We start from the raw sequence: 55,568 nt of genomic DNA on the forward strand, positions 1-55,568 counted from the left end.
CCGCCGACATCGACCAACTCGCCCGAGCCGTCAAGCGCAGCCTGAAGAGACTCCAGTACCGCCCTCACCTCATCGACGGATGCCTCGCCACCACCTGCCTGATCATGGATGGCTGACCAGATCTCAGACCGACATCACGAATTCAACTTCAGTAGCGAGCGGCCTCTCATACAAGGCAATCGCACGAAAGTTGTTCCTCAGCGACATGACCGTGAAATCCCACCTGCACCGGCTCTACGCCAGAATCGGCGCACAGAACGGGGCACACGCCGTCTACCTGATGCACGCCCTGAACGAACTGCCGACACGCCACCCCTGCCCGTGCGACAGGGGCGGCGCCACCCGGTGACCCGCACCGGCCGCCTGCACCGTGGGGCCGACCGGGCCCGCCCGTTGACCGGCCCTGTCACCGTTGTTCTCGCACCCTGTCCAGAACCTCCCGGGCTGCGGGTACGTGGGTGTGCGGGGTCAGCTGTTCGGTGAGCAGGGTGATCCGTTTGGCGACCCGGTCGGAGGTCACGCCCGTGGATAGGTCGATCACCCGGGTGGTCTCGGCGGCGGCTTCCTCGACCTCGCCGGCGTCGAGGAGGGCTGCGGCGAGCCAGGAGCGGTAGAGGGCGCTCTCGCGGGCGTGTTCGTGGTCGTAGCCGCTGATGACCGCTTGCAGGATCGGGACCGCGCGCAGGGGGCGGTGGAGTTCGGTCCAGACCTGTCCCTGCATCACCAGGGACTCGGCCCTGCAAACCCAGTACAGCCAGTCCGGTTCCTCCCGGGCGTCCGGCTGGTGGGCGTCGTGGGCGTCCTCGACGCGGCCGAGGGCGGCGGCGGCCTCGTGTTCGCGGCCCGCCAGGCAGGCCGCCCAGGCGGCCCGGTCCCAGATCATCGCGCGTTCGCGCGCGCTGGCGTACGGCGCGGCGCCGACGGCCGCCGAGCGGGTCAGGACGACGCCGTGCTCGGGGTCGCCGGTGGCGGCCAGCAGGTAGCCGAGTCCGCCGAGGTTGAGGCCGCCCAGGCCGCGGTGGCCGGCGGCCTCGGCGGCGTGGACCCCGACTGTGTAGGCGCGCTTCGCCTGCTGGTTCAGTCCGGCGTCGGCGGCGACCCAGCCGGCGAGCTGGGCCTGCTCGGCGGCGAGTTCGAGGAGCTGGCGCCCGGTCTCCTCGGTGTAGGACGCCTCGCGCAGCACGTTGACGGTCGCGCGCAGCTCGCGCGTGACCTGGGCGATCAGGTCCAGGCCGCCGAGGTAGTCGTCCATGCGGCGCAGGGCGTTGGTGCGGATGCGGACTTCGGTGATGAGGGAGTCGCTGACGCGGCTGCCGGCGCGCTGGTGGAGGATCTGCGGGGGTTCGCTGATCAGCCAGGCGTGGGCGAGCTGCCTGACGGTGTCGGGTTCCACCGGGCCTGAGGCGTCCAGCATGTTCAGCAGCGTATCCGCCTGGGGGCGGTCCCAGACAGCCTCCGGCAGGCCAAGTAGCGGGTCGTTCTCGCAGGCGTGCGACGGGCCGGTCGCCATGGCGGGCGGGCACAGGAGCGCGGCCGTGTCGGCGGGGAGCCCGAGGACGTGCAGGAGGTGGGGGAGCCAGGCCTTGGGCGCGTGTCTGCCGGTCTCCCACTTGTAGATCAGCGCGCCGTCGCAGGTGGTCAGGCCCGCCCGGGTGTTCAGCTCCCTCGCGAGTTGCGGTCTGCTCCAGCGAAGTTCCCGGCGGCGGTCCCAGATGATCCGACCGAATTTGGATGCGCCGGCTGTGACCACGGATCTCCCTTCCCGTGCGTGGATGAATAAACCCTTGCATAGACCGCGACAGCGGCGCCGGTAAATTAGAGATTCTTCGTCCGATCTCCACGAGGCCTACCAGCGGACTTCCGCGTGCATAGCCGGATGCATAGCGGCACGCACTTCCCGGGCCTATCGAGCAGGGCATAGCTTTCCGGTCGGCGGGCCAGACGGCCGCCGGAATCTCACCTGACAGGAGCCTGGTCATGGACCGGTCGAAGTCCCAGATCGCCGCCGCAGCGGTGTCCGACATGGAGGACGCGCAGGTCATCGACGCCTCGGGCGTCGTGCGCATCGAGGACGTCGAGAACGAGGAGTAGTCCTCACCGGCGTCCGCGCTTCGGCGCAGTCCCGGGGGCAACGGGTGCTGGGGCACCTGCTGCCCCCGGGGTAGATCGGCCGGGAGTGCCCTGCGCGCGGTAGAGGGAAATCACCCACCTGAAACCACGCCGAAAGGCCACTCCCGGCCTTTCCGGAATGGAAGGCTTCGGAAATTGATCCATGCTTTTATCGGGCCGACCCTTAACCAGGCCGACCTTATGCCGGAACAACGATTGGTCCGCGTGCATCCCCCCGTCCGGCACGGGGACCTGCGCGGCCCCGCCATCGGCGACCGGGACACGGTGGTGATCATCGACGGGCTGTACCACCAGACACCGGCCCTACGGCACAAGGAGATCCTGGCCGCGATGGGCCGCGGCGTGACAGTGGTGGGCGCCGCCAGCATCGGAGCACTGCGCGCAGCGGAACTGCAGCCGTACGGGATGATCGGCGTCGGAGCGGTCTTCCGCGCCTACCTCAGCGGCGAGATCGACGGGGACGACGAGGTCGCCGTCGGCCAGGAACCGGCCGGCCGGCAGCGCGCCCTGACCTGGCCGCTGGTGAACCTGCGTCACGTCCTGCGGATCGCCCGGGACGAAGGCGCCGCCGACGAGCAGACCTGCACGGGGCTGCTGGACGCGCTGCGCTCCGTCTACTACCCGCAGCGCTCGACCGCGGCGGTCCTGGCGGTGCTGCGCCGCGAGGGCGCGGCACCCCTCGCGCACTGGCTGAGGCTCCGGCGGGGCGACAACCCGCACTTCGGGGACGTGAAGCGGCTGGACGCGCTGGAAGCGATCGGCGCGGCCGTACACGGAGCCCTCCCGCCGGCGCCCGGCCGGGTGCCGGACGGGGCGTGGGACACGGGCTACCACCGCCGGTGGGTGAACGAGGCGGCCGTCGAGGACACCGGCGCCCGCACCCTGGACCGTCTCGCCTACCAGCAGCTGTTCGACCCGGGCTTCGCCGGGCGGTGGACGGCCTTCCTGGAACACCGCTCGCGCCAGGGCGGCGACGGGCCCGGGGCGCCGCTCGCCGAGCGCCTGGCCCGCGTCGCGGGCGACGGCGACCAGGTGCCGCCCGCGTGGGCGGTGTTCCACCCGGTGCTCGACCTGAGCGACCGGCCGACGGTGCAGGTGCTGCTGGCCGGCGAGACGGCGGCCGACCGCGCCACGCTCGCCCGCTACGCGACCCGCAACAACGAGATGGCCCGCGCCCACCCGGGCTTCCGTCCGGAGGCCGTGATGGACGGCGCGGCACGCCGGGTGCTGCTCCAGCTCTGGAAGGCCGACGCCGGGCAACTGGACGGTGAGGCGCTGTCCCGCGGGCTGCGCAGCGGCCAGCACGCCGTCGAGGCGATGAAGACGTTCCTGATGGGTTTCCTCGCCGACGTGCGAGCGGCCCGCCCCGAGCAGCCGGAGGTGGCCGGTGCCCGCTGACCGGATCGAGCTGGACGGAACCGTGCGGGCCCGCCCGCCCGAACAGACCTGGGCTCTGCTGGCCGGCCGGCTGTCCGAGTTCGGGATCACCCGGGTCGCGCGGCTGACCGGCCTGGACTACCTGGGGCTGCCGGTGTGGACGGCGATCCGGCCCGGCGCGAGCACCCTGTCCGCATCGCAGGGCAAGGGCGCCACCGACACGCTGGCCCGGATCTCCGCCGTGATGGAGGCGATCGAGCTGTGGCACGTCGAGCAGCCGATGCCCGCCGTCCTGCACGGCCCGGCTCGCGAGGTGGGCTCGCCGTACGACCTGGCCGACCTGGCGCCCCGGCTCGCGCACCCGGCTCTGGAGCGGGTGACGCTGGACTGGACGACGGGCACCGCCCTGGGCTCCGGGCACACCGTGCCGGTGCCGCTCGACCTGATCCGCCGCAGGCCGCGCCGCCCGGACTGGGAACCGGATCTGTTCCGGGCCACCAGCAATGGACTGGCCTGCGGCAACACCCGCGACGAGGCCACGCTGCACGGCCTGTTCGAAGTGGTGGAGCGCGACGCGCTGTTCACCGACGAGACCGAGGCCGGCGCCCGGCGCACGCTCGTCGACCCGGCCTCCGTCGAGGACCCGTACTGCCGGTCGCTGATCGACCGGCTCCTCGCCGCCAACGCGCTCCTGGAACTGGTGCTCGTCGCCAACACCTACCGGGTGCCGGTATGCCTGGCCTACCTGTGGACGGAGGACTACCCGGCGACGTTCGCCGGGGCCGGCTGCCACACCGATCCGCACATCGCCCTCTCCCGGGCCCTGACCGAGGCCGCCCAGTCCAGACTGACCTGCATCACCGGCACCCGCGACGACCTGCCCGGCCACGAACCGGCCCTCGACACCGAGCCGCCCCGGCCCACCCTCGCGGGAGAGCTGTCCGACTGGACCTCCCTGACCACCTCCCCGCCCTCGACCGGCACCTTCGCCGACCAGGTCGACCGGCTCGCCGAGCGCATCACCCACGTCACCGGCCACCAGCCGGTGCGCGTCGACCTCTCGGCGTCCGGCGAGCCCTTCGCCACGGTGAAGGTTGTCGCCCCGGGCACCCGCTCGCGCATCCGCCGCTCCGTCCCCCGCTGACCCGAGGAGTCGCCGCCGTGCCCGCACCCCCGCCCGCCCTCTCGCCCGACGAGGCCACGCTCCAGCGCGGCTACAACGCCCTACACACCGCCCGGACCGGCAGCGACCTGACAGCACGCCTCTACGCCCTCGCGATGGGCGACGCCTACCCCACCGAGATCGCCCCGACCAGCTCCTGCGACTGGCCACTGGTCGCCACCCTCATCGACCGGCTCCGGCTGCAACCCGGGCAGACCCTGGTCGACCTCGCCTGCGGAACCGGCGGCACCGGCCTGTGGCTCGCCCGCGCACTGACCGCCCACCTCGACGGCATCGACATCTCCGACACCGCCATCGGCCTTGCCACCGCCCGCCGCGCGGCCTTCGTCGCACCCGACCGCGCCCGCTTCACCGTCGCCACCCTCCAGGCCACCGGCCTGCCCGACACCCACGCCCACGCAGCCATCTGCATCGACGCCATCAGCCACGCCACCGACCGCACCACCGCCCTCACCGAACTCCACCGCATCCTGCACCCCGGCGCACGCGCCGTCCTCACCCGCGCGCTGCGCCCCGAGGCCGAACCCGGCTGGACCGAACAGGTCCAGCACGCCGGACTCGTCGTCGAGCACATCGAGGAACGGCCCCACGAACCGCGGATGTGGGCCCGCCTCTACCAGCTCTGGCAGGACCACGAGGCCGAGCTGCGCCGGGAACTCGGCGACGCCCAGACTGAGAACATGCTCGCCGAGGCCGCCCGGACGCTGCCCACGCTGGACGGCCGCCGGGCCGTCGCCCTCACCCTGAGACGGCCCCCGGCCTGACCGGACGCCCGACTGGGGCCGGGTAGGCTGCCCCCACCCGCCCGGCCGGGCAGGGGATGACCACCACAAGGGGACGACATGACGACGGCGGCAGTGCTCTCCGCAGGCTCCTGGGGCACCGTGTTCGCGGCCGTGCTGGCCGACGCCGGTACCGACGTCACCCTCCACGCCCGGCGTCCCGAGATCGCCGCCGAGATCAACACGAGCCACCGCAACCCCGGCTACCTGCCGGACGTCGACCTGCCGAAACGGCTGCGGGCCACCACCGACGCGGCCGAGGCACTGGCCGGCGCCGACTTCGCGGTGGTGTCGGTGCCAGCCCAGGCCCTCCGGGCCAGCCTCACCGCCTGGGCACCGCTGATCGGCCCGCACACCGTGCTGGTGAGCCTGATGAAGGGCATCGAACTCGGCACCGCCAAGCGGATGAGCGAGGTCATCACCGAAGTCACCGGCGCCGGGCCGGAGCGCGTCGCGGTGGTCAGCGGGCCCAACCTGGCCATGGAGATCGCCAACCGGCAGCCCGCCGCCAGCGTCGTCGCCTGCGCGGACGACCAGGTCGCCCAGCGCCTCCAAGCAGCCTGCCACACCCCGTACTTCCGCCCCTACACCAACACCGACGTCATCGGCTGCGAGCTCGGCGGCGCCGCCAAAAACGTCATCGCCCTCGCGGTCGGCATCGCGGCCGGCATGGGACTCGGCAACAACTCCCAATCCCTCCTCATCACCCGCGGCCTCGCGGAAACCGCCCGGCTCGGCGCCGCACTCGGCGCCGACCCCCACACCTTCTCCGGCCTCGCCGGCATGGGCGACCTCGTCGCCACCTGCACCTCCCCGCTCTCCCGCAACCGCTCCTTCGGCGAACTCCTCGGCCGCGGACGCTCCGTCACCGAGGCGGCCGCCGCGATCAGCCAGACCTCCGAGGGCGTCAAAACCTCCGAAGCGATCCTCGACCTCGCCCGACGCCACGGCGTCGAGATGCCCATCACCGAGACCGTCGCCCGCCTGGTGGCCGGCGACGTCGACCTCGACAAGGCCACCACGTTGCTGATGGAGCGCCCCACCAAGCCGGAACGGCACGCCTTCCCGCACTGACCCCCAGGGCCCCGCCGTGGGCGGGCGGTACAGGTGGCCGGCCCGGCCACCTCCCCACCCGCCCGCACCCCGAAGGGGGCCGCCGTGCTGATCCCGTTCCTCCAACTCGCCGCCACCACCACCCTGCTCGCGTGGATGGCCGCCGCCGGATTCCGCCAACGCCCCCACGGCCAGTGGCTCAGCTGGACCATGTTCTGCTACGCCACCTTCACTATCGTCCCCGTACTGCGCGGCACCAGGAGCGTCCGCACCGAGGACGTCGACATCTACACCGTCCTGCCCCCGGGCAGCTTCGTCGTCTCCCCCGCCCAGCTCGCCACCGTCCTCGACCACCTCCAGGCCACCGGCTTCGAGCAGCTGGAGGGCCAGGTACGCGTCCTGGACCGCCACGGCGACGAGCACACCCTCACCGTCAGGAACGGCCGTGTGGATCGCTGACGCCATCGCCGCCGCCTTCCGGTACCCCACCGACGAGGCCCGCTTGCAGTGGTTCCGGATCGCGCTGGGCCTCGCCCTGGCCGTCCGCTTCCTCCTCGCCCTCGGCCACGGCGGCTGGAACCGCCTTACGCCCGGCACCTACAGCGCCTTCGCCCTCACCCGCAGGCACGGCGCACGCCAGGCCCGCCGGATCGCCCGCGCCTACAAGCCGGTCCTGGCCGCCCGCCCCGCCGCCGCCCTCGCCCTGGCCGCCGGCGTCCTGCCCCGCCTGTCCGCCCTGCTGGTCCTCGCCGCCCTCGCCTACGAACTCACCTACGCCAAGAGCCCCAACACCCTGCGGTTCGCGATCCTGATGACCACCACCCTGGTCCTCGCCGGAAACCCCGGCACCGGCTGGCCCGAGCACCGCCTGAGCACCCACAACACCTGGGCCCAGGTGCTGGCCGTCCTCGTCACCACCGACCTCTACTGGAACAGCGCCTGGCAGAAAGCCCGCTCGCCCCAGTTCCGCACCGGCCTCTACCTCGCCCAATGGGTCCACGTGTACGCCCAGGTCAAAGACCGGCTCCCCAGCGGGGAACACCTCATCCCGGGCATCGTCCGCCGGCACCTGGGCGACCTATCCCAGCGGAGCATCCGCGCCTGGCGGCTGGTGGCAGTCACCGTCATCGCCCTGGAGATCCTGCTCCCGCCCGCCCTGCTGATCGAGCAGACGAGAACAGCCGCGATCATCGCCGGGATCGCCCTGCACGTCGGGTTCTCCGGGCTCAAGCCCCGCCAGCTGATCGCTTTCAGCACGGTCACCCTCGCCAGCTACATCCTGTTCGCCGGGGCGTGACACGACATCGCCTGTCGTCAGGCCGGACCGTCCAGGGGGTGCCCCGTCCACTCCGGCACAGGCTCCGGGTGGAGGATCTCGTCCACCACGGCTCCGCCCAGGCCGGCCACGGCAGCCACCTCCTCCTCGTCCATACCCGCCGCGACAGCCGCCGCCACCAGCCCTGCACGGCGACTGGCCAACCGCTGCGGATACTCGTCACCCTCCAGGTAGCGCGTGCGCCAGGCCCCGGCAGCGATCTCCGCCCAGTACGTCTGACCCCGGCCCTTCGGCACCGGGTCCGTGAAGTGCGCCGGGCAGCGGCTGCCGGGACCGGCCGGCGCAGGTTCCTGGCACTCCGGGTGCCCGCACAGCTCCAGGATCGCGATCCCGAACAGCGGATCACCACCACAGAGCACCCGCAGCGACGGACCGCGATCGCTCTCCGGGCACCGCAGCACCACCTGGTCCCTGAGCGGCCAACCGGTCTCAACCACGAACGGGCCACGCTGCTGTCGACTCGGGCTCCACCACTGACAGATGTGCCCGGCCACCGCCAGCGCCACCAGCGGGTGCCACCTCACCACCGCGCCCGCGTGCTCCGACGTCGGGAACTCCAGTACCACCGCTGTCGGGTCCCGGTCCGTGCCGGCCTGCTCGATCGACTCCATAGCCACCCGGATCAGGTCTCGGGTCAACACCGTTTCCACCACTGCCTCCTGAGGGCATACGGACAAGCCGCGCTCGCACGGCACCGAACCGGCCGGTTCGGCATCCCTTCAGGGCTGATGAGGGGACAGCGTCACCGCCGCCCACAGGCCACAGCGTAGCGGCTACTCGTCGGGGGCCGGGAAGTCGACCGGCGGCCCTGGACGTCGGCAAGGGCGAGCACCACGGAATCGCCGTCACCCGGGCCGGCAAGCGGGTCTTCGACAAGCGGCTGCCGAACAGCGAACCCAGGATGCGGGCCGTGCGGGACAAGCTCATCGCCAAGCACGGCACCGTCCTGGTCGTGGTCGTGGTCGACCAGCCCGCCTCCATCGGCGCCCTGCCACTGGCGGTCGCCCGGGACGCCGGATGCCGCGTCGCCTACCTGCCCGGCCTGACGATGCGCCGCATCGCCGACCTCTACCCCGGCGAGGCCAAGACCGACGCCCGCGACGCCTTCGTCATCGCGGACGCCGCCCGCACCATGCCCCACACCCTGCGCGGCATCGAGCTCACCGACGAGACCATCGCCGAGCTGGAGATGATCGTCGGGTTCGACGACGACCTCGCCGGCGAGGCCACCGCCTGCGCGGCCTGCTCACCCAGATCCACCCGCACCTGGAACGCGTGCTGGGTCCGCGACTGGACCACCCGGCGGTGCTGGCCCTGCTGGAACGGTTCGGTTCCCCGGCCGCCCTGCGCAGGGCCGGACGCCGTCGCCTGCTCAACGTCGCCCGGCCCTTGGCCCCGCGCAGGTTCGAGTGCCTCGGCGAAGACATCGTCACCGCGCTCGACGAGCAGACCGTCATCGTCCCGGGCACCGAGGCGGCCGCACTGATCGTGCCGAGCCTGGCCGGCTCGATGCGGGCCGTCCTCGACCAGCGCAAGATCCTGGAGAAGCGGATCCAGGAACTGCTGGACGAGCACCCGATCTCGAAGATCCTCACCTCCATGCCCGGCATCGGGACCAGGACCGGTGCCCGCGTCCTGATCGACGTCGACGACACGAGCGCGTTCCCGACAGCCGCCCACCTCGCCTCCTACGCCGGCCTCGCCCCGGCGACCCGCAGTTCCGGTTCCTCCATACGCGGCGAGCAACCCTCCCGACGCGGCAACAAGCAGCTGAAACGGGCGTTCTTCCTCGCCGCGTTCGCCTCACTCGGCGACCCGGCCTCCCGCGCCTACTACGACAAGAAGATCGGCCAGGGCAAACGGCACACCCAAGCCCTCCTCTGCCTGGCCAGACGCCGGGTCGACGTGCTGTTCGCCATGCTCCGCGACGGAACCCTCTACGAGTCCCGGCCGGCCGAAGCGGTCAGCTGAGCCGCGGATCCGCCATCAGCACCACACGATCGGCCGCGGGGTCGAACCCGAGCACCGGGTTCCCGTAGTCGCCTTCGGCTGTCATGACCACCGGCTTGCCCAGCCTGCGGCCCACAGCGGTGAAGAACCCGCACAGGACGTCCACGCCTTCCTGGCCCTGCAGCTCGCGAAGGTCGACATCGAAGTCGATCTCCTCGGCAGACATCGGACGGAAGATCGCCAGCATGGCTGGGACCGGCCAGACCTGCAGATTGACCGTCTCTGCATCAGCCGGACGCGACAGCACCTCCACCACGGGAGGCAGCGGCACGGCGACGCGGCCCTCCGAGTACTCCCATGTCCACCCGCTCGACCGAACCAGGTCGAACACCGCCTGCCAGTCCTCCACCGAGGTGCCTGCCACGCACACATCCGGCAGAGCACCCATCAGGTCAGGGTCGAAGAAGTTCCTGACGTCGTCCCATAGCAGATCCGGCATCCCGCCATGCTGCCCGCCAACGCCCCCGATCGCAGCCTGATTTTCTTGACGAACCCCATAGAGGCACCCCCCCCGACCACCGAGCCCGACCGGCCCCAAACACCCACGTCAGGATCCGATGCGCACCAAACCCGGATACACGGCGCAGCCCGGCGATACCCGGCAGAGCGAGCCGACCGTGCTCGGGGGTTCACGGCCGGCCCGTTCCGGGGGTGCCCCACGACCACACCGCCTGCCCGCCATGCTGCGCCGTACGGAGCACCCTGCGGTCAGTGGTCACCGTCGTGCTGACTTTCGGGCTGGTCACCGGGTCCGCCGCGCCCTGCATCACGATGCGGCCCCACGACGTGCCACCGCCCATGTCGGGCGGCAGTGGCTGGGCCGGCTCGGGAAGACGGACAACGGCGTCGTCACGGTAACCACGCTCTGGGCGGATGAGCGCCTCTACTATCCGCTACACGCGGTGCCCTACACCCCGGCCCACCACTTCCCGAGGAAGCGCAACGACCCCGACTTTCACACCAAGCCGCAGCTCGCCACCGACCTTGTCGGCCAGGCCCAGCGGGCCGGGGTCACGTTCCGGGCGGTGGTGGCGGACTGCGGCTACGGTGACCACGACGAGTTCCGACACACCCTGCGCGAGGCCGGCCTGCCGTTCGTCATGGCCCTCAAGCCCCGCCGCGGTACCTGGGCCTACAGGGACCAAGCGCACACCCCGGTCGAAGCGGCACACGCCCTGACCTGGACAGATCCCGAGCACCCAGGCGAGTGGACGCCGGTTGTCCGCACCTTCCGCGACGGGCACACCGAGACCTGGTGGGCCGCCGACGCCCGCCTCGGAGCATGGGGACCCGACGGATGGACCCGCCTGGCGGTGGCCACCGCGCACCCCGGCACCCTGCCGGACAAAGCCACCACACGCCACCGCCGGTACCGCGCGAACAGCACCTTCAACGGCTCGACCCCCAGCCGTCGGCGGGCCCGGCCGATCGCGGCGGTCGTGGGCACCCGCCACGACCGCCGCCCGTCCCCGAGCCCCTCACCCAGCAGCCGGGCGACCTCCTCGTAGCCCTGCCCGAAGAACAGGCACATCGCCAGCACGAAGTACACAACCACCCGCGCCGGCAGCAGACGACTGCGTTTCTCACCCCGCCCGGTCTCGGCGATCACCTCATCGACCAGCCCCGGCGGGAACGCCCGGGTCAGTACCCCGATCGCGATCCGGTCCGATATCCGCTCACTCGCAGGCGCCTTGACCTGCCCCACCCTCGCCACACCACAACCAACGAGACACCGACCACAAAGTCACCGGCATTGGGCCTAAGCCTGTCGGCCACCCGTCGTGCTGCAGTCCGGGGCGACGGAGGCGAACCCGGTGGCGTACTGGGTGGGGATAGGGCCACCGGCCAGGCGGCGCAGGTGTGTCTCGGCGGCGACCTGGGCCTTGACCTCGTGGCCTCGGGAGGTGCGGGGCAGGGCTTCCATGCAGGGCCGTACGACGTACGTCAGCAGGTGCCGGTGCCAGGACGTGCGGAGGTCCTCGGGGTCGTGGGCGACCGCTACGGTCTCCAGCAGGCGGCTCCATGCGGTGCCGCCCGGGTCGGCGACCTGGTTCCCCCGGGTGAATCCGGTGAGCTCCTGCTCGGCGGCGGCACGGTGCATGGCGCGCTCGGCCATGGCGGGCATGGCGGCCGCCCACGCGAGAAGGTCACGGCGTCGGGGGTCCGTCCCTCGCCACAGTCCGGCCCGGCCGATCGGCGCCGAGGCGGCCGGGATGCCGGTGATCGTGGTCTGGTGTTTTGTGCCGTGGGTGACGGCGGAGACGGCCAGGCTCAGCTGTGTGTCGTCGGGGACGTCGCCGCGCTCGATGGCCGCGCGCAGGTGCCGCAGGACGAGGGGTCCGCCTCTGGAGGACATCAGCAGCACGCCCATCCACGGCGGGACCAGACCGGACTGGTCGACAATGTGCGCGGGGGCGATGGTTCCCCTGACTTTCGGGGTGCGCCAGGCGGTGAGCGGGTCGAGCGCCTGCTGGGACTCCCACCTGCTCTGGAGCCGTTCGCCGTCGTGCCAGGCGACGGCGACGGTGGCGCCGTCGTCGTCCGCCCGCAGGCGCATGGCGCGTGCCGGCCAGGTCCACAGGTCCAGCCGGCCGGCGGCCTGCCGTTCCTTCCCGATCGCCGGCGGTGCCGGATCCCGTTCCCATACGGGCAGGTCCCCCTCGGCGCGCGGCTGCGGCGGCAGGTTCAGCAACAACTGGTCCTTGAGGAGGAGGTGTCCGTGGACGGAGACGTGGGCGCTGCCGGCCACTGGCGGGACCGGCGCGCCGTAGGTCAGGCCGCCCCCGGGGGCGGCTTTGAGGCTGGACACGTCGTACCCGAGCAGGACCAGCAGTCGCAGGGCGGCCGCCGGCGCGGGCACCGCCGAGCCGCCGGGCCCCGTCTCGTCTCGCGCGAACCACTGCCGGCCGGTCTGGCTCATGAGGTAGGAAGGGTGCAGGACCTCGGGGCCACGCGCGCACTCCGTCAGATGGCCGCTCTGGAAGGCCGGGTAATGCGGGTCATACAGGTTGAACCGGGGCGCCCACCGGTCGAAGTAGGCGCAGATGCGGGCGGCGTCGAGTGTCTCGGCCCGCCAGGCGTGCTGCCACTCGGCGGTGTCGCCGGGCCCGGCGGCGGCGTCGAAGGCCGCCAGCAGCACCCGCAGCAGCACCGCGAGTTCTTGACCGGGGACCAGCTCCAGGCGCAGGCGGTGGGCCCGGGCCAGGGCTTCGCGCAGCCCGACCTCACGGTAGGTATCGGTGTCCAGGTCATGGACGGGCACCCAGCCGGACTCGGAGAGGTTGAACGACGACGGCAACGGCTTCTCCTCAAGACTGGGGCGGGCCCGGCGGGGCCCGCCCTCACGGTCGACGGTCAGACGCAGTGGGCGGCGGCCAGCGGGTGGCGGCCGCCCCGCATCGCGGCACCGGCCTGCTCGGCGCTCGCCCCGGCCCACACCTGCACCCTCCAGCCGCCCAGCTCGACACCGGGGCAGACCAGGTGCCCGGACAGCAGCGCGTTGGCGAGGGTCTGGGCGCTGCGCGCCTGGAGGCCCAGCTGGAGGACGTCGCTGCGCAGTTCGGTGTCCGGGGTCCCGCGGTCGATGCGGTAGGCGGCGTACCAGTGGGTGCCGTAGCCGGGCACGCCTGGCACATCGGTCTCGGCGGCGGGGATCTCCCGGTCGTCCGGGCCCGTGTCGAAGGTGGTGGTCATCCGGACCGTCTCCAGGTACTGGTCCTCGGCCTCGGCCTGGCTGCCGGTCTCCTGGACCTCGTAAGAGTCGTCGTCCCAGTAGACGAGGGCTGTCGTGGGCTCGCCGGTACCGGGCCGGGGATAGGTGACGACCTCGATCCGGCACAGGTCCGTACCGTTTCTGTCCGTCCGCAGCGTGCGCCGCACGACGTCGACACGGCCCTTGTCCAGCAGGGTCCGGACCTGGTCGGCGTACTCGTCGGAGACCTCAACGCCGTCATTGCTGCTGATCACGGTGCGCATCGTGCTGTCCTTCCACCGGCGGGCTCGTCCCTCCGGAGTGGTCCGCGGAATGAACTGGGCAGTGGGCAAGGAGAACTGGTGAAGAGGTAGGCCGGTCGGCGACCGGCCCCGGCGCAGGGCTCAGGTGCTGGACGTCCGTCTGTAGGGTCTGCTGGCCTGCGACTACGCGAGGGGCTGCGCGGGGGCTTGCGCCCGGCCGTCGACGGTTTCGATCCAGGAACCGGTGCGCCGGTAGCGCAGCCGTTCCAGGACGGCGTCGCGGGCCCGGGCGGAACAGGGGCACCTCGCGGTGGTCACGGACCTCGAAGTCGTCGGCCAGGACGACACCCTCGGCATCGCGGATCTCGGCGGTCTCGCTCCGGCCGATCAGCTCGCCGGCCGGGAAGGAATAGAAGTGTGCAGTCAGCACGGTGATCCCTTGAACTCGGGTTCGGACGTTCCGGGGACGGGGGCTTCGCGCGCCGGCCCGCCTGGTCGGGTCTGTCGCGGGGCGGATCAGGCGGTCCAGGTGGTTCCCTTGCGGATCTCCTGAAGGGTGTCCCGATGGACGTCGAGACGATGGGCCACCTGAACCCACGTGAGGTCCCGGCCGCGGCCGTAGAGCCCTTCCTCTTCCGCTCGTCTGATCGCGTCCCCGAGGTCGGCCTCGCAACCCGCGAGGGCCGCGACCGTGTCCTGGAGCACACGGCGACGCAGTGCCTGATACCGGATCACCGCCTCGGTGCCGTCCGCCTCCGTCACCGGGGACACTTGCGCGGCGTAGGCGGCGAGGATCTCCGCTGCCCGGCGGATGGCCTGGCTCCGGCTGTCGACGGTCAGCAGCACCGACTCCCGCTCGCCGAGGACTGCCGCGACGGCGTAGGTGTCGCTGTCCTCCGTGAGCGGCGCCACGCGGACGATGGCCGCCCTGTCGAAGGACACCCAGTCATAGGCGACGTCCTCAGCCAACCGGTAGTAGGCGGCGACACCGCCGGCCAGCACCGCCCGGGCCTCGTCCTCGTCCTCGTGCAACGAGAACGCGAGGTAGTTGTCGTTGACACTGTCGTTGGTCGCAACGACCCACCACGTGCCGACCCGTGCCATGGCCAGGCCCAGGTGCTCCTCGGGAAACCAGATGTCGTCCTCGGCTGGCTCGAACCGCTCGCAGAAGTCGTCCAGGCCCTGCCCGACACACAGGGCCAGGTAGATCCTGGCCTCGGTTGCGTAGCGCGCCAGGGCGGCCAGCCCTTCGGCGGATACCGCCCCGTCCGGGAGGTCGGCGGCCAGGTCCAGAGCCGCCTCGATGGCCTCCTCCCTCGAGTCGTGGGTACTCCACTCGACCTCGCCAGCGATCCGCGAGACGCAGTACGTACCCTCCCCGTACTCCTCGTACGCGACCGTGGCGATGAGAACGTCACCGGCCTCCCACCGGAACGCGCGTCCGCCCTCCTCGAAGGGGTCGGCGCGCTCCCAGACGAGCTCGACCAGATCCCGATCGAAGAGCTCCTGCGCCTCGGCCTCGGAATCGCACAGGACCGTCCGCTCCCCCGAGTGCCAGATCCAGCCGCCATCGACCTGCACCGTGACCAGATGGGAGGGATAGCCGTTGGCCATTGTGCCGATGTCGATGTGCCGAGATGCCCCAGCGCTCGGGGCGGCGAAGTCGAGGCCGACCGCCTCGGCCTCGTCCCGGCTGAGATCACGCGCAGCCATCACACCCTCCAATCAAATGACGGACTATCCGTCACTCGTAGACGGTAGCACCCAACCAGGGGTGGTGCGGCATTGAATGACGGAATATCCGTCATTGGAGCCTCGAAGAGGTCACGGCGCTCGCTCCGGCGCCGCCGGAGCCGGAGAGCTCCTTGACGATCTCGGGGAACCCCTACGACCCACCACCCGGAGCAGCCTTGACCGTCAAAACTTCTGGCCCCGGCTCGCAGATCACGTGAGGATGCCTTCATGCGCTTTCCTCGTGCCTCCGGCCCCAAGCTTCTCGACGTCATCGATCGCTACGTCACACCAGCGACACAGGGTGTCGGGCGCTACCTGCACCTGCTGCACGGCAACTTCGCGCGCGACGACGAGAGTGAGCGCACCCCCTTTCTCCAGTCCCTGAGTGCCGCCGCCCGAGAGATCACCGACGAAGAACTCGGGATCCTGTTGGAGAGCGAATGGCGCTCCCGACTCACGGCCGCCTGGTTGATCGGCTTCGACCGCCGCGAGCACTTCCGCGGCGTCCTCGGCGATCTTCTCCTGGCCAGCCAGCTCTGCTTCGCCGGCCAGGGCTACTGCATTGCCCTCGCACGCTTCGGCGCGGACGAGGACGCCCAGCACCTGACGGCTTACCTGGACCGCTACCTCCGACGGCCTGACTGCCAGTACGACCAGCACTGGGCTATCAGCGCGCTCCTCCACATCGACAGCCGTACCGGAAGCGAATACGCCGCTCGTTTCCTGGCTCCCGGCGGCCTCTGGCACCAGTGGAACGAGGCCCAGTACAAGCCATCGCCGCCAAGCCGGTTCATCGACGAACTGTGCGCTCTTGCTGCCGAAGACGCCGTCGAAGGCTCCAAATCGGCGCCACAGGAAGGGGCCTGAACCATGACCGAACCGCAGATCGTGCCGATGCCCGGCCAGGTCTGGGGCCTGGCGGCACCGGATACCGGCGGGCCTATCTTCGTCACCAGCTACGACGGAAAGAACCTGTGCACCACCGTGCTCACCGCCGTGGATGTGGCCGGAGAAGTCTTGTGGCGCCGCGAGTTCGACGGACACCCCGGTCGGCCGCGCGTCAGTACCAGCGGATCCGTATGGGTCGCCCATCGCGGGCCGACAGGAGCCGTCCTGACCGAACTGGACGCCGCCGGCTCGACCATGGGCTCGATCACGCCCGAACACGAGCCCCATGAGCGCCTCGGTTCGTTCGCGGTGCTGCCCGACGGCATCTGCGCGTCCTGGCTGCCCGCCGAGCGGAACCGCCCCGTTCCGGCTGGCCGCCACGCACGGGTCGCACGCCACCGGGAGGACGGCTCGGTGCGGTGGTCGACACCGGCCGTGCTCGACCAGTTGTCGTTTCCGGGCTGCATCGAGATCAGCGCCGAGACGAGTTGGGAAGCGCGGCCTTCGAAGCCGTGGGCGCCGCAGACCATAGAGGCACACCACTGGGAGCCGTTGCTGGTCGCCGGCCACCGCATCGCCGCGACGTTCGCCGACGGCAGGAGCGGCATCGCCGTCACGTTCTTCCTGGACACCACCACCGGTCGGCTCATCGCCGCGAGCCCTCCCGGGCCCAGCCACCACAAGGCGATCGTTGGACCCGGCGAGTTCCTCATCGGATCCCAGGGCTACGGCGCGTTCAGCACAGCACAGTACGACTCCGCCGGCACCGTCGTGCGGGAGTGGCCAACGCACGCGATGCTGCTGGTCGACCGACACGGCGCCATCAGCGGCCCCGAGTCCGAGAACACCACGCCGTCCCGTTCGCGGTTCGTCGGCCTCGAGCCCGGCGGCACAGTGCGCCGCGGACCTGCACTGTCCGGCTACTACACCACCTACCCGGCTCTGGACCACGATGGCACCGCGGTGTTCTGGCAGGACGGCCGCCTGCTCGCGGTCGACACCAACTTCCACATGCGTGAACTGTTCGCACTGGAAGACGAGAAACGCGCGGTGATGAGCAAAATCATGCTCCTCGACAAGGGGCAGGTGGCCTTCGCTCTGCACGACGAGCTCTTCATCCTGCGGTCGACGGGCCTCAGCCCCTTGGACAACGGCGTCTGGCCATGCGCGGACGGTGGTCTTCACGGGAACCCCGTGACACACCAGTAGCGAACTGGCAGTCCAAGGGCGGTCGGAGCCACCGGCACCTCGACTCCGAGACGGGCTGCCCTTCTCCCTATAACAATGATCGGACACTCTGGCGGCCCTCATCTGGGCGACATCGGCCGACGGGCCGTTGATCCTGGTCGCCGAGTCAGCTTGCACACAGTGGCCTGGGGCACCACGCAACTATCCCAACGACGAGGGCGATTACGGGCGAGCCTGCAAGGGTGGCCATAGAAGGCTCTCCTTGTTCTCGACCGGGTGTGACGTCCCGTGGTGACAGCTTGCCGTGCCACTCGGTGGGGCGCGGCGCTGACACCGACACGTGCGATTCCGAGTGCTCGACGTTCGTGGCGCGGTGCACGTGCCGGGGCCGGCTACTCGACGGCCTGGTCGTGGGCGGCGAGCGTGGCGTCGAGACCGGGAACCTCGTTCAGCGTGTGATGGTCAGCGGGATCGTGACCTGGCTGGCGCGACCAGCGCGTAGGACAGCATCGAAGTCGTTCAGCGTCTTGATGGGGCCGGTGATCAGGAGCACGGTAGCCCCGGCGGCGGCGACCAGCTCCGTCCAGCCTGCGGGGACCGGCATCGTGCCGTCATACACCGTGGTGTTCTCGGCTCCGATCAGCAACTCGTTGCGGCCGTCGGCCGTCAGCTTCAGGCTCGCGCGCCATCGGTGATCGACCGGGTCGGGGGTGATCGGCAGGGTCAGCCGGCGGGCGCCGTAGGCGCGTACGACGAACTCGTTGACGTCGGCGCTCAACAGGGTGCCGTCCAGTGCGGTGTGGGCGACAGTGGTGGGCTGGATCATGATGATCGCCGCGCCGGCTCCGGGAATCCGCGCGGCCTGCGCCTCCAGCCCGACTACAAAGGGCTGGGGCGAGGCGCCGGGTCCGGCCGCGGGCTCGGTGATGCGGTGGACCTTGAGGGGCTTGCCGGACTTCTCGCGTCCCATAGTCAGATACTCCTCGGTTCGTCTGGGTGTGTCTTGCACCGGGAAGTCTGGGACGCCCTGCCGGGCCTCGTGCAGCCTTCCGCGTTTGTGGTTCGGGGATGGCCACCTAGGCGAGGCGCATCCGGGCCTTCCTGACCTCCGCCATCGCTCCGCGCGGGTTCCCCATCGCCAACGCCATGAGAGCGGCTCCCAGATGCATGACGGCCGGGGAGCGGTCGTCGTAGTAGTCGTCAGCCCACCCGACGTCAACGTAGACGTCGTCACCGACGGGCAGGTTGAGCCCGGGGAACGGGGTGCGCAGGATGCTGACGCCGTCTCGGATCTGGTCCATCCGGGCATCGACACGGGCGAGGGCCTTTTTCGGCGTGTCCGTATCTCCGCGGCTCTTACCGGCCCTGATGTCCACCTCGGTCTCGATCTGCCAGTGGGGCAGCAGAGCGGCGATGCCGCGGAGCTGCTGCTGGGCGCGGTCTACGGCGGCGCCCACCTCCTCGGGGGTCAGGGGGCGGCAGGCGCCGCCGCTGGGGAATGCCCAGTTGCCAGCCTGGTCGGGAACCTCGGAGGGCAGCCGGGCGAACTGAGCCGCGGGAATCACCAGGGCCGCCGGGACGGTGTCGGCGACACGGAGCTCGTCCAGCCGGTCGGCGAACTGCCGGCAAACGGTATCGATGTCGGCGATCGCGGCGGCGACGTCGGCAGCGTGCGACGGGTCGACAGTCATGATGCAAAGCCCCTTTGCTGCTAGAGCCCGAAGCACGGGCGTGGTCCGGTCGGGGAGAATTCCCGGTGGCCCGGGTGTCTGGGAGAGTGGCACGCCCTACCGACACACGGCATTGGCAGGACGCCCTGGACAGCTGCCCCGCTACGCGTCCAGGTCCGCGGTCGGGTCGTCCATGTCGGCGCGGGCCATCACGTGGTAGGCGCCCATCGGCAGCATGGCCTGAAGTCCTTGCAGGATCTCGTCCGCGGTGTCGAGTCCCATCGTCCGGCCCCACGCTGTGGCCAAGGCCTTGGCCTTGGAGTCCTCGGGCTCGGCAGCCTCGGCTCGGGCGTAGACCTCCCGGGCCTGGCGCATCTCGGCGGCGAAGGCCTCGCGCGCCGCATTCAGGGCGGTGCTCATCACAGTGACGTACTCGTAGTAGGCAGTACCGTTGAAGACCCGTTCGTCGACGGAATAACCGGCGTCCTGGGCGCCCTCCCTGTTCTCCCGCAGCCAGTCGTCGGCCTCGCGGAGGAAACGCCACAGGTCGTCAGGTCGGCCCAGGGCGCGATACGAACCGACCTGGTGTCCGGTCCGGATGAGCCGCCGCAGCATCTCGGCGCGGGTCACGCCCGCCTCGGCCGCCTGCTCGTCGACCGCGTCCAGGAGGGACTCCGGCAGTTTGACGTCGGTGGGCCGCTTCTTCTCTCCGATCTTGGGGCGTCCGCCCTTGTCCCGCTCGCCGAAGAACTGGCGGACGGCGTCCTCCTCCTCGTTGTGGCGCAGCCAGGTCCGGGCCGCGCTGTCGTCGAGGAACTGGTAGCGCGCCTGGTTCTCCGCGCCCTCTCGCCAACGCTGGAGCACCCACTTACCGCCCGCCGTCCGGTAGAGCGCCTGGTGGTAGCCGTCCACTCCTCCGGCGTTCACACCCACCTGCCGGTTCAACCGCTTGTCCCACCGGGTGTTCTCGGGGAACTTCTCAGCGGCGCCGGGATCGAACCGGCTCACCACCGCCGGCTCGTCGACCGTGGGGTCGTAGTAGTCGTGCACGTCGACGCGGGCCATCGCCGCTCCTCTGAGAGGGGTCTGCGCGGGGGCTCCCACACAGCACCAACCTAACAGGTTTTCACCCGTGAAAACTTGAGGTTTAGGTTTTCACGGGTGAAAACCTGGCGTTCAACGACGGAGTCTCAACTGACCGGTCGAGATGGGTGATTGCCGATCCGAGTCCCTGGAGGTCCACGCGGCCACGTCCAACCCGCCGGGCCCCGGTGCCCGCTCCGGCCTGCGAAAGTGAACACCCGCCCCGGGGCCGGACAGTACGATGCCGGTCGTCATCAGCCCTGGTGAGATCCGCTGGCCGCATCCGCGGCCGGTGCACTCGACACCGAAAGGGCACTGCCATGCCTGACTACTACTCCGGCCTGGACCGCGGCGAGCGGAACGAACTGCGCGGACTGACGGACCGGCTGTTCGCCACCGGCATCCAGGCCACCTTCTCGCAGCTCACGCAGCCGCAGGCGGACGCGCACGTGTGGCTGACGGCCCCCGGAATCCGGCCGCCCCATGCCTGACCGGCCAGGCGAGCGGGCACCCCGGAGGCGGTACCGCGTGATGCCGGTCCGGCACGCGGTGAAGGCGAGGCGGCTTCGACGGAGCCGGAGTTCGGTGGCCGCTCCGGGGGTGCGCTCATGCTTCGAGAGTGATGGGGCCGTCGGGAATCCAGCCGTCGACGTAGCCTTCCATTGGCACGCCGAGATCCCAGGCAAAGGGCGTCGCCGTGCCAGCGCACAACCCGGCGATCGGACAGTGCTCGTGCTGCCCGTATACGCACCCGACCCAAACGCGGTCGAGTACCCGGAAGGGGGCTGGGCTCTTCTCGCTCAGACAGATAGGTCGGGGTCACCCCGGTCGGGGAGACCCCCCTCTGAGACGAGCGCCTCGTGCGTAAACTCGCCGCTCACGCACGGCGGCCGGACACTCGATTCGTGCACACTGTTCTCCTGCCCGATGACGAACGCGCCCTCATCAACGCGGTTGAGGCCATGGCCGCGACCCGAAGCACCCGCTCGGCCGAGCACGTCGTACTCGACCAGGGCCGGTTGCTGACCGCCAGGCCATGGCCGCGGCGGGGCGCGCCCCGCCGCGGCCGGCCCGGGCAGTGCCACCGCAACTCGCTGCGCGTCGCCCGAATCACCGGAGGTGTCTACGTCGAGGGGTACGCGCTGGGCCCTGACGGCATGGCACGGCCGCATGCGTGGTGCGTGGCCAGCGATGGCGCTGTTCTGGACCCCACGTGGCCTGGTGGGCGCGCCCACGCGTACCTGGGGGTGCCCATGAGCACCGAGTTCGTCCTCGCGTTCCAGGGCCGAACTCTTACCCGGACGTGCTTTCGCGGTGTGCTGGACACCGAGGTCCAGGTCACCCGCGACGCCAACCGGATCTTCACAGCCGGCGTACCGTCCTACGGTCTGATCGACGTCGGCCGTCCCCTTGAGCTGGGCTGCTCGCCGCCCGCGTAGCTCTCACCTCGGGTGGATCGGGGGGTACCGGCGGCCACAATCAGCATCCTGACCACCCGGTGGAGGCGGCCAGGCTAGACTGCGGAGCGGTCGACCTGGCTGGGCTCGCCGACCTTCCCTGCTCTCGCGGGGTGCGCAGTCGGTTCCCGACCGCTGCCGATGGCCTCTGGTCATCTGCCATTCCCCGCCCGTGCGGGGATTCCTCCCCTTCTTCTGGGCCGAGGGCTTCCTTTCCCCGCGTACGCGGGGTTGACCTGTGTTGGCCTGTGTTGAGCTGGGTTGATTGGGGTTCGAGTGGCTGTTGATCACGTGTGCAGTGCGGACGAGTACCGGCGCGGTCGACGTGATCCTGGGTGTCGGCGGGCGCACTCGGAGATGACCGCGCAGTACAGGCCGCGCCGCTCCGACGGGGTGTCGCCAGAGGTCCGTCGGAGGGTCGCCGAGTTGCTGGAGCAAGGATTGGACGCCGTGGCGGCGGCACGACGGACCGGGCTGTCCTGGCAGATGGTTCACGAACTCGGACGGATCGACGAGGCAGTTCACCGCGCGATCAATGGGCTGGGGCCGGAAGACCCGGTGGAGCTGATCGACGTACCGCGCCGGCCGCAGGTGCCCCTGCACCGCCAGGACAAGCGGTTCGGCGACGACCGCCAGGAGCAGGTGCTGGCCGGGTTGCGCGAGGGTCTGACGCCGCATTCGGCGGCGGTCCGGGCAGGCGTGTCCCCCTGCACCGTGAAGCGACACATGGAACCGGGGCGGCCGTTCGCGGTGCTCGCGACCGCGGCGCTGGCCCAGGCCGCGGCCCGGCTGGTCTGAGCCGCCAGAACCCGGCGACGGCTGGCGCCCTCACCACGCCGGTAGGGACGCTGGCCGCATGGAGCCCCCGTGTGGCGGCCCGTTGCGGCGGCGTCCTTGACAACGGAGGCCACATCCTCGAACCGGCGGACGCGCACGGCCATCGCGGTGAGCGGGGCGCGGTATCAGTGGCCGCGGTCGTGACGATCCGCCAGGTGCCGGATGCCCGCGGAGATGATGCGCATGCCGATGAAGTCCAGCGCCCCTCCTGGTTTGCGCGCTCTGCCTGGCGATCAAGCGGGTCCGCCATGCCCGGCACTGGACTCCGCCCGGCACCGCCCTCTGCCTACGGCACGGCCGCTGGACCGGAGCTCACGGACAGCAGTTCGCTGTCACGGCTCTGCCGGAGGTTCTCCAGGCCCAGCGCCCTCACTACCGGCTGATCCGCCGGCACGGCTGGCGGGACGTCGCCCGGGCGATGGACGACGCGCTGCGGATTTGCGGCACCTGGTGGGACAACCGGCGCTTCACCCAGGCCCTGGACCGCCGCCGGGCCGTCCTGCGCGGCCCGGCCTGGGCCGGGCACGGCCAGAGCCTCACCGTCGCGGCCTGCGGCTATCCCGAGGTCGTTGCTCTGGCCGGCCTCTTCCTGACACCCGCGCTGCGGGCCCTGCCGTTCACCGGCCGCACCGGCGACTACCGGGGCTTCGTCCAAGAGGTCCGCGACCGCGCCGCCCCTGGCTACTGGGACGACAAGATCGCCTCCAACGACCCGCTCACCCTCTGGATCGAGGCCGAACGCCACCACCACACCACCGCGACGGGAACCCGATGACCCGAAACAACCGCCGGCTCGACTCCCCGGTGGTCGAACGCGCTGCCGGACCGATGACCGTCGGCTACGTCCGCACCGTGATCGGCCAGAGCCCGGTCACCCAGATCAGCACGCTCCTCGCGGCCGACGTCGCGGAGAAGGAGGATCCGCTGCCACCGCTGCTCGCGCAGCATCGGCCAGTACTCCTCGGTGTGGCGGAGGGCGGCCAGCACCCCGCCCGCGGCGGAGGCCCGTCCGGCCTCCGCCTTGGTGGGCAGCATCGCAGCGGCCTGGGCGGTCACCCGGACCAGCGCCGCGTTCATCTCGCCCTGGCGGCCCGTCAGCGCGGCCTCGGCCCCGAACGCGCCCTGCAGTGTCTTGGCCGCCCAGACTGCCCACCTGGTTCTCCACGAAGACCAACAACATCGACGACCGAGCCCAGCACCACATGCTCGTCTCCGCAGCCACCCAGGCCCTGCACGAACTCGCTCACCTCACCAGCACAACTCCCGCCGGCCTGGCTCACGCGCTCCCCGCCTTCGGCGCCGACGAAGGCCCCGTCCGGGCCACGACCGCCTGCCACCGGTGTACTGCCCGCCTCGGTATCCGCGAGCCCGTCCCCGTCCACCTCCCGATTCACCACAAGGTCTGCACACAACACGGGATCTGGCTCAGCGATCTCGGAGAACACCACCTCGGCCTCTCCCTATGTCCCGAGATCACCACCGCCCAACACCGGGCGAACCGCCTCCTACGACGCTTCACACCCCAGCAACTCACCCTCGCCCACCAAACCGCGGCCACCGCCGTCGCGCCCTGGCCGGCCTCCCCAGCCGCCGTCCCGCACCACTGGAGATACCGGCTCCTCGCACTGCAGACCCACAATCACCAACGCGGCGTCCCGACCGACCTCGATGCCTACACACACGCCGCGATCTACCCCGACACCATCGAACTCGCCGCGGCAATACTCGCCAAGCATCCTCACGATCCAGCAAGATCCACTGGCGAGACCTCTCCGCACCTCCGAACGCTGACGCCCGTGAGTCACGGTCGCTTCGCCACTCAAGATTCCTCGTCGCAGGTCAGAACGACCGCGTCAGGGACGACTCGGTGACACAGAACACCCGGATGAGTGAACTCGTTCGAAAAGCGCGCGTGATCGTGACACCATGGACCGCGTGATGACGAACCGAAAGGTCCATGCCGCGTAGACGGCCGACGGACGTCCGGACCAGCCTCCCCCCACACCGGGCACAGGCTTCGAGACCCGCGATCGACGGTGTCTCCTCGCGGGCACTCTCCGAGGTAGCCCGTCTCGAACGCACCCGGAACTACCTGCAACTAGGGGATGTCACCGTCGCTGTGCGCCTGTGGCGGGACCACGTTCGCCGCTCCAAGCGGCAGCACTGGCCCGACTACGAGCTGGGCAACGTGCACTGGTACTGCTGCGGCAACCCCTTGGAGGCTCGCGCCCTCCTCGACACGGTGATGCACGCAATGTCACCACGGGCCGCCCGCGAACTCCGGAAGATCATCGACAGGCTTGACGCCGCCTACAGCATCCCTCTGCCGCCGCATGACGGCGAAGGAACATAGAGCACAAGCAGACCACCTAGAGACCCTCCCCCTCCGGGACCAGCACGGCCCCGCAACTACGCGGGCGGCACCTCGCCGACCTCCCCCGCCACATGCCAGGCCCAGAGCGCCCGGGCGCCCTCCAGGGTGCGGCACCATCCGGCCTGGCGGCCCGTCCGGCAGACCTCGAGTCCGTCCTTGCAGGAACAGGTGACTCGGAAGTACCCGGCCCAGCGGGTCACGACGGCTTCCTTGATCCAGCCCTGGTGCTCCCCCGCGCTGACCCGGATCGGCTTGGTCACCGCGTCCAGCTGCTCGCGAGTCACCCTGACCAGTAAAAACAAGTCGTAGCCCTCCACATAGTTGTCGGTGGCGGGGTAGTGCCACGTCAGGTCAGCCACCCACCGACCGCCGCGGCTGTAGACCCGGTGGACGGTGGCGTGGAATTCCTGCTCGGGGAAGTTCTGCATGACCAGGTCGCCGACCCTGACGGCTGTTCCCGCCCTCAGCGGCACGGCAGCGCGCTGTCGACTCTCATCCAAAGTTGACGTCACCCCGCACCTTGACGATCTTTGCTATCGCGCGCCGGGCATCGTCGCCGGGAACGTCGATGTCGGCCCGGCCGTGCGCGGCCGCTTCGGCGCCGGAGCCGAAGAGCGGCACCTGGGAGGTGTAGTCGACCGCTTCGGCGAAGGTGGCGCTGTCGATCCGACCGCCGAGAAGCGCGATCTGCAGCGCGAGGAGTTCTGCCCCGCCGTGGCAGCCGATCCAGCCGGCGCACATGCGGCGCTTGTCGCTGTCCCGGTCGATCTGGTGGCACTGCCACACCGTCCTGGGCTGCTCAACCATCGGCCGGTCGTACTGCTCCAGCTTGTCGTACTCCGTTGCCGCCCAGACCCCCGAGGGGACATCGCGCCGGTAGGGGCAGGTGTCGCAGGCCTTCGGCGCCGGTGGCCGAATCTCAGACGTCATCGTGATCACGTTCTTCCTGTGAGGGGGCAACGGATGCTTCGGGGAGGATCGCGCCGAGTGTAGAGGCGGGCCGCTTCAGCGGGCGGTAGTCCCAGCAGGCACAGGACCGGCACGGGATGGTGCCGGCAGCGGTGAGGTGGAAGGCATGCTGGTTGTCCCGGTGGCCGCAATCGCAAGGGGCGCGTTCCGCGGAGCGGCGGCGGCATTCGGCGGTCGCCCTGTGCGCGAGGGCTTCGTCTGCTGCAGCCCGGGCGGCGGCGCGCATGGTGTCTGCGGTGATCGGGCCGGAGATGAGGTGGTGGGTGCCGGCGGCCGCGAGCGTCTGTTGCAGCGCGGGGTCGTCGGTCAGGCGGGCGGCGAGGGCGGTCAGTACGGCAGCTTGGGCCTGGCGTCGCAGGGCGACGGCGTCGTGGTCGGCGGCGGTCATCGGCGGCGGGGTCGTGTCTATCACGCCGCGGCGCCATCCCCGCGCTTGATTCAGTCGGGCCGCCTGATAACCGGCGACGAGGAACGCGGGGTCGTGGTAGTACCAGCGGTCGTAGTGTTCGTCGGCGTCGAACTTGGACCAGACACCAGCTACGGCGTCGGGGTGGCGGGCGGTGAGGTAGGCGCACATCGCGACCCGGTGGTCGGGGGTGAGGCCGGTGACGGCGAGTGTGTCGTAGCTGGCGTCGAGCTGCTCCAGGAGCTGTGCGCGGGGCAGCTGCGGGTAGACCGGCACGGTGCGCAGGGAGTTCCACTGGCTGGTGCGCCCGAAGGGGTTGTCCGGGCCGGGTCGGCGGGAGAAGTCCGTGGGCTGGAGCACGTGGTACTCGGTGGTGTCGGCGGCGCCCTGCTGTGTCTGGGTGATGACGCCGGTGCCGCCGGGCACGTGTGGGGCCCAGTACTGCGCGACGTGGAAGACGCGCGTCTGGGCGGGCAGGGGGTGTTGAACGGTGGGGCGGATGATCGGTGTCAAGGGGGTTCCTTGTCGGCTTGTGACGGACGACGTCCGGGTTCTCCGGTCCGGTCAGTTTCCGGACCTTGGTGTCGGTGTGCGCGACGGTCGGGGTGGCCGGGCCCGGCTCTGGTCCGGGCCCGACGGGCGCCGTAGGGGCTAATTCTGGTAGGCCGCGATCAACTTGCGTACCTCGTTCGGAGGCAGGCAGCCGGGGTGGCGGTAGGTGCTGGGCGGTTCGCCGTTGCGGCCCCGGATGTGCGACAGGTAGCGCGGCCCGGACCATCCGGGGCACCCGGGGAGTATGCACTCCAGCCACCAGTGGTTGTCGGAGCCGGGAAAGCCGCTGCGGGCGCGCCAGAACTGGTCGGCGATGATGGCGAACGCCCGTTTGGCGCTACCGATGTTGCGGTCGTTGACGGGCAGACGGGGGTGGAGGAGGGGAACCTCCTCGAGTGGCTCGAAGACCCGGGGAACGAGGTCGGCCAGGGGGATGGGGGTGATGTTCCCTTCGAGGTACTCCGTGATCACGTAGTCGGCGGCCCTCTCGGTACCGGGCTGGCCCTTGTGGGGGCGGCCGACGCAGTGCTCCTTCTTCCCGTTGGGGACGCCGCACCAGGGGCGGTGGAAGCGGAAGATGCGCCCGAGGACCAGGTCGGTCTTGTCGGGCCACACGATGACCGGGTAGTGGCACTCGATGTCCGGGTCGCCGAGGCGGTAGGGCAGGCGGGTGGTGCTCACGGGGGTGCTCCTTGTCGCGGGCGACTTCAAGAGCGAAGCCGAATCACTCATTTGGATGACCTGAGTTTATCAACTTGGGCAGAATGAGGCCCCCGCGCCACAAGGCAATGCACCGCCAGAAGCAGGCCCAGACAGGTCCTCAGCTGGGGAGATCCCCGGGGACCGGTGAAGGCCTGGGCCGTACAGTCGTTACAGCGACCACGCGAAACGCGGTCGCTTCACCACAAAGGAATGAGGGCACCAGCCTTGGCAACCACCTCCGGCACGAATACCGCCGTCGAGACCACCATCACCCTGCTGCAGGCACGACTTCCCCAGCTCGAAGAAGAACAAGCCGCCCTGGAAAGCAAGTTGGCCAAGGTCACCGAGGACCTCGCCTCGGTACGCACCGCCCTCAGCAGCCTGCAGTCGCTCACTCCAGCGCTTCTGGAGGCGGACACCGTGGCGGCCGCCGAGCCCGTTCCCGTGGTCGAGGAGCAGGAACCGCTTCCGGCCGGTGAGGCGCCGGTCGCGAAGAAGAAGGCGACCCGTACCCGCCGGACGGCCGCTGCCGCGAAGCAGCCGGGCACGGAGACGCCGCGTAAGGGCCGCAAGGCTGCTGCGGCGACCCCGGCCGCCGAGGAGCCGGTCACTGCTGCTGCGCCCCGCAAGCGGACCTCGAAGAAGGCCCCGACGTCGAAGGCCTCCGGCAAGGCGGCTCCGGCCGGCCGCTCCGGCAACCTCTCGGACATCATCCAGGACGTCCTGGCCAAGGCCAGCGCGCCACTTCGAGCGAAGGAAGTCCTCGAGGCCGCGGGCCTGGAGGACACCAGCAACAACCTCACCAACGTCACGGCGACGCTCGGGCGCCTCGTCAGCCGGGGCCAGGCGCAGCGTCCCGGCCGCGGCCAGTTCGAGGCGGCGCCGCAGGGCTGACGGCGTCCGAGGTCGATCGGCGCCGTACCGCCCCAGGGGGACGGCTGCTGCTGCCGTCTGCGGTCCCCGTGCGGGCCCCACTGGGATCCGCACGGGGGAATCGGGTCGGGGCCGCCGGTGGCACCGTGCAGCACCTCCGGCTGACAGAGCCCGAGGCGAGCGCGGTGCCCGTCCTTCGCGCTCTTCGAGAGGTGCACGGCCTATCACTGGCACAGGCACGGTCCCTGGCGGACGAGTTGAAGACGAACGGCCTCGTGGGCACGTTCGTCGAGATGGAACTCGTAGCCACCAGGCTCCGGCACCATTCCGCCGGAGTGACAGTCGAAACATCGTCCGGCTGACCGTCCAGAGCGAGCGACACGCCGGGCGACACAATTCCCGCAGCCGGAAAGGTCTCCAACCCTCCGCGTCGAGGACACCGTCCACATCGCATTGTCCCTGGTCAGCCTCTTCCCCATCGCGATGGCTCAAGATAACGGCCGCAAGCGCCACATCGTGGTCGACACCCGGGGCCTTCCACTGCTGGTCATGGTCACCCCGGCCAGCTTGAGTGACCGCGACGCCGCCAAGGAAGTCCTGTTCCGACTTCGGCTGATGCACCCCGAACTCACCATCGTCTGGGCCGACTCGGCCTATGCCGGAGAGCTGGTGAAGTGGGCGAAGAAGTTCCTGAACCTGACCATCAAGACGGTCCGCCGACCGCCCAACACCAGCGGCTTCGTGGTCCTGCCCCGCCGCTGGGTGGTCGAGAGGAGCTTCGCCTGGATCATGCACGCCCGCCGACACGCCAGAGACTACGAACGCCTGCCCCAGCACAGCGAAGCCCTCATCACTTGGGCCGCCGTCACCGTGATGACCCGGCGCCTGGCCCGGCAGTCCTGACCTTCGAGGGCGGTGGGCCGTCCGCGGCGAACCTGAGCACGCTGCCCAGACTACGTGCCGCCGCCCGCTCCCGTCTCCCGTCTCCCGCCTCCCGTCGGAAGATCACCACAAGTCGCCCGCGAGCTCCACCAGGCCGGCCCCGACCCGCCGTACTGAGTGCCCAGACCTGTGTCACGGCTGTTCACCCGGCAAGGCCCTGGCCACGGCCTCTGCATACGGATTGAGAACACCCTCAGCATCTCCTTGCAAGGCATCCTCCAGCAGCCCTGCCAACGCCCATCAGACGGCGATGTCCACCCGCGGGTTTCCCTGACGCAGCGACTCGGCGGCGCGCTCCAGAACTCCATTGCTGTCCAACAGAGACCCCCTGATCAGTTGATGTCTCGACTGGAGTCGATCAGCGCAAGCTGCTGCTCGGGAGGGAGTTGGTCCAGGAACACGGCGTCACCGAAACGCCGGTGCTTCTCGGTCAGGGCCTCGTCGGCGCTGGCACCAGATACGGCAGCCCACGCAGCAGTGCACCAAGGCTCCTCAGAGGCGGGGAAGCAATGGAGCCTTCCGTGGTCGAAACACCACGCAAACGTAGCAAGCCCCGCAGCAGGCATCATCACAACCTCCTGTAGCACCGATTGAGCCCCGCTCGAGTACGCGGCGAAGCCCACCAAGCAGTATGACGTCTGGATCACCAGCTACACCCGAGCGAACCATCTGCCGCCCCTCGGTCACCGAGGCGATGGCCTGGCCAACTCTCCTATCCCGTTTGGCCAACTATCTGTCGAGTCCCGGCACGGGATCGCAAACAGCTTCTCACAGCTCGTCCGCGTGCTGTTCCAGGCATAGCTTGATCAAGTCGTCGGGTGCGGCTCGGTCTCACCGCGCCACATCGTGAGGGCGGTCGCCTCCAACGCCTTCTTCGTCTGCGGCCACAACGGCATGGCGTGGCGCAGCCTGGACTGGAAGTGCGGGCCGTGCGGTTGGCCGGGCGGGCGGGTGGCGTGGACCAGTTCGTGGACCAGGACGTACTCCGCGTACGAGGTGTCCAGCTGGAACAGGGTCCAGTGCAGGTCGACGGTGTGGCTGTGGCCGCGGTAGACGCCCCAGCGACGCGCGCCGATGTCCCGGACCCGGATCGTCGGCATGGTGTGCAGGCCAAGGCGCCGTGCCCAAAGCGGGGCGACCTGCGCGGTCCAGCGCACGCCCTCCCTGCAGTAGAGGTCGATGATCGGTTTCGCGCCGCGCTGCGCCAGGGCGGTTCGGTCGGCCGTGATCCAGTGCTGACCGGCGTGGTCCCGCTCGTTCGTGACGGGTCGGGAGCGGCGGGTGTTGGTGATCCGCAGCCGGTGGGAGACGCCGAGGAAGTCGAAGCTCGTACTGGGGATGAGCTGCTTGGGCTGGTGCATCGTCTGCGCCGTTTTCATCGCCCGGACTATCCAGCCCCGGTTGGCCGTGACCATCTGGACGACCTCCTGAACGGGGATGTCGGCGGGCACCGCGATGTCGAGGGGCTTTCCGGGCGGCGCGTGCAGGCCGATGCGTTTGCGGCGGTCGCTGACCCGTACCGTGAAGGCGTGGCCGTCCAGGGCGGGAAGCGTCTGCAGGGCGGCAGTGTAGGGGTCTTGCGTCACTGAAGGTCTCGCCTTTCCGATGAGACGGGGGCTGGCGTCCAGCCCCCTCCTGCGAGTGGCTGGGTCAGTCCGAGGTCAGGCAGGCCAGCACGAGGGCAGCGTCGCCGAGGGAGTAGTCCGGCAGTTCCAGCCGCGCGAGGCCTGCGTCGAGGACCTCGACCCGCACAATCCCGTACGTGCGGCGGTCACCGTCGGGCTTGTCGTCGAACTCGAACGTCTCGCCGGGCGGGAAGCCGTCCAGCGTCTCGCCGCCGTCGAAGTGGTCGTGTGGCTCGCCCCAGGCCGCCCGGTACCCCCTGGCGGCACGGTCGATCGGGACGCGATCAAGGGTGAGAGTGCAGCACTGGACCAGGTCGGACAGGTCGATCCGGACGGTCCCCGAGCCATGGGGCGTCTCCACCGCCAGCGTCACGACCTTCGGCTTCTCCGTCTCGTCCGGAACGACGGGCAGCGGCAGGCCGGTCCTGGCCCGCAGGTAGTCGGCTGCGGCCCGCACGAGCGTGCGCACCGCCTCGTCGTAGACCTCTACAGGCGTCGGCTTCTGGGCGGGTTGGCCGGGCCCGTCCGGCTTCGGCGGGGCCGCCTCGCCGGCCGCGCGACGCATCTTGGCCACGACGAGGCCCAGGCTGCGCCGGTCGATCGGCATGGCCGGGTGCCCGCCGGCGGCGATCCTTGCGGCCAGGCAGTCCAGTTCGTCGGCCAGGCGCAGCACGGCGTCCGGCGTGGTGTCGATGTGCGCGGCCGTACCGACTCCCTTGGGCCGGATCTCAGCGCCGCGCACCAGGTCCGCGAGTTCGCGGTTCGTGAGGGCGTCGGCGTTCGCGAGCAGGTAGGTGTGCAGGCGGCCGGGCAGCGTGATTGTTGTGGTGGCGATCATAGCTCCTCATCAGCATCAATTTAGATGACGCAAGTTTATCAACTGTCGAGCACGCAGGCCCTCGTTCCACGCGGCACCATCCCGCCGCCAGTGCCGACCCCAAACCACCTCCGAGGGCCGCCGGAAGGCCCGCCGGGGCTCGGCGCATGGCTCCGAGCGCGGGTGCGGACACGCCCCCCACCCCCAAGACCTCGGGTCCACCCCGCAGCACACGCCCCTGAAAATCAGCCGCGAGACTCGATGGCACCCAGGGCGCCCGAGGCGTGCGGGAGCAGCGGGGGCGGCTTACGTTGGCGTGCCCACGGTGACGCCGGTCGGCCACTCGCAGTCAGGCCGACAGCGGGGCATGTGCCGTGTGGACCGGATGACCCATTCACCTCTCGTTGATAAATTTAGGTCATACAAACACGACCGTGTGTGCAGGTTCGCGGCGGCACCGCGTGGCCGCACCTGGCGATCCGCCACCGACTGGGGAGGCTCCGTTGCCCACCGCCCGATCCGGACCGCCGGCCTTCCGCGGCCGGCCCGTCTACCGGGGTTACGTCGAGCGTCCGAACGCCAGTGGCATCGTCGGCACGGCCACCACGCTGCACGCCACCCGGCTTGTGGGCCTGGCCATCCGCCGCCACCTCGACGTCGCGGCTCGCCCGCACGGCGCGCTCGTCATCATCCGCACCCACCGGGGTCAGTGGTCGCACCGGATCACGCTGGAGCCCTACTCCGAGAGCCAGCCACGCCACGTCACCGCCGCCGGAGAGCGGGACGGCCGGGTGCTCGCGCTCGCCACGCTCTCCGCAATCAGGGTCGGCCGGCCGAGCGGCAGGACGGAGGACAGAAACCCGTGAAGCTCGCGCCGCTCACCCTCTCCCACCACCTCTTGAAGGAGCATCACGTGTTGCCCTCGACCGAAGTGACCCGCCGGATCATCGCCATGGCCGAGGAGGCCGGGTTGCACCCCGAAGTACGGCCGGCCTTCGGGAACAGCTACCGCGTCGTCCTTGATGCCAAAGCCGGCATGGACTCGCCGATCGGATACATCGAGATTGGCAGGCGGTCGGGGCGCGTGCTGCGTGCAACCGTGACGGTCGGCCTGAGCAGCTCCGCGCCGCAGCGGGTGGAGCTGGATGGTGTGGCGGCGGTGCGTAGGTGGCTCCAGGGGCACATCGGCGTTACCCGCCAGTAGAAGTGGCGCATTTCCGCAGGTCACACCGATACCAGCGAGTAACAATGTGGCTCTCGACCGCACGGCTTCGGGACTGCGCGTCAACTCGCCGCCGTCAACCCGATGAGAGCTTCAAGCCCACAGGGAACCTCGCCAGCCTGCAGTTTGGGGTCCTGGCGGGCCTTCTCCTGGAGAGCGACCAGCTGGCGCGGCCGGCGACTGGGCAGATCCGCTCCCCGCAGGGCGCGGCCCCATGCGCGCCGGTTCGGGCGCAACACCGCCGGAGGGCCGCACGGGCCTTGGCGGAGCGAGAGGCCGGACACGGTCGCAGATAAACTCAGGTCATACGAACCAGGCCAGCCGTCGGAGGTACCACCGTGACAGCCGCCGCGCTGTGCCCGAACTGCGGGGAGCGGCATGCCCGCCCCGACGCCGACGGCCGCTGTGACGCGTGCGCCCAGGCGCGGCCGGCTCCCAGCTCGAGGAAGGCCCCAGGAGCGCTGTGGTCGCTCGCCGAGGCCCACGCCGAGTACCCGCAGGTCCCGTTGTCCACCCTGAAAGGCTGGGCGCGCGAAGGCCGGTTCGGAGACACCCTCGGTGAATCGGTCGGCGGCACGGGCCGGCCCGGCAAGCTCTACGCGAAGAAGGCGATCAAGAACGCCCTGGTCAAGGCAGGCCGTGTCACAGCCAAGGGCGAGCCGATCCAGCGCCCTCACCGCGGACGTGTCGTTCCGCCGGGCAAGCACCGCACCCGCTCGGGCGTCCGGCTACTCGGCATCGCCGATCTCGCCGACCTCTTCGGGATCTCGCCCTACACCGCCCGCGTCTGGTCGTCCCGTCCCAACACGGTGACGCCTACGTTCCTGGCCCCGAACGCCTGGATCGACGCGGCCGGGAATATGACCACCACCGCCCCGCCAGAGGGACGCCACCACGGGTGGCATCCCCTCTGGCGTGAAGACCACCTCCGCAAGTGGGGAGCTCTTCCGAACGCTCACGGGCATCCGCGGCTGCTGGAAAACGGCGCCCCGAACCCTGCTGCTCTGGACTACGGACGTCGGCGAAACACGCCCTCCTGACTGCCGATCCCAAGCGGCTGCCAGCCCCAACTGGACGTTCATGCCGACATCCATCGGCAGATCTCCGCGCGCCGGGAGAGCATGGGTTGAGCTGGAGCTCCTCGGCGGTGAACGACGGCAGATCTCCGTACGCCGGGAGAGCACGTGCTCACCACCCCGATCCTGATCGGCCTTCTCGGCAGAACTCCGTACACCGGGAGAGCGCTTGTCCGAAATACAGATGTTTCCGTCGAACGTCGGCAGATCTCCGTGCGCCGGGAGAGCACACGATCGGGTCAGCAGCCGCGTTCTCGCCCCACGGCAGATCTCCGTAAGCCGGGGAGAGTACGCGGGGAAATAGGGCGGCGCCCATCCAAGGTACGGCAGATCTCCGTACGCCGGGAGAGCACATCAGCAGGCTCGACCAGATCATGTTGAGGACCGGCAGATCTCCGTGCGCCGGGAGAGCACGACCAGGAGGCACCGATGACGTCGCCCTGGTGCGGCAGATCTCCGTGCGCCGGGAGAGCACCGAGGGGGGACTGAATCCTGCAGCTCCCGGACCGGCAGATCTCCGTGCGCCGGGAGAGCACCATGGCAACCGCGGCACCACCGTCGTCCAGTCCGGCAGATCTCCGTACGCCGGGAGAGCACGCGCTACCGCCCGGTTCCGGGTCCTGCGCGTTCGGCAGATGTCTTGAACGGCTTCCGTTGGACCCGGGCGAACGGTGGAAAGTGGCCCCACCCCTCGAACGGGCAGACGACGGCTCAGCTCGCCGTCGCCGACCTCTTCTCGCTGGCTGCGCTTGTGCCCGGACCGCCTACAGGCCCGCCGGTCGAACACCTGGCGGAGCCACTTCTCATCGTTCCGGTGGGGCCACTTGAGACCGTCGCAGATCGGCAGATCTCCGTGCGCCGGGAGAGCACGAGTCGGGGGCCAGGGCGACGGCGGCCTCCCGCGGCAGATCTCCGTGCGCCGGGAGAGCACGCCGACGGCCAGGCGGGTTTCGGCGAGGTCGGCGGCAGATCTCCGTGCGCCGGGAGAGCACGCCGACGGCCAGGCGGGTTTCGGCGAGGTCGGCGGCAGATCTCCGTGCGCCGGGAGAGCACTCCGCCCCCGAGTAGCCGCAGCGCTCCTGCCACGGCAGATCTCCGTGCGCCGGGAGAGCACAAGGCCGAGAACGACCGGGACGAGGCCATGCGCGGCAGATCTCCGTGCGCCGGGAGAGCACGCGACCAACTGCTCGCGGAGGTAGCCGCTCGCCGGCAGATCTCCGTGCGCCGGGAGAGCACTACTTCGTGTAGCCGGGGATCAGCTCGCAGATCGGCAGATCTCCGTGCGCCGGGAGAGCACCAAACCAGGGAACCCCGGGGACGTTTTGGCCCCGGCAGATCTCCGTGCGCCGGGAGAGCACCGCCCCGGCCCGTCCCGACCTTCCCGGCTTTTCGGCAGATCTCCGTGCGCCGGGAGAGCACATCTCCAGGACGCCGACGCTGCGTTCGCCCTCCGGCAGATCTCCGTGCGCCGGGAGAGCACTCTTGATGACCTGCGGTTCTTCAGCCGCTTTGCTGTTTCTTTGTCATGGATCGGGGTCTTGCCGGGGTGTCCGGCTGACGAGTCCGAGGGTGGGGTGAAGGCTCAGGTTGTGGTGGTGGTTTCGGTAGGGCTGGGCGTTGCCGTTTCGTAGTGGCTGGGGCAAGAGCCGGAGGTGGCGTAGGGCAGCGATGTCCCTCCAGGCTGGTGGTGGCTCGGTTTCTGGGTCTGTCGCGTTGAGGAGGGCGGCGCGTACGGGGACGGTGAGGTTCATGAGCCGATGCACTGTGGCGGGGGCTGCGAGGGTGGCGTGGTCGGGCAGTGGTTGGGTGGCTCGGCGGTTGAGCCAGATGTGGCCCGGAGTGGTGTAGACGGGCAGGACGTGGAGGGTGTCGGCGCCGAGCCGGGTCTCGGGGTGGGGGTCTTCGCCGTCGGAGAGCTGGTGGAGGTCGGTGATGCGGGCGGGTCTGGGGACGGCGGCCTGCCGGCCCAGGGCGGCTTCTGTGGCCTGGCGGCCTTCATGGCTGATGCCGGCCGGGGTGGTGAAATCGGTTTCGTAGACAGGGTCGAGGAAGCCTGGGAGGTCTTCGGGGATCGCGAGGTGGCGCTCGCCCGGGGGGCCGAGGGCGGTGCGGGTGCGGTCGAGCAGGGATTCGTCGTAGACCTGGAGCCAGGCTGGTGGGAGGCGCCCGGGTGGGACGAGGACGGCGATGCGCGGGCCTGTGGCCCAGGGGGGCCGGTCGGTTCGGGGGTGGCGGAACTGGCGTCCGGCGCGCTGGATGATCAGCGCGAGGGGTGCGAGGTCGGTGATGACGAGGTCGGTGTCGATGTCCAAGCTCTGTTCCGCGAGCTGTGTGGCCACGACGACGAGTGGTCGGGTGGGCCGGGGGCGGCCTTTGCCGGTCCAGCGCTGGAGTTTGCGGGTGGCGGCGGTGCGGCGGTGGTGGGGGGTGGCGGACTGCAGCAGGAGCAGGCGCGGGGCGTGTGGGCCGGTACCCCAGGTGGCTTCGAGGAGGTCGTGGGTGGCCTGGGCGTCGGCGATGGTGTTGCAGACGATCAGGGCGCTGCCGCGGTGGGTGTCGTGGAGGGGCCGGAGTGCTTCCAGGAGGGCGTGGGCGCGGCCGTGGGGGTCGGCGGGGTCGTGGGTGTGGGTGGCGGGGGTGACGGTGATGGTGAGGGTGTGGGCTCGGGCGGAGGGGATGGTGGGGCTGGTGGTGATGGTGCCGGTGGCCAGGTCGGTGTAGGTCCAGCCGGGGTAGGGCGGGTGGAGGGCGGGGGTGTCGGTGTGTCCGGCGCCGCTGCGGTAGGCGTGGACGAGGTCGGCGGCGGTGTCGCCGGTGAGGGTGGCGGAGAGCAGGACGACGGGGACACCGAACGCGCCGAGCCAGTGGAGGGCTTCCTTGGTGAGCTGGTGTTCGTAGGGGCCGTAGGCGTGGGCTTCGTCGATGAGGACGGTCTTGCGGGTGATGCCGAGCCAGCGGACGGTGTTGTAGCGCGCGGCAAGGACGGCGGTGACGAGTTGGTCCCAGGTGGCGGCGCACGCGTAGCCGAGCAGCGGCCGGTAGCGGCCGCGCAGCCATTCCTCGACGACGATGGCGTCGCTGGCGACCGTTTTCCGCAGGGGGCCGAAGCGGGTGTCGAGCCAGGCGAGGTGGTGGACCAGGCCGGTGGGGGCGGGGCCGCGGGTGGTGGCGCGGGTGTGGGCGCAGAGGCGTTCCCACATCGGCTCGCAGCTGGCGCGGTTGGGCAGGAACAGGGCGGTGCCGATGCAGTGGGCGGCGGCGCCGAGCACGCATGCCGCGAACAGGCCGCATTCGGTCTTCGCGTCGCCGGTGGGCGCGGTGATCAGCAGCAGGCCGGGGCCGAGCCGGTCGACCAGGGCGGGGAGTTGCTTCTCGATGTGCTTCTGCAGGGGGTAGAGCCGGTGGCCGCGCAGGTGGGGGAACATCGCGCGCATCGTCGTCGGCGGGATGACGACGGGGGTGCGCAGTTGGGCTTGGTGTAGGGCGGCGGGGGCCAGGCGCAGGGCGCGCTGGAGGTGGGTGGTGGTGCTGGTTGTGGTGTCGGTGTCCCAGTCGTGCTGGCGGGCGGTGATCCAGGTGGTCTGGGAGGCGAGCCAGTCGGCGAGGGAGATGACGGCGGTGGTGAGGATGGCGGTGGTGGGCGGGGCGGTGCGGGTGGGCAGGACGGGGTGGCCGAGGAGGGTGTCGGCGGTTTCGAGGAGGCGCCTGCGTTCGTGGTCCCAGCCGTCGGTGCCGAGGGCGGGCAGGGCGGTGGTGGGGTGGGTGAGTTCGTCGTGGAGGTGGGTGAGCGGGGGTGGGTAGGTGCCGTGGTGGGTGGCGGCGATCTGGGCGAGCTGGTGGGCGACGAGGGTGCTGGGGCTGCCGTTCAGGGGCAGGCCGTAGAGGCGGTGCAGGAGTTCGGGCAGGGCGTAGAGGGTGGCGTGTTCGTGCCGGACGCGGGGGGCGCCGGCGGGTGCGGGGGCGTAGCCGGGGCGGCCGGTGAGGTGGTCGGCGGTGGGGACGGCGGTCTGCCAGCCGGGCTGGATCTTGCCGATGTCGTGGAGGACGGCGAGGAACATGATCAGGAGGCGGGTCTGGTCCTGGGTGAGGTGCCAGCCGCGGGCGATGAGGCGGCGCTGGTGGCGGGAGAGGTAGTGGCGCCACAGGGCGCTGGCCATCGCGGCGGTGTCCAGGCCGTGGAGGTCGGCGCCGTAGGGGGTGGTGAGGCCGCGGTGTTTGGCCCAGGGCCTGGCCGGCGGGTGCATGGCGGGTGGTCAGGGGGTGGGGGCGATGGACAGCAGGCCGAGGCCGAAGGCCTTGCCCTGGCCGATGCCGCTGAGGAGGGCGGCGCGCAGGGCGTCGGGGTCGGTGACGGTGGCGGTGCCTTCGAAGCGGACGGTGGGCAGGCGCAGGTCGGCGGCTCCTTTGCGGGTGGCGAAGACGGCGTCCTGGCGGGTGTCGAGGGTCGTGGTGGGGGTGAGACCGGCCCGGTCGGCCTGGCGGTGCCACCACGCGAGGGCCTCCTCTGCGGGCAGGGAGTGCCGCCGGCTGTAGTCGTGGCGGCGTGCTCCGGCCGGGGGCGGGCCCGGTGGTGGTCCTTCGTGGTGGGAGGGGTTGGCGTCGAGGCGGTAGCGTACGGCCCGGCCGGGGGCGATCCACTCGAACAGCGTGTCCAGGGAGCGGGTGTCGACGGCGCGGGCGTAGCCGGTGGGCAGGCGGGTGGGGTCGGGGGGCCGGGCGGTCTGGACGAGGAGTACGGGGGCTTCGGGGTGCTGTTCAAGGCGGTAGAGGAGGCGGTCGCGGCCGTCGGTGAGGGCTTGGAGGCGGTGGTGGAGGAGGGTGCGGTCGAAGAGGTCGAGGTAGGCGGTGCGGCTGCGGGTGCCGAGGGTCAGGCGGGTGAGGTACGGCCACGCGTGGCGGGTGGTGTCCGGGGCCGTCCTGGTGGCGGTGGTGGTCATGGCCGGGTCTCCCGGTAGCGGGTGAGGGCTTTCAGGTAGGCGGTGCCGGTGCCGGTGGGGGTGTCGGGCGGCAGGGTCTCGTGGTGGTGCCACAGGTCGTAGTCGGTGAAGGTGCCGCCGGGTGCGGGTTCGTTGCGCAGGGTCGCGTCCGGCGGTGTGCCGGGCCGGGGCGGGGTGTCGGAGATGAACTCGACGGGTCCGGTGGGGCGGCGGGCGCGGTGGAGCGGGAAACGGCGCAGTTCGGCGACGGGGTCGCTCGGGGTGGGCCAGGCGGTGAGGGGGATGTCGGGGACGCAGCTGCGCCGGCCGAGGTAGGGCGGGTAGTGGGGGTGGTCGATGGCGCCGGTGAGGGTGTGCAGGGTGCGGGCGGGGCCGGTGACGGCGATGGTGAAGGCGGCGTCGGTCATGTACCAGCGGGTGGTGGTCAGGGCGCCCTGGCCGGGCTGGGTGCGGTGGCGGCCGGTGGCGTCGGGCGGGGTGTGGCCGGGCGGGTAGCCTCCGCCGATGGTGTGGAAGTCGCTCTCGCGCTGGCCCGGGCGGTCGACGCGGATGGTGAAGTGCAGGCGGGCGAGGTCGCTGTTGTCCGCGTCCAGGGCCCGGCCCAGGCAGGCGGCGAGCAGACCGATGAGGGCTGAGCGGGTGGGGTGGGTGCCGGTGGGGTAGGTGCCGTGGCCCTGTGGTCCGCCCCAGGCCTGCAGAGGCCCGGACAGGTGGAGGATCAGGCCGCCGGTCATGCCAGGGCCTTGCCGATCTGGCTGATCGTCCAGTCGATGAGGTCGTCGACGGGGTGGATGCGCTCGCCCAGGGCGGGCAGCTTCGTGTCGGCGAGGGTGGCGTGGGCGTGGGCCGCGAGTCCTGCGGGGCCGAGGAAGTCGGCGACGGCGGCGGCGTGGGCGTTGAGGCGGTGGACCGATTCGGGCAGGTAGCCGTCCTCAGTCGCGGGGACCGGACTCTCGAAGGCGCCGACGAGGCTGACGGGCCGGTCGGTGCGCACGGCGACGTAGAGCAGGTGCGGGAGGGTGAAGGGCGCGGTGCTGGTGGCCTTGGCGGTGGGCGGCTCCAGGGCGGCCGCTCGCAGGTAGGCGCGGGTGATGTCCTGGGCGAGGTCGTCCCAGGCCTGGTCGAGGTTGGTGAGCAGGAGCGGGATGTTCAGGGAGGTGAAGGCGTAGTAGGTGCCGCTGGTGTAGCTCTGGTCGCCGAGGTGGGCGGCGCCGTGGGTGTGCTGGACGTCGTCGATGGCGTCGTAGAAGTCGAGTTCTGGCTCGCTCTGGTGGGTTGTCAGGGCGTGGGCCATGTAGGAGGCGCCGCGGACCTCGGAGCCGGGTTCGTTGGCGAGCATGCGGCCGAACGCGGCGATGCTCGCGTTGCGGGTGGCCAGGACGGCGCGGACGTCGGCGGCCGGGATCGCCTTCGTGGCGTGGACGGCGAGTGCGGTGAACGCCGTGACGGCGGTGGTGTCCTCATCCGTGTCCTCGTCCGTGTCGTCGGCGGGTTCGGTCCGTTGGCGGGTCTTCCGGGCGTCCTTGGCCTTCTCGTCCTTGTCGGCGGCGGTCTTGGCCTTGGCGATGGCCGCCTGGTGGCGGTCGGCCACGTCGGCGAGGGCCGTGATGGCGGTGTCGGGCAGGAACAGCAGGGCGTTGGTGGTTCCGGCGTCATTCAGGCCCAGTCCGGTGACCTGGGCGGCGGGGATCATCATCCGGCCGGCCGTCCGTGCGAGGTCGGCGTCCCAGCCTCGTTGGGTGAGGATGTCGGCGACCAGCTCGGGCACGTGGCGGGTGCGCAGGGCCGTGTCGCCGATGGCCCGTTCGACGGCGCCGCGCAGGGTGCGCTTGCCGCGCTGTGAGGAGGAGCGTGAGCGGGTGACGCCGCCGTACTGGGCCTGCTTGGGGCGGCCCCAGCGGTCCCGGTTGAGGTTGGAGAAGGGGTAGTTCTGCAGGACGTGGACGTCCAGGTGGACGGGTGTGGTCGGCATCGGGGTCACTTCCCGGATCGGGGGTCGTGGTCGTAGAAGGCGCGGGCCCACGCGGTGCAGACGTCGGCGCGGTGGCGCTGCCAGCGCGTCAGGTCCTTCAGCAGGACGGCCCATTCGACGCTCGCGCCCTGGGAGCGCAGTTGTCCCACGACCCGGGGCAGGGCCTGGTACAGGCCCGGCAGGGTGAGCTGGGTGAGGCTGTTCAGGTCGTCCTCGGCGCGCCTGGCGGTGACGGTGCCGCGGCTCACGGCGGCGCGGTAGGACCAGCCGAGGTTGCGCCACGGCATGGAGGGCCGGGGCCGGATCTCCGCGTGGGCCGTCGTGGTGGGGTTGGGGGCGTCGTGGGCCGCGTACAGCGCGGCGATCAGCAGGAACGGAAGCTCGCTGTCGCGGTCGGGCGGGCAGGGGATGGTGCCGTGGCACCGCAGGTGCCGGTACATCGGCCAGGGGTTGCGGAAGTCGTCGGGCAGGCCGTCGCGCAGGGCGTTGCGGCCGGCGGGGCTGGCGCAGGCCTTGCGTACGACGGCCAGGTAGGTGTCGTACCTGTTCGCCCGCGCGGGTGCCTGGGTGGTGGTCATGGTGCGGCTTCCTCGGGTGCGTGCTGCCGGGCCAGGACGGCGAGGGGGCGGCGGTGGCGGGCGACGGCGCCCAGGCCGGGCGGGCGTGCGGCGTAGGGACGGGTGTGGGTGTCGTAGAGGTCGAGGGCGGTGCGCGCGTAGTGCGGCAGCGGGCCGCCGTTGCGGGCGGCTGGCCAGAACGTCCGGTCGGCGTTGTCCCAGTACTGGCCGAGGGCGTCGTCGAGCCACGGGTTGTCCGCGCCGGGGGCTATCTGCTTCCATGCGCCGCGCAGGCACTGCCGAAGAGTGTCGGCGGCTTCCTCGGCGTCGGTGTGCAGCTGGCCGAGGCGGGCTTCACGCGCGGGGTCGTGTCCGGGCAGGAACGTGGCGATGCTGGCCGGGGTGGTCTCGGCCACCCACTGCACGTCGCCGCGTTCCTGCGGCTGCTGCTGGCAGCCCAGAGCGCGGACGCGGACCGGCCCGAGGGCGTCGATCGTCTCCCGGGGCAGCACCGCGAGCGTACCGAGCCAGGCCGGCATGGTGACGCCTTTGGGCGGTGCGGCGCCGGGCACGGCCGCGTGGACGAGCGCGTCGAAGTCGCGCAGCAGGTGACGGCGGGCGTCCGCGTGCCGGAACCTGGTGCCGTAGTGGAGCAGGAACGGGTCCCGTGCTCCCGGTACCGGGGTGCGGGTGGCCCAGGCGACCCAGCAGCCCACGGCCGCCGTCCGGCCGGGGTCGAGGTCCAGGAGCACGGCGTGGGCGGATCGGCCGATCAGCAGGGTCACCGGGCCGCCCGGCACGACCGGGCGCAGTGGGTCGGGCAGGTCCTCGCGTTCCCAGGACGCGCGGTCGTCGCCGGGCGGGTCGGGCCACAGGTGCGGGGGCGGGCAGCCGAGCGCGAGGCCGGCGAAGAGGGTGGCGCCCAGGGGGTGGTAGGAGATGGAGCCGCGCAGGCTCCCGGCCCGCATCTGCTTGCTGACGACGCCGTCGTGGGTGCGTTGCGCGCCCGTGCCGCTGGGGCCGAAGCCCTGCCAGGCGAGCAGCCACAGGAGTGTGTCTGGTGCGTCGACCGGTTCGTGTTCGGGGGTGTGGGGGTGCCAGGGCTGGTTGTGGCCCGACGGCCGGTCCATCGCCAGCTTGCCCGGCGCTGCGGCCTTGGTGCACTCCGTGCGCAGCCGGGGGTCCTGGAGGAAGACGGACAGGCGCAGGCGGTCGCGGTGCTCCCGGCAGTAGGCGTCGACGGCCCGGCCCGGGAGCCGCCCGCGGTGGATGAGCGCGGCCAGGCGCTCGTGCCAGGTCGCCGGGTCGGTGTCGAGGCCGCTGATCCGCAGGAACATGGCGGTCAGCAGACGGCGCAGCATGGTCTCGCAGGCGGGGTTCGCCACCACGACGTCCTCGATGAGGTGGCTGGCCTTGAGAGTTGTCGACAGCCCGGCGGTGACGGTGTCACCGGGCGCGGCCTGCGGGATGAGCCGGGCCAGTTCAGCCCGGTCGGCGGTGCGGCTGATCCTCAGCCGGATGTAGGGGCCGACGCGGAGGTCTTCGGGGTTCATGGCGCACAGCGCCCCCTTGAGATGTCCGATAGACCTGGATCAAGACGGTTTGGCCGGACATGGCTAGCCTAGTCCCGGCACACCAAACGGCCAAGACGTTTGAAGGGGCCGCGGGGGTGCTCCCCCGCCATGGCCGGTGGTGACGGGGACGGCACCGCCCAGGCCCCTGTTCGAGGCCAGCCGGGTAGTGTCACGGATATGGTCGACTTCTTGATCGTGATCACTACCGTCGACAGCGAGGCCGTTGGTGCCAAGCTGTCCCGGTCCGCTGTCGAGGCCGGTTTGGCTGCCTCAGGTCAGGTCACGGGGCCGGTCGCCACGACCTACCGGCACCTTGGAGAGGTGTGCGAGGGCACCGAATGGCAGGTGGCCTTCCGTACAACGGAGGACCGGGTGGCCGAGCTGGAGAACCACGTTACTGCGGCGCATCCGTACGACAGCCCGGAGGTGATCTCGCTGCCGATCCTCTCCGGGCCACTGCCCTACCTGGAGTGGATCACCCGGGCGACGCGGCCCACTGGCCGCTAGGAACTCGCGCGTTCCAGGAGTTCGGCGACCGGCGCGAGCTGGCGGTGCTGCTGGAGCCGATGGAGGAGGATGCGGGAGCGTCCGGCTGGGCGAGTCGAGGCGAGTCCCAGGGAGAGGTCGAGGACCCTGCCGGTGATGGCGGCGGAGTGTTCGACCTCTCCTGCGTCCAGGTATGCGGAGGCCAGCCAGGACAGGTAAAGCGCCTTGTCGCGGGCCCTGGTGTCGTCGTAGCGGGACAATGCAGACTCCAGCGCGGGGATCGCCCGTAGCGGCCGTTGAAGTTCCGCCCAGCATCGGCCGGTCATGATGGCGATCTCGTCCAGGTCGACCCAGTACACCCAGTCCGGCTCGGGTCGGTCGCTCTCCTGGCGAATGGCTTCCTCGGCGACGGCGAGCGCGCGGTCGGCGGCGCCTGCGTTCCCGCTGGTTGCGTGCTGCCAGGCTAAGCGGTCCCATAGCAGGGCCCGGACTGCTGGCGAGGCGTCGGGTCCGGCGGTCTCGCAGGCCGCGGTGGCGAGTTCGATACCGGAGCCGCCTCCGACCGCCCACTCCAGGTAGGCGAGGAAGGCATACGAGTTTCCCGTCAGCGCACGGTCTTGGGCGGCCTCCGCCGCGGCCATCGCGGTGAGGTAGTGCGAGCGGGCTTCGGGATAGCGGCCGGAGTCGAACGCGGCCCACCCGGCGAGCTGGGCTTGCTCGGCGATGACGGCCCTCAGGCCGAGGCCTGTCTTCTCGGTGTAGACGCCTTCGTTGGCCAGGAGGACCGTTTGATCCAGTTCCTGGCAGTAAGCCGTGTAGGTGTCGCCGCCGCCCACGAAGTCGTCCAGGCGCCGCAGCCGTGCGGTGCGCGCGCGCAGGAGCCGCGGTACGTCCGCGCCGAGCCTCCGCCCGGAATCGAGGTAGTTGATTGCGGGTATCAGCGAGATCCCGGCTCCCGCTGCCATGAACTCACGTCGCTTCACGTCTGGCTCCTTCGCCGACTGCTTTCGGTGCCGCCTGATCCGTCGGGCCGCGACGACCGCCCGACGCAGTTCCTCCACAGGTACGTCGAACTCGGCGGCGAGAAGCTTCTGCGACACCGGGTCGGGCAGGGCCTTCTCGGTCTCCCAGCGGGACACCATTCCCTGTTCTACCGGGTGGTCCCGGCGCTTCGACAGATCGCCGGCCAACTCTTCCTGTGTGCGGATGGTGGCCACCCGCAGCCTGCGTAGCAGTGGGCCGATCGTCTCCACGTCATCGCGCGTGGTCATCTTCGCCGTCCTCGGACGTGTGCTGAACGTGTCCGACCATACTCGCCATATTTCTGAGCCATGTCCCGAAAACAGCCATGCCTACTGGCCGATCCACCCGAACGAGGACGGCAGTTGACTGGTCATCCGCTCCTCTACCGGAGTCAGATTCCAGCCGCATGATTCCCGCTCTCGGCGGTGGAACCCCCGAAGGAATGGCATGAACGCATCTACTGGACTTCGTTCCTGCGGCCAGCAGCCGGAGGGGCCGGGTACCGGCTCCATCCCGGTCGCGGTCTACGCGCTGTCGGCCGGTCGGGTGCGACCGGGCTATCGGCTGACGGCGTGGCGGATGCCGTTCCGGGCTCGGGGGCGGAAGCCGGGCGAGGAGGTCTGGGACGTGCGGCGGCGTGCGGGACGCCCCGGTGGTTCAGGCCGCCAGGGCCTTTCGTGCTCGCTCGGACAGGGCGGCAGCACCGGGCACTCCGCGGGCCTGGTAGCGCCGCATGGTGGCTCGCATGGCTTTGATGGACTCGGTGTTGCGGGCCGAGGTGATGCCGTCCATCAGGTCCAGTGCAGTGCCCCAGGTGGCCATGGCCTCGTCCATCTGGCCCTGGCTGTCGAGTGTGCCGGCCAGTTCGTCCAGGGTCAGGGCGTGGATGCGCCGGAACTGTTCCGGGTCGCGGCCGGCAAGCGCGGCTCGGCGGTGTTTCTCCGCGTTCTTGTAGTCGCGGAGCTCGGAGAGCGTCTTGCCGGTGTGGGAACTGATGGTGGCGCCCGCCGGGCCGGCGGCCATCGCGTAGTCGGCCACCGGCTCGTCGGCGCGGGCCAGCGCGTCTTCGGCGGACAGCAGGGCGGCCGCGGCTTTGCCGCCCTGGCGCGTGGCGCCGTAGGCCCGCGCGCTGGTGATGAGCAGCAGGGCCTGGGTCTGGGCGTCCACGCGGCCGGCGGAGCGGCGCAGGGCTTCCTCGACGAGGTCGACGCAGTGCTCGGGCTGCTTGAGGTTGAGGGCCTGGTGGGCGAGTGCGCGGAGCATCCAGGCGCCGTGGCCGTGGAAGTCGGCCACGCAGGCGAGTTGGTAGCCGAGCAGGTAGTAGCGCTGGGCGGCGCCCTCCTGGTTGAGGTCGTGGTGCTTCCACGCGAGGAGGTAGGCCAGTTCGGCGACGGCGTTGAACGCGTCGAGGCGGACGGTTTCGTTCTCGTAGCGGCCGGAGAGCATCGGCGCGGCCGCGTCGGTGAGGTAGAAGGTGACAGCCGTCAGTCCGTGGCCGCCGCCGAGTTGTTCGTCGGCCGCGCGGAACACCTGCACCGTGTTCCGGACGGCGGCCACATCGGCTGCGCCGACCCGGGCGCCGGGCCGGCGGGCGCGGAGCGTGCGGTCGACCGCCTCGTGGTCGTATCCCAGCGGCAGCGCCAGAGCGGCGGAGACGTAGACGGCACGCTGGAGCAAGTCGCGGCGGCTGATGTCCATCAGGGCCCTCCCGAGGTCAGTGGTGGCGGCGACCGGGTCCGGCGACAGCGTCGGCAGATCCTGCGGCTGTACGTCGTCATACCCGATCTCGTCCAGTGTCACCAGCCGGCCCACGGCCTTGCTCAGAGCCTGGGCCAGGTATTCGGCGTTGCGGCCCTTCGGCCGTCGTTGCCCGCTGCACCACAGCGACACCGTCGCTTTACTTGTGCGGGCGGCGAGGTCGCCGTTGACGGCGGCCTGCTCGCGGTGCGCGCGGGCCACGACCTCGAGCTTCAGCCCGTGGCTGCTGACGAACTGCTGAAGAGCAGTGCTGGACGCCGACATGAGTCCCACCCCAGTCCCGGCTGTTAACCCTGTAAACCACTTTCCGTGGCGATCACTGTACCGAGAGATACCGCTTCGGTGTTGAACTGATCGGGCGCCCCGGCGAAGCCCAACGTACCGTCAACCCACGGGAACAGCAGTGCGTTTTGGGTGGACATCCGCCGAGCCTCCCACCCCCGGCGGCAGCCGAGGTGCCCGTCTTCGGGGTGACCTCGCCTCCACCCCGAAGACCCCCCACTCCCGAGTGAGCAAGGCTCCCCCCGCGGAGCCGAGATCACGCACCACCGCCCAGAGGAATGACGTGGACGCATCACTTATGTCCGGGCTTCGCACCGTGTCGAACCGCCCGGGCCCCGTTTCCGTCCCGGCTGCGCTCTACGCGCGCTCGGCAGGTCGGGACCGGCCGGACTATCCGCTGACGTCGTGCCGGATGACGGCCCAGGCCCGGGGGTGGAAGCCGGTCCAGGCGTTCTGGGACGCGGCGCCGCCGCCTGGCGGGACCGGGCTGGGCCTCGGTGAGAGCTGGGGCAGGCTCTTGAAGTTGGCGGAGATGGGCACGGTGTCCGTCATCGTCGTGTCCGACATCACCGCGGTCGTCCACGACCGCGCCGGGCTGCGGCAACTGGAGATGTGGGCTGACGACAACCGTGTCCTCGTCCACTGCGTGACGGCCGGCCGGTACGCCGGAGCCCACCACCAGATCGGGCCGCCGCCGCTGAGGAAGGGCGCGTGATGGCCACCCACACGGTGACGCCGGCCCAGGACGCGACCGCGCTGCCCACGCCGGTCCGTGCCGGGGTCCTGCTGCCGGACCTGAGGGCTCACCAGCACCCGGCGGGTCCCGACGACCAGTGGATCGTCGACTTCGGCGGGGCGTCCACCCAGACGGCCCCCAGGCCGGCCGAGGGGATCGATCGTGCGTGAGGTGACATGGTTCCCGAACGCGACGGGCAGCGCCGATCAGACGGTGCGCCAGGTGTGCGTCTACCTGCGGGAATGGGGAGTGCAGCTCGACCCGGCGACGCGCGAGCGGGTCGCCACGGTCGTGGCCAACCTGTTCTGCGCCGCCGCACGCAGCCCGCACACGCGCTTCTCGGTCGGGCTGCGGCTCGTCCTGAACCGCCGGGAACTCGCGGTCGAGGCCCTGGCCGGCGCGGTGGCGTTCCCCCGTCACCGATCGGCCGACCGCCCGCTCCCGGAGCCGTTGTCGGCCTGTACCACCTCCGGCGGGATCGAGGAGCGGGCCAACGGCTGCCGGTTCTGGGCGACCGTCGACCTGCGCAGGCAGCGCACGCACGCCGGGCCCGTGGGCCGGTGCCTGGCGCTACGACGCCGGGGCAAAACCCGCAGCGGTTTCGCCTGACCGGCTCGCCACGCTTCCGGTAGCCGCCGGCTGCCGGATACGGCGCCCGCCCCGTGTCCCGGGGCGGGCAGCGGCAGGACAGCGCGCCCGGCCTCCCCCGCCCGGTACGCCGCTGTTCGCCGCTTCCCGGTTCTCCCCGTCGCCGGTGGGGAGAACCGGGCCCCGAGCTCCCGTTTCCCACCTGGCGGCAACGGGAGTTCACGGCCGTGAACACGGTCGCGTGTCGCCGGCCGCACGGTCGGTGGCGACGGGGTGTCGAGGGCCGCAACGGCCCGTCCCGCACCCCGCCTTGTGACAGCCCGCTCTCGGGGAGCGGGCAGGCCGGGCAGCAGGAGGCACCCCCCTTCCGTCTGCTGCCCGGCCGAACCGGACGGTCGCGGCTGGGGACCGGTGCCCGCGTCCGTCCGCCCGGCCACGTGCCATCCGGCACGGGGGCCGGCCCGTCCGGGGCCGCCTATGGGGACAGGCGGCCCCGGACTCCACTTGCCTCAGCCGGATTCGATCCCAGTTCAAGGAACCCCCCCCCGTGAGTGTCGGACCGCACACCAGCAGACTCCTCAAGACCGCCGTCGGCCAGGCACGCCATCAGGCCATCACGGCCTCGTACTCGGCGCTGGTCCAGGCCTGCGACGCGAGCGGTGAACAGAGCGACGGAGCCGAACTGGTCGACGAGAGCCCGCGACCCGTCTGGTCGCTGCCCGGCTCCGGCGCGTACGCCGTGGTACACACGGACCCCGATGAGGCGCGGGCCCTGCTGTGGAGTGCCCACCTCCTCGAGGAGCACCAGGTGCCCGTCGTCGCCCCCGAGTACCGCCACCCTCTGAGGGGCGGCGGCCGCGACGTCACCGTCTGGCACCGTCCCGGGCCCCGGTACAGCGGCCGGTCCGTCGGCGCGTGGGCGAGCGCCGCGGTGCACCGGATCCAACCGGATGCCGGGCAGCTGAGGGACCACGATCCGTTCGACGGCCTGCTGGACGGCCTCGCGGACGCGCCCCTGCTCCGCGCCGACCGGGACGTCCTGCGGCTGCGCGCCGACCGGCTGCGCGAGCAGTGGACGAGCATCGACTGGCCGACACCGCCGACCGTGATCCTCGGCGACCTGGGGGCCGCGCGCTGCCACGGCGCCGGAACGACCCTCCCGCGGCTGCTGCTTCGCCGCCCGCTGCTGCGCGGGCACCTCGAGTGGGACCTCGCCGCCGCCCGCTGGCGCACGGACATACTCGCCGGCCACCTTCACGACCACGACGGATACGCCGAGGCCTACGCCACCCACACCGACAGGAACCTGCCGTACGGGTCGATCGACCGCTGGGAGCACTACCCGCTCGTGCGCGACCTCGTCTTACTCACGGACGTGATGCACACGGTGCGCCGCGCCCACCTCGACTCCCGCACCCGCCAACTGGCGGCACACCAGAGCGCCTGCCTGCGCGGCTTGGTCGCCCGCCCCTGGCCCTGGAAGGTGCGCTGATGCTGGCCCTCCCGTTCGCGACCGGGCCGGGAACTACCCCGGGCATCGCGTGGACCTGGCCGCGTCTGGGCCACGCCGTCCTCGGCGCCCGCCTGCGGCGCCCTGCGGTCGAGTTCGCGCTGCGGCGCAGCGTCGGCCCCGGGGGAAGCGTCCCGCTGCTGGAGCACGTGGTGGTCGGCGCGTTGCCGCGCTGGGGTCCTGACGTGGCCGGCGCGCCCACAGCGTCGTCCGATCCTCAGCTCCCGCCCGGTCATGGGGGCGGGGAGCGGAAGAGCAGCGCGGCGACGGGCCGCGTCACAGCTCACCGCCGCGGACGACCTGCCCGGTGTCCTTTGCCGGGGGCCGGGCGGGCGTTCGTCACCGTCGCCGATTCGGCGGCGGCCAGGGGCCCGCTGTCCCCGGCGGGGCAAGCGGGCCCCGCCAAGGACACTCCAGCACGTGGACAGGAGCTGATGTGAGCGCGGCGGCCGACGGCGGTGTGCCCAGGGGACTGCTGGAGGCGGCGATGCAACTGCTTCCGCAGACGGACAGCTGCGACGTGCTCCTGGCCTTCATCGGGGACCAGCTCCACGAGCACTGGGGCGGCCCCGTACTGGTCAACCCGAGCCTGTGGCTGGTGGAGGAGCACTGCGAGCGGGCGGCCCGCCACCGCCAGCGGGTCCTGAAGCGCACGGACGCCGTCGCCGACGCGCTGATCGAGTGCGCGCTGCAACTCGTCGACGCCGACCGGCCGGCAGACACCGACCACACGCTGGACACGGTGCGCCGGGTCGCCGCGCTGGTCGCCGCCCTGCCCCACTTCGACAACCCGTTGCTGGGCAACGGCGCCACCGTCGCGCCAGGCCCCGCCGATTCCCGGGCGCTGCCCGGCGCCGACACCAGCACGAGGACACCGCCATGCGCCCCATGACGCTGACACAGATCGCCGCACTGACCGGCGCGGCCCTGCACGGCCCCCGCACCGACCGCTCGACGGATCGCGTCGTCACCGCCGTGGTCCGGGACCCGGACGCCGTCACAGCTGGCAGCGTCTTCGCCCCGCTGGTGCCCGGTGCCACCTCGACGGACCTCGTCCGGGCCGTCCGACACGCCTTCGGTGCCCTCGCCGCCCGACGCGCGGTCGGTGTCATCGCCGCGCAGCCCGTGCCCGGGGTGCGGACCGTGGTCGTGGACGACGTCGAGGCGGCCCTGGAGACGCTCGCCGCACACGCCGCGCTCGCGTTCGGCCGGCGCGTCATGGTCGACGGCGGCCCGGACAGTCTGCCGGCCGCGCAGATCCTCGCGCAGTTGCTGCCCGATGCCGTGGCGGCGATCGAGATACCGCCCCGCCCGGGCCCGAACGCGGTGACCGGGGCCCTGCTGACGTGCGGCCCGGACGTGCGGCAGGTGGTGGCCGACCTCGGCGCCGCCGGGTCCGACGCCGCCGCCCGGGCGATACGGGTCCTGCGGCCGCAGGTCCTGACGGTCCTGCCGGCCTCGGCCGAGTGCCCCGACGGCGTACTGCGGGCGCCGCAGGCGGTCTTCGACCTCGCGCCGGCGTGCGCCGTCCTGCCCGCCGGGTATGAGCTGCACCCCGCGCTCGAGGCCTGGACTCCCCAGCGCGTCGTCACCTACTCCGCTGACGAGGACGTGCCCGCCGCGGTGCGGGCCGAGGACCTGATGGTTCTTCCGGACGGGCGCGCCCGGTTCACGCTCGTCCACGGGGCGGTCAGCCGTGTGGTGGAGCTGGCCCTGCACAGCCCCGAGCACGTGGAACCCGCGCTCGCGGCCGCCGCGACCGCGCTCGCCGCGGGCCAGCGCATCGAGGACGTCGTCTCCCGCCTGGGCCGGGCCCGTCTGCCCAGCGGCTGCCTGACCACCCGGGAATACGGCGACGCGCGGCTGCTGTTCGCTGACGGCTGCGGCACGGGGGCGGCCGCGACCGAGGCCGCCCTGCGCGTGCTGCACCGCCGGGGTCTGGCCCAGCACCGTCCGGCCGCCGCCCTGCTGGGTGAACTGCGCGGCACCCGGCCAGGCGGCGCGATCCAGCAGATCCGGCGCACGGCCACCGACCTCGGCGTGGAAGTCGCCGTGATCGGCAGCGAGCTGGCGGGCGGCATGAGCCCGCAGTCCCGGGGTTTCCCGACGGCGTCGCAGGGTCTGGCCTGGGTCCGCGCCCGCTACCGGAACCCGGAAGTCGCCGCCGCGCAGGTGCTCGCCGAGGCCTGCCGCCGGAGCGGCCGGGACGCGGCCCGTGCCCGCCGGCTCCCGGGCGAGGACCCCTCCTGGCGTCTGGACGGCGCGGTCGTAGCCCGCGTCCACCTGGACAGGCCCGTCGAGGCGGCCGCTCGTGCCTTGCGCGGCGCGCAGTGGCTCGCCCGACGCGGCATCCCCGTCGTCGCCCCCGCGCACTTCACGCCGATCGCGACCGGCACGGACTCCTGCGCCACTTTGTGGCAGGACACCGGCCACTGGACGGCGCCTCTCATCGCCGCGGGCACCCTGCTCGCCGCCGTCCACAGCATCCCCGCGAACGGGCTCCACCCCAGCTCCCCGCTGCTGCATCTCGAGTACCTCCTCGCCAGGGTCCCCCGCGTGGACCCGGACCGGCGCGCTCTTGTGGCCGAGCACCTGGGCGACCTGTCCGAGCGCTACGCCCGTCTGACCTGGCCGACACCGCGTACCACGATCCTCGGTGACTCCAAGGCGCCGAACCTGCGCCGTGACCGGGCCGGGCACGTGCGCCTGGCCGCCGCGGGGTGGCCCCTGGACGGGCACCGGCAGTGGGACCTCGCGGTGATCCGGCGCGAAGTCGACCACGGGCGCCTTCACCCCGCCGACCACCAGGTGTTCCTGCAGAACTACGAGCGCTCCAGCGCACTCACCGGCCTCGCCGACTGGCCGGGATACGGCCTGTTGATCGACCTGATCGACCTCACGGAAGCACTGGGCCCGCTCGTCCGCAGGGGGCCCGGCCCGGCACGGGCCGGGGCCGAAACCCTCCTCACCGATCTGGTGGACCGTCAGCGCGCGGCCATGGCCGCCGGACCCTGTGCCTCCGCCCCGGGAGGTCCCCGGTGACCAGCCGCCGCCCCGCCCCCGACGGGCCGCCCGCCCGTACCGCCCTGCCCCGCCGCGTCCCCGGCCGCCACCTGACCGGCCCCGCCCCGCTGTCCAGCCCCGCCACGGCGCTGTTCACCCCACGCGTCGCGCCGGCACCCGACCCACTGGCCCGGCTCACCGGCTCCCAGAACGCAGCCGCCCGGATCGCCTCCCACCTACGCCGCGGCAACGGATCGGCGTGATCGACATGTTCCTCGACGACGCCGCCACCGCACCGCGGGTAGTCCCGCTGCGGGCCCCCGCCGCCGCCCGCGCCCCGTTCACCACGATCACCGGCCCGCTACCGGGCCAGGCCCTCGACGGGCTCGTGACCGCGTGCGCCGCAGTACCCGCCGCGATCACCCTCACCCCGGCCCGGCTGGCCGCCGACCCGACACCCCACAGCGACCCGCTGCCGACCCCCGTGCTGGAGACCACCGTGGACGACGCCCTCACCCACGCCCACGACGCCCTCGCCGCCACCGACCCGCGCACCGCCCGCCTCTACAGGGTCCTCGGCACGCTCCCCCTGCCCGGCCCCCGCATCGACGCCCCGATGGCCGCCGCAGCAGCCGGCCTCGACCCGGTCACCGCCGGACACGCCTTCGACACTCTCGTCGAACGACGCCTCGTCACCCCCCTCGATTCCGACTCCCGCGCGGTCGAGCGGCGCTACGCCTTCCAGAGCGCCGACGGCCGCCGCCACGCAGCCCGCCTCGCGCACCTCGTCGACGGGCCCGACAGCGCACGCACCTGCCAACTACGGGCCCTGGACTGGCTCGTCGCCGAGGCCCATGTGGCGTCCCGGATCCTCGCCCCGCACCGTCCCCTGATCACCCCGGAGCTGCAGTACCTGCCCGCGCACCGCGCGGGCATCGGCACCCGGGTCGCGGCCCACGCCTGGTTCGCCGGCCGCGACCTCGACCTGCTCGGCGCGCTGCACACCGCCCGCGACGCCGGACTCGACTACCACAGCGCGTTCCTCGGCTACGCCGCCTGGCCCTGGCTGTTGCTGCAACGCGACTACCCGCAGTGGATCGCGGTCTGCGACATCTCCGTCGAGGCCGCCCACCGCCTGGCCGTGACGGCGCCCCGCCGGGGCTCGGGCCGAATGCTGCTGCGCGAGCTCCTGGGCGCCCGCGCCACCGCGCTGCGGGCCGTCGGCCGCACCCGCGAGGCGATCCGCGACTGCGAGCACGCCCTGGAACAGGCCACCGAAGACCGCGACGCCGTCGACGAGGCACGCGCGCTGCACGACCTGGGCGCCGCCCACCACCAGGACGGACAGCCCCGGCGTGCCTACGGATACCTCGACCAGGCCTACCGCGCGCGCATGCTGCTCGGCAGAACGCGGGACGCGGGCGTGACCCTCGTCCAGGTCGCCGAGGTCCTCGCCGACCTCGGCGACCACCCCGCTGCCCTCACCTGCCTGTACGAGGCCCGCCGGATCCTCCTCACCGAGGGCGACCCTCTCAACGCCGCCCGGGCCCTGGCCTGGACGGGCCGTCTGCGCGCCCTCACCGGCGACACCGCCGCCGGCGCGGACCTGGACGCCGCCCTGACCGAGTTCGAGGCCCACCACTCCCTACCCTGGCAGGCCCGCGTCCTGAACTGGAAAGGCCTGCTCGCCGAGGACCAGGGCCACACCGACGACGCCATCGCCCTGCACCACCGCGCGCTGGCCCTGTACACGGGCAGCGCCCACGACACCCACCGCGTACGCGGCGACCTGGCACGTCTGGGAGTCGACGCATGACCGGCAAGGTCCCGTATCACCGGGCCACCGCGCCGCCCCGCGGCCCCACCGGGCCGGTGGGCGCCCGCCGCGGCCCGGCACCGCATCGCGTCCCGGCCACGGCGTCGTCACCCCGCACGCCGTACCAACTGCCGCTGTCACCGGGCCCCTACCGGGTGCCCGGGGGCGCCCGGTGCTTGCCGGTACTGGTCGCCGGGAACCGCTGTCCCGCCTGCGGACACCGCATCACGGCCGACCCGGCGTTCGTCGACCTGCTCTCCCTCACCGCCCACGGCTGGAGCATCCACCAGATCGCCGACCGGTGGAGCACCGTTCCCCGGCAGGTCGACGCCGACCTCAACCGGATGATCCGCGACCTCGGTGCGACCGGACCCGCGCACGCGGTCGACATCGCCATCCGCTCCGGGCTGCTGCCGCGCCGTGTTCAGCCGCTCGTGCTGCGCCGCCGCCTCACCGAGGGCACGCTGCACGCCCTGCGGGCCACGGCCGCTGGTCTGGGCCCCGCCGAGATCGGCCGGCGGGCGGGACGCACCACCCGAGCGGTCGGCATGTCGATCAGCCGCTTCCTCGACAGGTACCAGCTCAGATCCCGTGCTCAGGCGGTACGCCTGCTCCACGACGCCCACCTCCTCGACCACACCCACCCCTGCCCGTGCCAGAACACCCCCGGGACACCGACACCGACATGACCACCACACACACCCCGGACGCGCCGGTCCACGGCCTTCCCTGCCCGGGCTGCGGCACCACCGTGACCGTCACCACGATCCAGCGCGACGTCCTCCACGAACTGGCCTGGGGCGCATCCACCCACCAGATCACCGAATACCTCGACGCCCGCGGGATCCACAGTGCCCTCCCCCCGACGATCAAGAGCCGGGGAGCGGCGGAGGTCGACGCGATCCAACGCACGCTCAACGCCTCGGGCTGCAACGACGCCGTGGACATCGCCTGCCGTCTGCGGATCCTCGTCCCGCCCAAGGGCCTGCGGCTGCCTCCCAAGGGCATCCCCGAGGGCCTCCTGCGCACCGCCGCGCTCATCGCCCGCGGCATGGACCACGCCGCCGTCGCACACCAGCTCGGCCT

Annotated in this window: 55 protein-coding genes, 3 pseudogenes and 2 CRISPR repeat arrays (1 of these 60 running past the window's edge); of the genes and pseudogenes, 32 read left to right on the forward strand and 26 right to left on the reverse strand. The window is 71.4% G+C overall.

The features are described 5' to 3' along the window. The first annotated feature begins 79 nt into the window (after positions 1–79). Positions 80–349, forward strand: coding sequence for a LuxR C-terminal-related transcriptional regulator (locus ACIOGZ_RS28270; protein WP_400987882.1), 270 nt, complete (start codon positions 80–82; stop codon positions 347–349). Positions 350–406: 57 nt separating this feature from the next. Here ACIOGZ_RS28270 and ACIOGZ_RS28275 read toward each other — a convergent pair whose 3' ends face one another. Next, positions 407–1,750, reverse strand: coding sequence for a transcriptional regulator (locus ACIOGZ_RS28275; protein WP_400987883.1), 1,344 nt, complete (start codon positions 1,748–1,750; stop codon positions 407–409). A gap of 584 nt (positions 1,751–2,334) precedes the next feature. Here ACIOGZ_RS28275 and ACIOGZ_RS28280 point away from each other — a divergent pair. From ACIOGZ_RS28280 to ACIOGZ_RS28305, 6 genes are all read left to right on the forward strand, one after another. Further along, entirely contained in the window at positions 2,335–3,528 is a 1,194-nt protein-coding gene (locus ACIOGZ_RS28280) for a TfuA-like protein (protein ID WP_400810989.1), read from the forward strand. Continuing rightward, the gene (locus tag ACIOGZ_RS28285; RefSeq protein ID WP_400987886.1) at positions 3,518–4,651 is read left to right on the forward strand and encodes a YcaO-like family protein; all 1,134 of its coding nucleotides are present in this window, start codon (positions 3,518–3,520) and stop codon (positions 4,649–4,651) included. Before ACIOGZ_RS28280 ends, ACIOGZ_RS28285 begins: the two co-directional genes overlap by 11 nt. 17 nt (positions 4,652–4,668) lie before the next feature. Next, positions 4,669–5,454, forward strand: coding sequence for a class I SAM-dependent methyltransferase (locus ACIOGZ_RS28290; RefSeq protein WP_400987888.1), 786 nt, complete (start codon positions 4,669–4,671; stop codon positions 5,452–5,454). 78 nt (positions 5,455–5,532) lie between these two features. Further along, positions 5,533–6,546 carry an NAD(P)H-dependent glycerol-3-phosphate dehydrogenase gene (locus ACIOGZ_RS28295; RefSeq protein WP_400987890.1) on the forward strand — a complete coding sequence of 338 codons (1,014 nt, stop codon included), beginning with the start codon at positions 5,533–5,535 and terminating at the stop codon, positions 6,544–6,546. Between the two features lie 84 nt (positions 6,547–6,630). Next, complete coding sequence (locus ACIOGZ_RS28300) at positions 6,631–6,984, forward strand: hypothetical protein (RefSeq protein ID WP_400987892.1); 354 nt, start codon at positions 6,631–6,633, stop codon at positions 6,982–6,984. Continuing rightward, on the forward strand, positions 6,971–7,822 hold the full coding sequence (locus tag ACIOGZ_RS28305) for a hypothetical protein (RefSeq protein ID WP_400987894.1): 852 nt from the start codon (positions 6,971–6,973) through the stop codon (positions 7,820–7,822). Before ACIOGZ_RS28300 ends, ACIOGZ_RS28305 begins: the two co-directional genes overlap by 14 nt. Before the next feature lie 17 nt (positions 7,823–7,839). Here the strand turns inward: ACIOGZ_RS28305 and ACIOGZ_RS28310 are convergent, their stop codons facing one another. Then, positions 7,840–8,511 (reverse strand): hypothetical protein, encoded by a 672-nt coding sequence (locus ACIOGZ_RS28310; protein ID WP_400987896.1) that lies wholly within the window; start codon positions 8,509–8,511, stop codon positions 7,840–7,842. 158 nt (positions 8,512–8,669) lie between these two features. Here ACIOGZ_RS28310 and ACIOGZ_RS28315 point away from each other — a divergent pair. Continuing rightward, positions 8,670–9,832, forward strand: a pseudogene (locus ACIOGZ_RS28315) (IS110 family transposase). Here ACIOGZ_RS28315 and ACIOGZ_RS28320 read toward each other — a convergent pair. After that, positions 9,825–10,310 carry a hypothetical protein gene (locus ACIOGZ_RS28320; RefSeq protein WP_400987898.1) on the reverse strand — a complete coding sequence of 162 codons (486 nt, stop codon included), beginning with the start codon at positions 10,308–10,310 and terminating at the stop codon, positions 9,825–9,827. The pseudogene ACIOGZ_RS28315 and the gene ACIOGZ_RS28320 sit on opposite strands and share 8 nt — an antisense overlap. A 241-nt stretch (positions 10,311–10,551) precedes the next feature. Between ACIOGZ_RS28320 and ACIOGZ_RS28325 the strand changes: the two are divergent. Beyond that, positions 10,552–11,082 (forward strand): annotated as a pseudogene (locus tag ACIOGZ_RS28325) (transposase); the annotation flags it as partial. On the opposite strand, the gene ACIOGZ_RS28330 reads toward ACIOGZ_RS28325, so the two are convergent. The 5 genes from ACIOGZ_RS28330 to ACIOGZ_RS28350 form a co-directional block, all read right to left on the reverse strand. Continuing rightward, positions 11,004–11,585 (reverse strand): transposase domain-containing protein, encoded by a 582-nt coding sequence (locus ACIOGZ_RS28330; protein WP_400988169.1) that lies wholly within the window; start codon positions 11,583–11,585, stop codon positions 11,004–11,006. The pseudogene ACIOGZ_RS28325 and the gene ACIOGZ_RS28330 overlap by 79 nt on opposite strands. 45 nt (positions 11,586–11,630) lie before the next feature. Then, positions 11,631–13,169, reverse strand: coding sequence for a type I-E CRISPR-associated protein Cse1/CasA (gene casA / locus ACIOGZ_RS28335; RefSeq protein WP_400987900.1), 1,539 nt, complete (start codon positions 13,167–13,169; stop codon positions 11,631–11,633). 56 nt (positions 13,170–13,225) lie between these two features. Beyond that, entirely contained in the window at positions 13,226–13,846 is a 621-nt protein-coding gene (locus ACIOGZ_RS28340) for a hypothetical protein (RefSeq protein ID WP_400987902.1), read from the reverse strand. A 162-nt stretch (positions 13,847–14,008) separates the two neighbouring features. Continuing rightward, positions 14,009–14,143, reverse strand: coding sequence for a hypothetical protein (locus ACIOGZ_RS28345; protein ID WP_400987904.1), 135 nt, complete (start codon positions 14,141–14,143; stop codon positions 14,009–14,011). A 198-nt stretch (positions 14,144–14,341) separates the two neighbouring features. Further along, positions 14,342–15,538 (reverse strand): hypothetical protein, encoded by a 1,197-nt coding sequence (locus tag ACIOGZ_RS28350; protein WP_400987906.1) that lies wholly within the window; start codon positions 15,536–15,538, stop codon positions 14,342–14,344. Positions 15,539–15,787: 249 nt separating this feature from the next. Here ACIOGZ_RS28350 and ACIOGZ_RS28355 point away from each other — a divergent pair, with 249 nt between their 5' ends. Both ACIOGZ_RS28355 and ACIOGZ_RS28360 read left to right on the forward strand, forming a co-directional pair. Beyond that, entirely contained in the window at positions 15,788–16,426 is a 639-nt protein-coding gene (locus ACIOGZ_RS28355) for a DUF6000 family protein (protein ID WP_400987907.1), read from the forward strand. Between the two features lie 3 nt (positions 16,427–16,429). Continuing rightward, the gene (locus tag ACIOGZ_RS28360) at positions 16,430–17,656 is read left to right on the forward strand and encodes a hypothetical protein (protein ID WP_400987909.1); all 1,227 of its coding nucleotides are present in this window, start codon (positions 16,430–16,432) and stop codon (positions 17,654–17,656) included. A gap of 427 nt (positions 17,657–18,083) precedes the next feature. On the opposite strand, the gene ACIOGZ_RS28365 is transcribed toward ACIOGZ_RS28360, so the two are convergent. The 3 genes from ACIOGZ_RS28365 to ACIOGZ_RS28375 form a co-directional block, all read right to left on the reverse strand. Continuing rightward, positions 18,084–18,605, reverse strand: a complete 522-nt coding sequence (locus tag ACIOGZ_RS28365) for a hypothetical protein (protein ID WP_400987911.1) — start codon at positions 18,603–18,605, stop codon at positions 18,084–18,086. A 106-nt stretch (positions 18,606–18,711) separates the two neighbouring features. Next, positions 18,712–19,326 carry a hypothetical protein gene (locus ACIOGZ_RS28370; RefSeq protein ID WP_400987913.1) on the reverse strand — a complete coding sequence of 205 codons (615 nt, stop codon included), beginning with the start codon at positions 19,324–19,326 and terminating at the stop codon, positions 18,712–18,714. Between the two features lie 141 nt (positions 19,327–19,467). After that, positions 19,468–20,370, reverse strand: a complete 903-nt coding sequence (locus tag ACIOGZ_RS28375) for a CopG family transcriptional regulator (protein ID WP_363632957.1) — start codon at positions 20,368–20,370, stop codon at positions 19,468–19,470. 338 nt (positions 20,371–20,708) lie between these two features. Between ACIOGZ_RS28375 and ACIOGZ_RS28380 the strand changes: the two genes are divergently transcribed. The 5 genes from ACIOGZ_RS28380 (at position 20,709) to ACIOGZ_RS28400 (ending at position 25,035) form a co-directional block, all read left to right on the forward strand. Then, the gene (locus ACIOGZ_RS28380) at positions 20,709–20,879 is read left to right on the forward strand and encodes a hypothetical protein (RefSeq protein ID WP_363632959.1); all 171 of its coding nucleotides are present in this window, start codon (positions 20,709–20,711) and stop codon (positions 20,877–20,879) included. Between the two features lie 414 nt (positions 20,880–21,293). Beyond that, on the forward strand, positions 21,294–21,827 hold the full coding sequence (locus ACIOGZ_RS28385) for a hypothetical protein (protein ID WP_363632961.1): 534 nt from the start codon (positions 21,294–21,296) through the stop codon (positions 21,825–21,827). Between the two features lie 375 nt (positions 21,828–22,202). Further along, positions 22,203–22,643 carry a hypothetical protein gene (locus tag ACIOGZ_RS28390; protein ID WP_363632963.1) on the forward strand — a complete coding sequence of 147 codons (441 nt, stop codon included), beginning with the start codon at positions 22,203–22,205 and terminating at the stop codon, positions 22,641–22,643. A gap of 457 nt (positions 22,644–23,100) precedes the next feature. Then, positions 23,101–23,457, forward strand: a complete 357-nt coding sequence (locus tag ACIOGZ_RS28395; protein ID WP_363632964.1) for a hypothetical protein — start codon at positions 23,101–23,103, stop codon at positions 23,455–23,457. 1,344 nt (positions 23,458–24,801) lie between these two features. Continuing rightward, positions 24,802–25,035, forward strand: coding sequence for a hypothetical protein (locus ACIOGZ_RS28400; protein WP_400987917.1), 234 nt, complete (start codon positions 24,802–24,804; stop codon positions 25,033–25,035). A gap of 56 nt (positions 25,036–25,091) precedes the next feature. Here the strand turns inward: ACIOGZ_RS28400 and ACIOGZ_RS28405 are convergent, their stop codons facing one another. From ACIOGZ_RS28405 to ACIOGZ_RS28420, 4 genes are all read right to left on the reverse strand, one after another. Beyond that, positions 25,092–25,556, reverse strand: a complete 465-nt coding sequence (locus tag ACIOGZ_RS28405) for a hypothetical protein (protein WP_400987919.1) — start codon at positions 25,554–25,556, stop codon at positions 25,092–25,094. Then, positions 25,549–25,986: a DUF6283 family protein gene (locus tag ACIOGZ_RS28410; RefSeq protein WP_400987921.1), complete on the reverse strand. Its 438-nt coding sequence runs from the start codon at positions 25,984–25,986 to the stop codon at positions 25,549–25,551. The genes ACIOGZ_RS28405 and ACIOGZ_RS28410 overlap by 8 nt, the downstream gene beginning before the upstream one ends. After that, positions 25,976–26,944 carry a hypothetical protein gene (locus ACIOGZ_RS28415; protein ID WP_400987923.1) on the reverse strand — a complete coding sequence of 323 codons (969 nt, stop codon included), beginning with the start codon at positions 26,942–26,944 and terminating at the stop codon, positions 25,976–25,978. The genes ACIOGZ_RS28410 and ACIOGZ_RS28415 overlap by 11 nt, the downstream gene beginning before the upstream one ends. 138 nt (positions 26,945–27,082) lie before the next feature. Beyond that, positions 27,083–27,664: a hypothetical protein gene (locus ACIOGZ_RS28420; RefSeq protein ID WP_400987925.1), complete on the reverse strand. Its 582-nt coding sequence runs from the start codon at positions 27,662–27,664 to the stop codon at positions 27,083–27,085. A 246-nt stretch (positions 27,665–27,910) separates the two neighbouring features. On the opposite strand from ACIOGZ_RS28420, the gene ACIOGZ_RS28425 reads away from it, so the two are divergent. Further along, complete coding sequence (locus tag ACIOGZ_RS28425; RefSeq protein WP_400987927.1) at positions 27,911–28,579, forward strand: hypothetical protein; 669 nt, start codon at positions 27,911–27,913, stop codon at positions 28,577–28,579. Positions 28,580–29,053: 474 nt separating this feature from the next. Beyond that, positions 29,054–29,452: pseudogene (locus ACIOGZ_RS28430) on the forward strand (transposase); the annotation flags it as partial. An 854-nt stretch (positions 29,453–30,306) separates the two neighbouring features. On the opposite strand, the gene ACIOGZ_RS28435 reads toward ACIOGZ_RS28430, so the two are convergent. Together ACIOGZ_RS28435 and ACIOGZ_RS28440 are read right to left on the reverse strand one after the other, a co-directional pair. Continuing rightward, positions 30,307–31,086 carry a M48 family metallopeptidase gene (locus ACIOGZ_RS28435; protein ID WP_400987928.1) on the reverse strand — a complete coding sequence of 260 codons (780 nt, stop codon included), beginning with the start codon at positions 31,084–31,086 and terminating at the stop codon, positions 30,307–30,309. A gap of 64 nt (positions 31,087–31,150) precedes the next feature. Beyond that, complete coding sequence (locus tag ACIOGZ_RS28440) at positions 31,151–31,963, reverse strand: hypothetical protein (RefSeq protein WP_400987930.1); 813 nt, start codon at positions 31,961–31,963, stop codon at positions 31,151–31,153. Positions 31,964–32,445: 482 nt separating this feature from the next. On the opposite strand from ACIOGZ_RS28440, the gene ACIOGZ_RS28445 reads away from it, so the two are divergent. The 3 genes from ACIOGZ_RS28445 (at position 32,446) to ACIOGZ_RS28455 (ending at position 34,204) form a co-directional block, all read left to right on the forward strand. Continuing rightward, a complete protein-coding gene (locus ACIOGZ_RS28445) occupies positions 32,446–32,808 on the forward strand; it encodes a hypothetical protein (protein ID WP_400987932.1) in 363 nt (120 codons plus the stop codon). Beyond that, positions 32,805–33,146: a hypothetical protein gene (locus ACIOGZ_RS28450; protein ID WP_400987934.1), complete on the forward strand. Its 342-nt coding sequence runs from the start codon at positions 32,805–32,807 to the stop codon at positions 33,144–33,146. The genes ACIOGZ_RS28445 and ACIOGZ_RS28450 overlap by 4 nt, the downstream gene beginning before the upstream one ends. A 356-nt stretch (positions 33,147–33,502) precedes the next feature. Continuing rightward, positions 33,503–34,204 carry a hypothetical protein gene (locus ACIOGZ_RS28455; protein WP_400987936.1) on the forward strand — a complete coding sequence of 234 codons (702 nt, stop codon included), beginning with the start codon at positions 33,503–33,505 and terminating at the stop codon, positions 34,202–34,204. A 54-nt stretch (positions 34,205–34,258) separates the two neighbouring features. Next, a CRISPR array of direct repeats spans positions 34,259–34,837; the repeat unit is 29 nt; unit sequence CGGCAGATCTCCGTGCGCCGGGAGAGCAC. Between the two features lie 244 nt (positions 34,838–35,081). Further along, a CRISPR array of direct repeats spans positions 35,082–35,720; the repeat unit is 29 nt; unit sequence CGGCAGATCTCCGTGCGCCGGGAGAGCAC. Positions 35,721–35,763: 43 nt separating this feature from the next. On the opposite strand, the gene cas3 is transcribed toward ACIOGZ_RS28455, so the two are convergent. The 6 genes from cas3 to ACIOGZ_RS28485 are packed head-to-tail and all read right to left on the reverse strand — an operon-like array spanning position 35,764 to position 43,259. Further along, positions 35,764–38,484, reverse strand: a complete 2,721-nt coding sequence (gene cas3 / locus ACIOGZ_RS28460; protein ID WP_400987938.1) for a CRISPR-associated helicase Cas3' — start codon at positions 38,482–38,484, stop codon at positions 35,764–35,766. A 9-nt stretch (positions 38,485–38,493) separates the two neighbouring features. After that, positions 38,494–39,177, reverse strand: coding sequence for a type I-E CRISPR-associated protein Cas6/Cse3/CasE (cas6e, locus tag ACIOGZ_RS28465; protein WP_400987939.1), 684 nt, complete (start codon positions 39,175–39,177; stop codon positions 38,494–38,496). Beyond that, positions 39,174–39,911 (reverse strand): type I-E CRISPR-associated protein Cas5/CasD, encoded by a 738-nt coding sequence (cas5e, locus tag ACIOGZ_RS28470; protein ID WP_400987941.1) that lies wholly within the window; start codon positions 39,909–39,911, stop codon positions 39,174–39,176. Before cas5e ends, cas6e begins: the two co-directional genes overlap by 4 nt. Beyond that, positions 39,908–41,149, reverse strand: coding sequence for a type I-E CRISPR-associated protein Cas7/Cse4/CasC (gene cas7e / locus ACIOGZ_RS28475; RefSeq protein WP_400987943.1), 1,242 nt, complete (start codon positions 41,147–41,149; stop codon positions 39,908–39,910). Before cas7e ends, cas5e begins: the two co-directional genes overlap by 4 nt. A gap of 5 nt (positions 41,150–41,154) precedes the next feature. Continuing rightward, a complete protein-coding gene (gene casB / locus ACIOGZ_RS28480; RefSeq protein ID WP_400987945.1) occupies positions 41,155–41,727 on the reverse strand; it encodes a type I-E CRISPR-associated protein Cse2/CasB in 573 nt (190 codons plus the stop codon). Continuing rightward, complete coding sequence (locus ACIOGZ_RS28485) at positions 41,724–43,259, reverse strand: type I-E CRISPR-associated protein Cse1/CasA (protein ID WP_400987947.1); 1,536 nt, start codon at positions 43,257–43,259, stop codon at positions 41,724–41,726. Before ACIOGZ_RS28485 ends, casB begins: the two co-directional genes overlap by 4 nt. Positions 43,260–43,457: 198 nt before the next feature. On the opposite strand from ACIOGZ_RS28485, the gene cutA reads away from it, so the two are divergent. Next, on the forward strand, positions 43,458–43,787 hold the full coding sequence (cutA, locus tag ACIOGZ_RS28490) for a divalent-cation tolerance protein CutA (RefSeq protein WP_400987949.1): 330 nt from the start codon (positions 43,458–43,460) through the stop codon (positions 43,785–43,787). Here the strand turns inward: cutA and ACIOGZ_RS28495 are convergent. The 3 genes from ACIOGZ_RS28495 to ACIOGZ_RS28505 form a co-directional block, all read right to left on the reverse strand. Further along, a complete protein-coding gene (locus ACIOGZ_RS28495; protein ID WP_400987951.1) occupies positions 43,784–45,037 on the reverse strand; it encodes a helix-turn-helix domain-containing protein in 1,254 nt (417 codons plus the stop codon). The genes cutA and ACIOGZ_RS28495 overlap by 4 nt on opposite strands. A 409-nt stretch (positions 45,038–45,446) precedes the next feature. Next, positions 45,447–46,811: a tetratricopeptide repeat protein gene (locus tag ACIOGZ_RS28500; RefSeq protein WP_400987953.1), complete on the reverse strand. Its 1,365-nt coding sequence runs from the start codon at positions 46,809–46,811 to the stop codon at positions 45,447–45,449. Between the two features lie 408 nt (positions 46,812–47,219). Next, positions 47,220–47,369: a hypothetical protein gene (locus tag ACIOGZ_RS28505; RefSeq protein ID WP_400987955.1), complete on the reverse strand. Its 150-nt coding sequence runs from the start codon at positions 47,367–47,369 to the stop codon at positions 47,220–47,222. Here ACIOGZ_RS28505 and ACIOGZ_RS28510 point away from each other — a divergent pair. The 10 genes from ACIOGZ_RS28510 to ACIOGZ_RS28555 form a co-directional block, all read left to right on the forward strand. Continuing rightward, positions 47,362–47,544, forward strand: coding sequence for a hypothetical protein (locus tag ACIOGZ_RS28510; RefSeq protein ID WP_400987957.1), 183 nt, complete (start codon positions 47,362–47,364; stop codon positions 47,542–47,544). The two genes, ACIOGZ_RS28505 and ACIOGZ_RS28510, sit on opposite strands and share 8 nt — an antisense overlap. Then, positions 47,544–47,735 (forward strand): hypothetical protein, encoded by a 192-nt coding sequence (locus ACIOGZ_RS28515; protein WP_363632890.1) that lies wholly within the window; start codon positions 47,544–47,546, stop codon positions 47,733–47,735. The genes ACIOGZ_RS28510 and ACIOGZ_RS28515 overlap by 1 nt, the downstream gene beginning before the upstream one ends. Further along, a complete protein-coding gene (locus ACIOGZ_RS28520; protein WP_400987959.1) occupies positions 47,728–48,174 on the forward strand; it encodes a hypothetical protein in 447 nt (148 codons plus the stop codon). The genes ACIOGZ_RS28515 and ACIOGZ_RS28520 overlap by 8 nt, the downstream gene beginning before the upstream one ends. Positions 48,175–48,700: 526 nt before the next feature. Continuing rightward, positions 48,701–49,645, forward strand: a complete 945-nt coding sequence (locus ACIOGZ_RS28525; protein ID WP_400987961.1) for a hypothetical protein — start codon at positions 48,701–48,703, stop codon at positions 49,643–49,645. Positions 49,646–50,099: 454 nt separating this feature from the next. After that, positions 50,100–50,555 (forward strand): hypothetical protein, encoded by a 456-nt coding sequence (locus ACIOGZ_RS28530; RefSeq protein WP_363632885.1) that lies wholly within the window; start codon positions 50,100–50,102, stop codon positions 50,553–50,555. Continuing rightward, complete coding sequence (locus tag ACIOGZ_RS28535) at positions 50,552–52,705, forward strand: hypothetical protein (RefSeq protein ID WP_400987963.1); 2,154 nt, start codon at positions 50,552–50,554, stop codon at positions 52,703–52,705. The genes ACIOGZ_RS28530 and ACIOGZ_RS28535 overlap by 4 nt, the downstream gene beginning before the upstream one ends. Then, complete coding sequence (locus ACIOGZ_RS28540; protein ID WP_400987965.1) at positions 52,702–52,929, forward strand: hypothetical protein; 228 nt, start codon at positions 52,702–52,704, stop codon at positions 52,927–52,929. Before ACIOGZ_RS28535 ends, ACIOGZ_RS28540 begins: the two co-directional genes overlap by 4 nt. 5 nt (positions 52,930–52,934) lie before the next feature. After that, a complete protein-coding gene (locus ACIOGZ_RS28545; protein WP_400988170.1) occupies positions 52,935–54,482 on the forward strand; it encodes a tetratricopeptide repeat protein in 1,548 nt (515 codons plus the stop codon). Then, positions 54,479–55,171, forward strand: coding sequence for a hypothetical protein (locus ACIOGZ_RS28550; protein WP_400987967.1), 693 nt, complete (start codon positions 54,479–54,481; stop codon positions 55,169–55,171). Before ACIOGZ_RS28545 ends, ACIOGZ_RS28550 begins: the two co-directional genes overlap by 4 nt. After that, positions 55,168–55,568 carry the 5' portion of a hypothetical protein gene (locus tag ACIOGZ_RS28555; protein ID WP_400987969.1) on the forward strand. The gene runs 169 nt beyond the window's last position, so only the first 401 of its 570 coding nucleotides appear in the window; its start codon is at positions 55,168–55,170; its stop codon lies beyond the right edge, outside the window. The genes ACIOGZ_RS28550 and ACIOGZ_RS28555 overlap by 4 nt, the downstream gene beginning before the upstream one ends.

Origin of the sequence: Kitasatospora sp. NPDC088160 (assembly GCF_044741445.1) — a bacterium.
Classification (GTDB): domain Bacteria; phylum Actinomycetota; class Actinomycetes; order Streptomycetales; family Streptomycetaceae; genus Kitasatospora.

Bases quoted from the DNA above. Each gene is read 5' to 3' on its own strand.
- ACIOGZ_RS28355 (WP_400987907.1), top strand. From the start codon at position 15,788: ATGCGCTTTCCTCGTGCCTCCGGCCCCAAGCTTCTCGACGTCATCGAT.
- ACIOGZ_RS28515 (WP_363632890.1), top strand. From the start codon at position 47,544: ATGGCCACCCACACGGTGACGCCGGCCCAGGACGCGACCGCGCTGCCC.
- cas3 (WP_400987938.1), bottom strand. From the start codon at position 38,484: ATGCACCCGCCGGCCAGGCCCTGGGCCAAACACCGCGGCCTCACCACC.
- ACIOGZ_RS28370 (WP_400987913.1), bottom strand. From the start codon at position 19,326: ATGACTGTCGACCCGTCGCACGCTGCCGACGTCGCCGCCGCGATCGCC.
- cutA (WP_400987949.1), top strand. From the start codon at position 43,458: ATGGTCGACTTCTTGATCGTGATCACTACCGTCGACAGCGAGGCCGTT.
- ACIOGZ_RS28495 (WP_400987951.1), bottom strand. From the start codon at position 45,037: ATGACCACGCGCGATGACGTGGAGACGATCGGCCCACTGCTACGCAGG.
- ACIOGZ_RS28365 (WP_400987911.1), bottom strand. From the start codon at position 18,605: ATGGGACGCGAGAAGTCCGGCAAGCCCCTCAAGGTCCACCGCATCACC.
- ACIOGZ_RS28360 (WP_400987909.1), top strand. From the start codon at position 16,430: ATGACCGAACCGCAGATCGTGCCGATGCCCGGCCAGGTCTGGGGCCTG.
- ACIOGZ_RS28320 (WP_400987898.1), bottom strand. From the start codon at position 10,310: ATGCCGGATCTGCTATGGGACGACGTCAGGAACTTCTTCGACCCTGAC.
- casB (WP_400987945.1), bottom strand. From the start codon at position 41,727: ATGACCACCACCCAGGCACCCGCGCGGGCGAACAGGTACGACACCTAC.
- cas5e (WP_400987941.1), bottom strand. From the start codon at position 39,911: ATGACCGGCGGCCTGATCCTCCACCTGTCCGGGCCTCTGCAGGCCTGG.
- ACIOGZ_RS28550 (WP_400987967.1), top strand. From the start codon at position 54,479: ATGACCGGCAAGGTCCCGTATCACCGGGCCACCGCGCCGCCCCGCGGC.
- ACIOGZ_RS28380 (WP_363632959.1), top strand. From the start codon at position 20,709: ATGCCTGACTACTACTCCGGCCTGGACCGCGGCGAGCGGAACGAACTG.
- ACIOGZ_RS28485 (WP_400987947.1), bottom strand. From the start codon at position 43,259: ATGAACCCCGAAGACCTCCGCGTCGGCCCCTACATCCGGCTGAGGATC.
- ACIOGZ_RS28270 (WP_400987882.1), top strand. From the start codon at position 80: ATGCCTCGCCACCACCTGCCTGATCATGGATGGCTGACCAGATCTCAG.
- ACIOGZ_RS28545 (WP_400988170.1), top strand. From the start codon at position 52,935: ATGTTCCTCGACGACGCCGCCACCGCACCGCGGGTAGTCCCGCTGCGG.
- ACIOGZ_RS28390 (WP_363632963.1), top strand. From the start codon at position 22,203: ATGACCGCGCAGTACAGGCCGCGCCGCTCCGACGGGGTGTCGCCAGAG.
- ACIOGZ_RS28500 (WP_400987953.1), bottom strand. From the start codon at position 46,811: ATGTCGGCGTCCAGCACTGCTCTTCAGCAGTTCGTCAGCAGCCACGGG.
- cas6e (WP_400987939.1), bottom strand. From the start codon at position 39,177: ATGACCACCACCGCCACCAGGACGGCCCCGGACACCACCCGCCACGCG.
- ACIOGZ_RS28440 (WP_400987930.1), bottom strand. From the start codon at position 31,963: ATGATCGCCACCACAACAATCACGCTGCCCGGCCGCCTGCACACCTAC.
- ACIOGZ_RS28535 (WP_400987963.1), top strand. From the start codon at position 50,552: ATGACGCTGACACAGATCGCCGCACTGACCGGCGCGGCCCTGCACGGC.
- cas7e (WP_400987943.1), bottom strand. From the start codon at position 41,149: ATGCCGACCACACCCGTCCACCTGGACGTCCACGTCCTGCAGAACTAC.
- ACIOGZ_RS28410 (WP_400987921.1), bottom strand. From the start codon at position 25,986: ATGACGTCTGAGATTCGGCCACCGGCGCCGAAGGCCTGCGACACCTGC.
- ACIOGZ_RS28350 (WP_400987906.1), bottom strand. From the start codon at position 15,538: ATGGCTGCGCGTGATCTCAGCCGGGACGAGGCCGAGGCGGTCGGCCTC.
- ACIOGZ_RS28395 (WP_363632964.1), top strand. From the start codon at position 23,101: ATGGACGACGCGCTGCGGATTTGCGGCACCTGGTGGGACAACCGGCGC.
- ACIOGZ_RS28510 (WP_400987957.1), top strand. From the start codon at position 47,362: ATGGGCACGGTGTCCGTCATCGTCGTGTCCGACATCACCGCGGTCGTC.
- ACIOGZ_RS28375 (WP_363632957.1), bottom strand. From the start codon at position 20,370: ATGGCCCGCGTCGACGTGCACGACTACTACGACCCCACGGTCGACGAG.
- ACIOGZ_RS28340 (WP_400987902.1), bottom strand. From the start codon at position 13,846: ATGCGCACCGTGATCAGCAGCAATGACGGCGTTGAGGTCTCCGACGAG.
- ACIOGZ_RS28295 (WP_400987890.1), top strand. From the start codon at position 5,533: ATGACGACGGCGGCAGTGCTCTCCGCAGGCTCCTGGGGCACCGTGTTC.